The 52385-nt window shown below is 72.4% G+C and carries 47 protein-coding genes and 2 tRNA genes; 21 read left to right on the plus strand and 28 right to left on the minus strand.

Translation table 11 applies throughout. The features are described from left to right. From VIG76_RS02400 to VIG76_RS02410, 3 genes are all read right to left on the minus strand, one after another. The coding region (locus tag VIG76_RS02400; protein WP_331950665.1) for a thioredoxin domain-containing protein at window positions 1–1394 on the minus strand (1394 nt) is incomplete at its 3' end. Window positions 1395–1413: 19 nt separating this feature from the next. Continuing rightward, on the minus strand, window positions 1414–1587 hold the full coding sequence (locus VIG76_RS02405) for a hypothetical protein (protein WP_331950667.1): 174 nt from the start codon (window positions 1585–1587) through the stop codon (window positions 1414–1416). A 79-nt stretch (window positions 1588–1666) separates the two neighbouring features. After that, a complete protein-coding gene (locus tag VIG76_RS02410) occupies window positions 1667–1945 on the minus strand; it encodes a GlsB/YeaQ/YmgE family stress response membrane protein (RefSeq protein WP_331950669.1) in 279 nt (92 codons plus the stop codon). A gap of 101 nt (window positions 1946–2046) precedes the next feature. Here VIG76_RS02410 and VIG76_RS02415 point away from each other — a divergent pair, with 101 nt between their 5' ends. Then, entirely contained in the window at window positions 2047–4095 is a 2049-nt protein-coding gene (locus VIG76_RS02415; protein WP_331950671.1) for a GMC oxidoreductase, read from the plus strand. 118 nt (window positions 4096–4213) lie between these two features. Next, window positions 4214–8119 carry an ATP-dependent RNA helicase HrpA gene (gene hrpA, locus VIG76_RS02420; RefSeq protein ID WP_331950673.1) on the plus strand — a complete coding sequence of 1302 codons (3906 nt, stop codon included), beginning with the start codon at window positions 4214–4216 and terminating at the stop codon, window positions 8117–8119. Window positions 8120–8169: 50 nt separating this feature from the next. Here the strand turns inward: hrpA and VIG76_RS02425 are convergent, their stop codons facing one another. Further along, on the minus strand, window positions 8170–8532 hold the full coding sequence (locus VIG76_RS02425) for a PRC-barrel domain-containing protein (protein ID WP_331950675.1): 363 nt from the start codon (window positions 8530–8532) through the stop codon (window positions 8170–8172). 212 nt (window positions 8533–8744) lie between these two features. On the opposite strand from VIG76_RS02425, the gene VIG76_RS02430 reads away from it, so the two are divergent. From VIG76_RS02430 to VIG76_RS02440, 3 genes are read left to right on the plus strand one after another with little or no spacing between them, the layout of a single operon-like run. Further along, window positions 8745–9269 carry a PadR family transcriptional regulator gene (locus VIG76_RS02430; RefSeq protein WP_331950677.1) on the plus strand — a complete coding sequence of 175 codons (525 nt, stop codon included), beginning with the start codon at window positions 8745–8747 and terminating at the stop codon, window positions 9267–9269. Continuing rightward, window positions 9266–9943 carry an ABC transporter ATP-binding protein gene (locus VIG76_RS02435; RefSeq protein ID WP_331950680.1) on the plus strand — a complete coding sequence of 226 codons (678 nt, stop codon included), beginning with the start codon at window positions 9266–9268 and terminating at the stop codon, window positions 9941–9943. Before VIG76_RS02430 ends, VIG76_RS02435 begins: the two co-directional genes overlap by 4 nt. Then, window positions 9940–12156 carry an FtsX-like permease family protein gene (locus VIG76_RS02440; protein ID WP_331950682.1) on the plus strand — a complete coding sequence of 739 codons (2217 nt, stop codon included), beginning with the start codon at window positions 9940–9942 and terminating at the stop codon, window positions 12154–12156. Before VIG76_RS02435 ends, VIG76_RS02440 begins: the two co-directional genes overlap by 4 nt. 7 nt (window positions 12157–12163) lie before the next feature. Here VIG76_RS02440 and VIG76_RS02445 read toward each other — a convergent pair whose 3' ends face one another. Next, a complete protein-coding gene (locus VIG76_RS02445) occupies window positions 12164–12988 on the minus strand; it encodes a sulfurtransferase (protein ID WP_331950684.1) in 825 nt (274 codons plus the stop codon). 142 nt (window positions 12989–13130) lie between these two features. Beyond that, entirely contained in the window at window positions 13131–14228 is a 1098-nt protein-coding gene (locus VIG76_RS02450) for a GAF domain-containing protein (protein ID WP_331950686.1), read from the minus strand. Window positions 14229–14336: 108 nt separating this feature from the next. Between VIG76_RS02450 and VIG76_RS02455 the strand changes: the two genes are divergently transcribed. Both VIG76_RS02455 and ddaH read left to right on the plus strand, forming a co-directional pair. Further along, complete coding sequence (locus tag VIG76_RS02455) at window positions 14337–15785, plus strand: lipase maturation factor family protein (protein ID WP_331950688.1); 1449 nt, start codon at window positions 14337–14339, stop codon at window positions 15783–15785. 40 nt (window positions 15786–15825) lie between these two features. After that, on the plus strand, window positions 15826–16587 hold the full coding sequence (gene ddaH / locus VIG76_RS02460) for a dimethylargininase (RefSeq protein ID WP_331950690.1): 762 nt from the start codon (window positions 15826–15828) through the stop codon (window positions 16585–16587). 25 nt (window positions 16588–16612) lie between these two features. Here ddaH and VIG76_RS02465 read toward each other — a convergent pair whose 3' ends face one another. From VIG76_RS02465 to VIG76_RS02500, 8 genes are all read right to left on the minus strand, one after another. Then, on the minus strand, window positions 16613–17290 hold the full coding sequence (locus VIG76_RS02465) for an esterase/lipase family protein (RefSeq protein WP_331950692.1): 678 nt from the start codon (window positions 17288–17290) through the stop codon (window positions 16613–16615). Further along, the gene (locus tag VIG76_RS02470; RefSeq protein WP_331950694.1) at window positions 17287–18036 is read right to left on the minus strand and encodes an alpha/beta fold hydrolase; all 750 of its coding nucleotides are present in this window, start codon (window positions 18034–18036) and stop codon (window positions 17287–17289) included. Before VIG76_RS02470 ends, VIG76_RS02465 begins: the two co-directional genes overlap by 4 nt. Then, entirely contained in the window at window positions 18033–19511 is a 1479-nt protein-coding gene (locus VIG76_RS02475) for a DHA2 family efflux MFS transporter permease subunit (RefSeq protein ID WP_331950696.1), read from the minus strand. The genes VIG76_RS02470 and VIG76_RS02475 overlap by 4 nt, the downstream gene beginning before the upstream one ends. Window positions 19512–19599: 88 nt before the next feature. Continuing rightward, window positions 19600–20319 (minus strand): TMEM175 family protein, encoded by a 720-nt coding sequence (locus VIG76_RS02480; RefSeq protein WP_331950698.1) that lies wholly within the window; start codon window positions 20317–20319, stop codon window positions 19600–19602. A gap of 120 nt (window positions 20320–20439) precedes the next feature. Further along, window positions 20440–20922 (minus strand): YbaK/EbsC family protein, encoded by a 483-nt coding sequence (locus VIG76_RS02485; protein WP_331950700.1) that lies wholly within the window; start codon window positions 20920–20922, stop codon window positions 20440–20442. Then, window positions 20919–21446, minus strand: a complete 528-nt coding sequence (locus VIG76_RS02490) for a DUF1697 domain-containing protein (RefSeq protein ID WP_331950702.1) — start codon at window positions 21444–21446, stop codon at window positions 20919–20921. Before VIG76_RS02490 ends, VIG76_RS02485 begins: the two co-directional genes overlap by 4 nt. Window positions 21447–21561: 115 nt before the next feature. Next, the gene (locus VIG76_RS02495; RefSeq protein ID WP_331950704.1) at window positions 21562–22554 is read right to left on the minus strand and encodes a ribonucleotide-diphosphate reductase subunit beta; all 993 of its coding nucleotides are present in this window, start codon (window positions 22552–22554) and stop codon (window positions 21562–21564) included. Between the two features lie 105 nt (window positions 22555–22659). Beyond that, window positions 22660–25176 (minus strand): ribonucleoside-diphosphate reductase subunit alpha, encoded by a 2517-nt coding sequence (locus tag VIG76_RS02500; protein WP_331950706.1) that lies wholly within the window; start codon window positions 25174–25176, stop codon window positions 22660–22662. 235 nt (window positions 25177–25411) lie between these two features. On the opposite strand from VIG76_RS02500, the gene VIG76_RS02505 reads away from it, so the two are divergent. Beyond that, window positions 25412–26626 (plus strand): MFS transporter, encoded by a 1215-nt coding sequence (locus tag VIG76_RS02505; RefSeq protein ID WP_331950708.1) that lies wholly within the window; start codon window positions 25412–25414, stop codon window positions 26624–26626. Window positions 26627–26631: 5 nt separating this feature from the next. On the opposite strand, the gene VIG76_RS02510 is transcribed toward VIG76_RS02505, so the two are convergent. The 3 genes from VIG76_RS02510 to VIG76_RS02520 form a co-directional block, all read right to left on the minus strand. Further along, window positions 26632–26766, minus strand: a complete 135-nt coding sequence (locus VIG76_RS02510; protein WP_331950710.1) for a hypothetical protein — start codon at window positions 26764–26766, stop codon at window positions 26632–26634. After that, window positions 26766–27182 (minus strand): pilus assembly protein CpaE, encoded by a 417-nt coding sequence (locus VIG76_RS02515; RefSeq protein ID WP_331950712.1) that lies wholly within the window; start codon window positions 27180–27182, stop codon window positions 26766–26768. The genes VIG76_RS02510 and VIG76_RS02515 overlap by 1 nt, the downstream gene beginning before the upstream one ends. A gap of 116 nt (window positions 27183–27298) precedes the next feature. After that, the gene (locus VIG76_RS02520) at window positions 27299–27643 is read right to left on the minus strand and encodes a histone-like nucleoid-structuring protein Lsr2 (protein WP_331950714.1); all 345 of its coding nucleotides are present in this window, start codon (window positions 27641–27643) and stop codon (window positions 27299–27301) included. A gap of 781 nt (window positions 27644–28424) precedes the next feature. Between VIG76_RS02520 and VIG76_RS02525 the strand changes: the two genes are divergently transcribed. Beyond that, window positions 28425–29414: an aldo/keto reductase gene (locus VIG76_RS02525; protein WP_331950716.1), complete on the plus strand. Its 990-nt coding sequence runs from the start codon at window positions 28425–28427 to the stop codon at window positions 29412–29414. Window positions 29415–29525: 111 nt separating this feature from the next. Here the strand turns inward: VIG76_RS02525 and VIG76_RS02530 are convergent, their stop codons facing one another. After that, window positions 29526–30566, minus strand: coding sequence for an NAD-dependent epimerase/dehydratase family protein (locus VIG76_RS02530; protein WP_331950718.1), 1041 nt, complete (start codon window positions 30564–30566; stop codon window positions 29526–29528). A 110-nt stretch (window positions 30567–30676) separates the two neighbouring features. Beyond that, window positions 30677–31609 carry a S1C family serine protease gene (locus VIG76_RS02535; RefSeq protein WP_331950720.1) on the minus strand — a complete coding sequence of 311 codons (933 nt, stop codon included), beginning with the start codon at window positions 31607–31609 and terminating at the stop codon, window positions 30677–30679. A gap of 73 nt (window positions 31610–31682) precedes the next feature. Between VIG76_RS02535 and VIG76_RS02540 the strand changes: the two genes are divergently transcribed. From VIG76_RS02540 to VIG76_RS02555, 4 genes are all read left to right on the plus strand, one after another. Beyond that, window positions 31683–32027 (plus strand): hypothetical protein, encoded by a 345-nt coding sequence (locus tag VIG76_RS02540; RefSeq protein WP_331950722.1) that lies wholly within the window; start codon window positions 31683–31685, stop codon window positions 32025–32027. Between the two features lie 175 nt (window positions 32028–32202). Further along, window positions 32203–32275 (plus strand) — tRNA-Ala (locus VIG76_RS02545). A gap of 205 nt (window positions 32276–32480) precedes the next feature. Next, window positions 32481–34853: a glycoside hydrolase family 31 protein gene (locus tag VIG76_RS02550; RefSeq protein ID WP_331950724.1), complete on the plus strand. Its 2373-nt coding sequence runs from the start codon at window positions 32481–32483 to the stop codon at window positions 34851–34853. Further along, window positions 34850–35797, plus strand: a complete 948-nt coding sequence (locus VIG76_RS02555) for an NAD(P)/FAD-dependent oxidoreductase (RefSeq protein ID WP_331950726.1) — start codon at window positions 34850–34852, stop codon at window positions 35795–35797. The genes VIG76_RS02550 and VIG76_RS02555 overlap by 4 nt, the downstream gene beginning before the upstream one ends. A gap of 364 nt (window positions 35798–36161) precedes the next feature. Here VIG76_RS02555 and VIG76_RS02560 read toward each other — a convergent pair whose 3' ends face one another. The 3 genes from VIG76_RS02560 to galU form a co-directional block, all read right to left on the minus strand. Further along, entirely contained in the window at window positions 36162–37058 is an 897-nt protein-coding gene (locus tag VIG76_RS02560; RefSeq protein ID WP_331950728.1) for a hypothetical protein, read from the minus strand. Between the two features lie 323 nt (window positions 37059–37381). Further along, window positions 37382–38023 carry a GNAT family N-acetyltransferase gene (locus tag VIG76_RS02565; RefSeq protein ID WP_331950730.1) on the minus strand — a complete coding sequence of 214 codons (642 nt, stop codon included), beginning with the start codon at window positions 38021–38023 and terminating at the stop codon, window positions 37382–37384. A gap of 14 nt (window positions 38024–38037) precedes the next feature. Beyond that, window positions 38038–38931: a UTP--glucose-1-phosphate uridylyltransferase GalU gene (galU, locus tag VIG76_RS02570; RefSeq protein WP_331950732.1), complete on the minus strand. Its 894-nt coding sequence runs from the start codon at window positions 38929–38931 to the stop codon at window positions 38038–38040. A gap of 40 nt (window positions 38932–38971) precedes the next feature. On the opposite strand from galU, the gene VIG76_RS02575 reads away from it, so the two are divergent. The 3 genes from VIG76_RS02575 (at window position 38972) to mscL (VIG76_RS02585) (ending at window position 40471) form a co-directional block, all read left to right on the plus strand. Further along, window positions 38972–39583 (plus strand): 5-formyltetrahydrofolate cyclo-ligase, encoded by a 612-nt coding sequence (locus VIG76_RS02575; RefSeq protein WP_331950734.1) that lies wholly within the window; start codon window positions 38972–38974, stop codon window positions 39581–39583. A gap of 5 nt (window positions 39584–39588) precedes the next feature. After that, window positions 39589–39909, plus strand: a complete 321-nt coding sequence (locus VIG76_RS02580) for an FmdB family zinc ribbon protein (RefSeq protein WP_331950736.1) — start codon at window positions 39589–39591, stop codon at window positions 39907–39909. An 88-nt stretch (window positions 39910–39997) separates the two neighbouring features. After that, on the plus strand, window positions 39998–40471 hold the full coding sequence (gene mscL / locus VIG76_RS02585; protein ID WP_331950738.1) for a large conductance mechanosensitive channel protein MscL: 474 nt from the start codon (window positions 39998–40000) through the stop codon (window positions 40469–40471). A gap of 91 nt (window positions 40472–40562) precedes the next feature. On the opposite strand, the gene VIG76_RS02590 is transcribed toward mscL (VIG76_RS02585), so the two are convergent. From VIG76_RS02590 to VIG76_RS02600, 3 genes are all read right to left on the minus strand, one after another. Continuing rightward, window positions 40563–40709, minus strand: coding sequence for a hypothetical protein (locus VIG76_RS02590; RefSeq protein ID WP_331950740.1), 147 nt, complete (start codon window positions 40707–40709; stop codon window positions 40563–40565). A 23-nt stretch (window positions 40710–40732) separates the two neighbouring features. Next, complete coding sequence (locus VIG76_RS02595; RefSeq protein WP_331950742.1) at window positions 40733–44497, minus strand: AAA family ATPase; 3765 nt, start codon at window positions 44495–44497, stop codon at window positions 40733–40735. Between the two features lie 164 nt (window positions 44498–44661). Continuing rightward, window positions 44662–45753 carry a ScyD/ScyE family protein gene (locus VIG76_RS02600; RefSeq protein ID WP_331950744.1) on the minus strand — a complete coding sequence of 364 codons (1092 nt, stop codon included), beginning with the start codon at window positions 45751–45753 and terminating at the stop codon, window positions 44662–44664. 193 nt (window positions 45754–45946) lie between these two features. Here VIG76_RS02600 and VIG76_RS02605 point away from each other — a divergent pair, with 193 nt between their 5' ends. Further along, on the plus strand, window positions 45947–46621 hold the full coding sequence (locus VIG76_RS02605; protein ID WP_331950746.1) for a helix-turn-helix transcriptional regulator: 675 nt from the start codon (window positions 45947–45949) through the stop codon (window positions 46619–46621). 15 nt (window positions 46622–46636) lie between these two features. Here VIG76_RS02605 and VIG76_RS02610 read toward each other — a convergent pair whose 3' ends face one another. Next, a complete protein-coding gene (locus VIG76_RS02610; RefSeq protein WP_331950748.1) occupies window positions 46637–46999 on the minus strand; it encodes a nuclear transport factor 2 family protein in 363 nt (120 codons plus the stop codon). Window positions 47000–47050: 51 nt separating this feature from the next. Between VIG76_RS02610 and VIG76_RS02615 the strand changes: the two genes are divergently transcribed. Further along, window positions 47051–47122: transfer RNA gene (locus tag VIG76_RS02615), tRNA-Arg, on the plus strand. Window positions 47123–47129: 7 nt separating this feature from the next. On the opposite strand, the gene VIG76_RS02620 is transcribed toward VIG76_RS02615, so the two are convergent. Beyond that, entirely contained in the window at window positions 47130–48299 is a 1170-nt protein-coding gene (locus tag VIG76_RS02620; protein ID WP_331950750.1) for a site-specific integrase, read from the minus strand. Window positions 48300–48551: 252 nt separating this feature from the next. Between VIG76_RS02620 and mscL (VIG76_RS02625) the strand changes: the two genes are divergently transcribed. Both mscL (VIG76_RS02625) and VIG76_RS02630 read left to right on the plus strand, forming a co-directional pair. After that, window positions 48552–49019, plus strand: a complete 468-nt coding sequence (gene mscL, locus VIG76_RS02625) for a large conductance mechanosensitive channel protein MscL (protein ID WP_331950752.1) — start codon at window positions 48552–48554, stop codon at window positions 49017–49019. A gap of 343 nt (window positions 49020–49362) precedes the next feature. Further along, window positions 49363–50397 carry a site-specific integrase gene (locus VIG76_RS02630; RefSeq protein ID WP_331950754.1) on the plus strand — a complete coding sequence of 345 codons (1035 nt, stop codon included), beginning with the start codon at window positions 49363–49365 and terminating at the stop codon, window positions 50395–50397. Here VIG76_RS02630 and VIG76_RS02635 read toward each other — a convergent pair. Beyond that, window positions 50381–51319 carry a plastocyanin/azurin family copper-binding protein gene (locus VIG76_RS02635; RefSeq protein WP_331950756.1) on the minus strand — a complete coding sequence of 313 codons (939 nt, stop codon included), beginning with the start codon at window positions 51317–51319 and terminating at the stop codon, window positions 50381–50383. The genes VIG76_RS02630 and VIG76_RS02635 overlap by 17 nt on opposite strands. 597 nt (window positions 51320–51916) lie before the next feature. Between VIG76_RS02635 and VIG76_RS02640 the strand changes: the two genes are divergently transcribed. Continuing rightward, window positions 51917–52363 carry a hypothetical protein gene (locus VIG76_RS02640; RefSeq protein WP_331950758.1) on the plus strand — a complete coding sequence of 149 codons (447 nt, stop codon included), beginning with the start codon at window positions 51917–51919 and terminating at the stop codon, window positions 52361–52363. Window positions 52364–52385 lie beyond the last annotated feature (22 nt).

A 52385-nucleotide genomic window follows, 5' to 3' on the forward strand; every position in this document is an offset into this window, starting at 1 on the left:
ACGCCCTGGGCGCCGAGCACCGGGTCGCCGCCGCCGGGCAGGACGACGCGGCCGTCGGCGAGGCAGGCGTCGACGAGGTCGCGGCCGACCACCGCGAGGTCCGCGCGGCCGGTCGCGACGGCGAGCGCGAGCAGGCCGTCCGCGAGGCCGCCCCAGTCCTCGAGGGTGGCCACGGCGGCTGACGGGCGGCCGTCGAGCGACGCTCGGAGCAGCCCGTCCGCCGTGCGGTGCAGCGCGAGCACCGCCTCGGCGGCATCGGTCGCGAGCCGTAGCCACTCGGGCTCGCCGAGCAGGGCAGCGGCATCGGCGAGGCCGGCGATCGCGAGGCCGTTCCAGCCGGTCAGCACCTTGCCGTCCACGGCCGGCGCATCGACCAGGGCTCGCGCCGCCGCGTCGAGGCGGTAGTAGCCGCCCTCGTTCCGCTGCCCGTCGAGCACGCTCTCGGAGTCCTGCGCGGAGCCGAACGCGCCGGAGGGCCGCCGCAGCACCGCGCCGAGGTAGTCGACGATGCCGGCCGCCGTCGCCCGATCGCCGATCGCGGCGTAGGCGGGGAGCAGCAGCGCGCTGTCCGTGAGCATCCGCTCGTAGTGCGGCTCGGTCCAGTCGCGGCGGGTGGCGTAGCGGAAGAAGCCGCCCTCGACGGAGTCGCGCAGGCCGCCGTCCCGCATCGCGGCGAGCGCGCGGGACGCGACCCCACCGATCCGCTCGCGCGCATCGGTGTCGAGCAGCGGCGAGCGCCCGAGGGCCAGTGCCGTGTTCAGCACCGGCGCGACGGGGAACTTCGGCGCCCCGCCGAAGCCGCCGAAGGTGCGGTCCTCGTAGCCGGCGAGCTCCGCGGCGACGGCCGTGAAGTCGGCGGCCCCGAGGACACCGCCGCCCTCCGCCGACGTGGCGGCCGCCTCGGCGAGCGCCTCCGCGAGGCCGGCGGCGGAACGCTCCACCTCGTCGCGCCGCGTCGTCCAGGCGTCCAGCACCGCCGCGAGCACCTGCCGGAACGACGGGTTCCCGGCGACGGGCGTCGGCGGCGAGTAGGTGCCGGCGTGGAAGACGCGGCCGGACGGCGTCGCGAAGGCGTTCAGCGGCCAGCCGAGGTTCGGCGTGAAGGCGCCGGCCGCGGCGAGGTAGGCCGCGTCGACCTCGGGATGCTCCTCGCGGTCGACCTTGATCGCCACGAAGTGCTCGTTGAGGATCGCGGCGAGCGCCGGGTCCGAGAACGACTCGCGGGCCATGACGTGGCACCAGTGGCAGGTGGCGTAGCCGATCGACACGAGCACCGGCACGTCGCGTCGTGCGGCCGCCTCGAACGCCTCGGCGCCCCACGGGTACCAGTCGACGGGGTTGTCCGCGTGGCTGCGCAGGTAGGGGCTGACGGCGTCGGCGAGACGGTTGGGCACGGCAGCACCGTACGGCGGGTCAGTCGCGAGGCCCGGCGCCGCCCGCGGATCCCGCGTCCACGTCGTCCACGTTCGTCGTGAGCTCGGGCCCCTCGTTGTCGCTGAGGTCGACGACCTCGCCGTCGATGCTGAACTGGGTGTTGAGGCCGGCCAGGGGGCCGCGGTCGTCGGATCCGGATCGCTCGTCGCTCATGGTGCTCCCTCTCGAGATGGGACTCCTTGCTACCCGGGCGAGGTGGACGCGGGCCGGACGCGCGGTGTGCGACCGGTGGTCAGGGCCGGGCGCGGCGCCGGCGTCCGCCGGTGACGATGCCCCAGACGATCAGCACGATGAGCGCCCCACCGATCGCGAAGAGCCAGGTGCGGAGCTCGAAGAACGTGCCGAGCCCCCGGCCGCCGAACAGCAGGCCGCCGAGCCAGCCGCCGAGCAGCGCACCGACGACGCCGACGATCAGGGTGCCGATCCAGCCGCCGCCTTGACGGCCGGGGAGGATCAGCTTGGCGATCGCGCCGGCGATCAGCCCGAGCAGGAGGAACGCGAGGAAGCCCACGGGAGCCCTTTCGACGGGAGGCTCCCAGCGTCGCGGTCGGCCGTCGGGGAGCGCCGACGGCACGCCGGTACCGTGGCGGCATCTGAGGCGAGGAGGCACGGATGACGGACGAGGTCCCCTGCACGGCGGCGCTCGCGCGGCTCGTCGATGCGATCGTGCCGGCGGATGCGACGCCCTCGGCATCCGCGACGGGCGTGCTCGAGCACCTGCAGTCGGTGCTCGCCGCCGAGCGGCCGGACTGGCGGGAACGCCTCGATGCGGTCCTCGCGCTCGTCGCGGACGACGACCCCGTGGCCGCGCTCGCGGCGCACGCCGAGGACGCGGACGTGCAGTGGCTCACCGGCCTGGTCGTCGACGGGTACTGGGCGAACCCGGAGGACCGCGGTGGCGCCGGAACCGCCGCCTGGGACGATCTCGGCTTCCGCCGCTGGCCCGACGGCGACCGCCCGCGCACACCGCCGATCCCGGAGCACCGCGAGGCGCGCATCCGACCGGGCGACCTCTCGGAGCGGTACGACGCGATCGTCATCGGCTCGGGCGCCGGCGGCGGAGTGGCCGCGGAAGCCCTCGCCGCATCCGGCCGCCGGGTGCTCGTCGTGGAGGCCGGCGACTGGCCCGACCTCGCCGACGTGACGATCGACCACCTCCGCAACCCGCGGCAGGTGCGCGGGCTGCAGCTGTTCTCGGGGCCGCCGCTCGGGACCACGCGGATCGCCGCCGACGGCACCCCGATCGGCGATCCGAGCGACGGCCGATGGAGCAACAACGCGATGTCGGTCGGCGGCGGCACCCGCTACTACGGCGCCCAGGCGTGGCGGCTGACGCCCGAGGACTTCCGGATGCGCTCGGTCTACGGCCGTCCGGAGGGCAGCGACCTGCCCGACTGGCCCTTCGGCTACGACGTCCTCGAGCCGTACTACACGCGCGCCGAGGTCGAGATGGGGGTGAGCGGATCCGCCGCCGGCGATACGAGCGGCGGCCCGCGCTCACGCGACTACCCGATGCCGCCGCTGCGCCCCGGCCGCGCCGCCGAGGTGCTGCGGGGCGGCGCTGGGCGGCTCGGCTGGAGCACGACGACCGTGCCGCTGCTGATCAACTCGGCCGAGTACGCCGGCCGGCCGGCTTGCGTGCAGTGCGCCCAGTGCATCGGGTTCGACTGCCCGGTGCAGGCGAAGGCGGGCAGCCACAACACGACGCTGGCGCGGGCCTTCGCGACGGGCCGCTGCCGCATCCTGCCGTCGGCGACCGTCGTGCGCCTGCTGACGGATGCCGCCGGCCGGGTGACCGGGGCGCGGCTCGCGGGCGAGACCGACGGGGCGGTGTGGCGGCAGGACGTCGCGGCGGAGCAGGTGGTGCTCGCCGGCGGCGCGGTGGAGACGGCGCGGCTGCTGCTGAACAGCGCGACCGAGGCGGAGCCCACGGGGATCGGCAACCTGACCGACCAGGTCGGCCGCCACCTCCAGGGGCACCTCTACGGCGGCGCGATCGGGCTCTTCGACGACCTCGTGCAGGACCTGCTCGGGCCGGGCCCCTCGATCGCCACGACCGACTTCCGGCACGGCAACGCCGGCCTGGTCGGCGGAGGAATGCTCGCGAACGAGTTCGTGCCGACGCCTGTGAGCGCCTACCACTACCTCCGCGCGGCCGACCTCGCGCCGGCTTGGGGTACCGGGATGAAGGACGCGCTCCGGCACGCCTATCCGCGGATGCTCCGGGTCGTCGGGCCGATCCAGGAGGTCACGAGCGCGGAGTCGCGGGTGCGGGTCGATCCCGCGGTGCGCGACCGGTTCGGGGCGCCGGTGGCCCGGCTGTCCGGCTCGTCGCATCCGGAGGACCTGCGGTCGCGCGCCTTCCTCACCGCGCGAGCGACGGAGTGGCTGACCGCGAGCGGCGCCACGACGGTGCGCGACGACGCGGTGAACGGCGGCGGGCGTCCGCCGTCCGGCCCGAGCGGCGGCCAGCACCAGGCGGGCACCTGCCGGATGGGCGACGACCCGGCCACGAGCGTCGTCGACCCCGACGGCCGCGTGTGGGGGCACCCCGGGCTCGCGATCGCCGACGGCTCGCTGCATCCGACGAACGGCGGCGTGAACCCGGTGCTCACGATCCTGGCGAACGCCTACCGCGTGATGGACCACCTCCTCGCCTGACCCGCGTCTGCTGTCCGCACGGACAACTGTCGGCGATATAGCCGCAGCAGTTGTCCGTGCGGACAGCACACGGGGATCGGCGGATGCGGATGCCGGGCGGTGGGAGACTGGAGGGCTGATGTCCATCGCCCCGCCCGTCGTCCGGTACCCGCCGGAGCTGCCCGTCAGCCGCATGCGCGACGAGATCGCGGCGGCGATCGCGGCGAACCCGGTCGTCGTGGTCGCCGGCGAGACCGGCTCCGGCAAGACGACCCAGCTGCCGAAGATCTGCCTCGAGCTCGGGCGCCGCACCATCGCGCACACGCAGCCGCGCCGGATCGCCGCGCGCACGATCGCGGAGCGCATCGCGGAGGAGCTCGACACCCCGCTCGGAGGCCTCGTCGGCTACTCGGTGCGCTTCACGGACCGCTCCGGCCCGGACACCCGCATCCGCCTGATGACCGACGGCGTGCTGCTCGCCGAGATCCGCCGCGACCGCGACCTCTCCCGCTACGACACGATCATCCTCGACGAGGCCCACGAGCGGACCCTCAACATCGACTTCCTGATCGGCTACCTGAAGCAGCTGCTCGGCCGCCGCAGCGACCTCAAGGTGATCATCACGTCCGCCACCATCGAGGTCGAGCGGTTCGCCGAGCACTTCGCGGATGCGGACGGCCGCCCCGCTCCGATCGTCGAGGTCTCCGGCCGCACGTATCCCGTGGAGGTGCGTTACCGGCCGCTGGTCGCCGAAGACGGCACGGAGGACGACGACGTGGACGGCGACGGCCACGCCTCCGAGGACCGCGACCTCGCGGGGGGCGTGAGCGACGCCCTCGACGAGCTGGAGCGCGACATGTCCGGCGACGTGCTCGTGTTCCTCTCGGGCGAGAGCGAGATCCGCGACGTCGCGGACGCGCTGCGCGGGAAGTACGCCGGCCGCGCGCGCCCGGTCGAGATCCTGCCGCTCTACGGCCGCCTCTCCGCCGCCGAGCAGCACCGCGTCTTCGAGCCGTCCGCCACCGCGGGAGTGGCCCGGCGCATCGTGCTCGCCACGAACGTCGCCGAGACCAGCCTCACGGTGCCCGGCATCCGCGCCGTCATCGACGGCGGCACCGCCCGCATCTCCCGCTACAGCGTGCGGGCGAAGGTGCAGCGGCTGCCGATCGAGGCGATCTCGCAGGCCTCCGCGAACCAGCGATCCGGTCGCGCCGGCCGCACGAGCGACGGCATCGCAGTGCGCCTCTACTCCGAGGAGGACTTCCAGCGGCGACCCGAGTACACGGATCCGGAGATCCTGCGGACGAACCTCGCCGCGGTGATCCTGCAGATGATCTCGCTCGGGCTCGGCGACATCGCCGCGTTCCCGTTCCTCACGCCGCCGGATCCGCGCGGCATCAAGGCCGGCCTCGAGCTGCTCACCGAGCTCGGCGCCGTGCGCGGGGAGCGGGGCGCGCAGGCGAGCCTCACCCGGATCGGCAACGACCTCGCCCGGCTGTCCGTCGACCCGCGGTTCGGGCGGATGCTGCTCGAGGCCCGCCGGCACGACGTGGTGCGCGAGGTGACGGTGATCGTGGCCGGCCTCACGATCCAGGACCCGCGCGAGCGGCCCGTCGAGCGGCGCGAGCAGGCGGATGCGTCACACGCCCGCTTCACGGATCCGACGAGCGACCTCATCGGCCTGCTGAACCTCTGGAACCACCTCGAGAGGGCTCAGGCGGAGTCGTCGTCGAGCGCCTTCCGGCGCCGCTGCAAGGCGGAGTTCCTGAACTTCGTGCGCATCCGCGAGTGGCAGGACCTCGTCCGCCAGCTGTCGGGGCAGCTCGACGACCTCGGCGGGCGCGGCCGCGACCCCCGCAAGGAGCGCCCGCGGCGGCAGGTGCCCCGCGAGGGCGACGCCGTGAACGCGGACCTCGTGCACAAGTCGGTGCTCGCCGGGCTCCTCTCGCAGATCGGGGTGCGGGACGACCGCACGGCCGCGCCCGCCCGCGGCGGCAGGCCGACGCCACGGCGCGGCGCCGTCGAGTTCATCGGCGCCCGCCAGCTGCGCTTCTCGGTGTTCCCGGGATCGGCGCTGGCGAAGAAGCCGCCGGCGGCGCTCATGTCCGCCGAGCTCGTGGAGACCTCCCGGCTGTTCGCGCGGATGAACGCGGCCATCGACCCCGCCTGGGCGGAGGCGATCGCGGGCGACCTCGTGAAGCGCACCGTCGGTGATCCGCGCTGGGAGCAGCGGCAGGGCGCCGCCGTGGCCGACGAGCGGGTCACGCTGTTCGGCGTACCCATCGTGGAGAAGCGGCGGATCCAGTACGCCCGGGTGGATCCGGTGCATGCGCGCGACCTGCTGCTCGAGCACGCCTTCCTCGAGGGCGAGTGGCCCGGAGAGACGGCTCGCGACCGGGCCTACGACTTCGATCGAGCGAACCGCCGCCTCCGCCGCGAGGTGGACGAGGAGGCCGAGCGCACGCGCCGGCCACCGATCGACGAGCAGCGGATCGTCGAGTTCTACGACGCGCGCATCCCGGCCGAGGTGCGCTCGGTACGCGAGTTCGAGGCCTGGTGGCGCGACGCGAAGCAGCAGACGCCCGACCTGCTCGACATGGTGCGGGGCGACCTCGTCGAGGAGGATGACGCACCGGATGTCGATCCGCGCGAGTTCCCGCCGTTCTGGCGGCAGGGCGAGCAGCGACTGAAGCTCCGCTACCGCTTCGCGCCCGGCGCCGCGGACGACGGCGTGACCGTGCAGGTGCCGCTGCCCCTGCTCGCCGCCCTCTCCCCCGCCGGATTCGACTGGCAGGTGCCGGGCTTCCGCCAGGACCTCGTCGCCGCGCTGCTGAAGACGCTGCCGAAGCCGCAGCGCCGATTCGTCGTGCCCACCGGCGACTGGGCGCGCCGGCTGCTGCCCGGGCTGCCCGCGGGCCCCGAGTCCGGCGGCGTGCCCGGCCCGCTCGCGGATGCGCTCGCGCTCGTCGTGCGCCGCGTCGCGGGCGCCAACCCGGCGCCTGCCGACTTCGAGGCCGAACGGCTGCCGCCCCACCTGCGGATGGCGTTCGAGGTGCTCGACGCCCGCGGCCACCCGATGGCGCGCGACGTCGACCTGCTCGCGCTCCAGCGCCGCTTCGCCGAGCAGGCACGCGCCTCCGTCGCGAAAGCCGTGGCCGCACCCACCCCGGCGCGGCAGGCGATCGAGCGGTCGGGCCTGACGACGTTCGACCTCGACGAGCTGCCGAGGGTGCTCGACACCCGGCAGTCCGGCGGCATCGTGCGCGCATACCCGGCCCTCGTCGACACCGGCTCCGCGGTCGACGTGCGGCTGCACGCGACGAAGGAGGAGCAGGCGGCGACGATGCGGCTCGGCATCCGGCGCCTGCTGCTGCTCGCGACGCCGTCGCCCGCGCACTACGTGCGGGAGCACCTGTCGGGCGCGGAGAAGCTCGCGCTCGGCGCGAGCCCCTACCGCTCCACCGACGCGCTGTTCGAGGACTGCCTGCTCGCCGTCGTGGACGCCGTGCAGGCGGCCGGGACCGAGGGCGGCGCGGTGTGGAGCCGCGCGGACTTCGAGCGGCTGCGCACCGTGCTGGCCGGGCGGGTGCTCGACGACCTGTTCGCAATCGTCGGCGCCGCCGCCGCCGCGCTCGCCGGCGCCCGGGAGGCGGATGCGGCCATCCGGCGCGCGACCAGCCTGTCCCTGCTCCCGGCGCTGTCGGATGTGCGCGGCCAGCTCGATGCGCTCATCCATCCCGGCTTCGTCTCGCTCGACGGCGCCGCCCGCCTGCCGCGGCTCGCCGTCTACACCGCCGGCGTCGTGCGCCGCGTCGAGCGGCTGCCCGACCAGGCGAACCGGGATCGCGTGTGGATGACCGAGGTCGCCACCGCGACGGACCTCTACCGAAGCGCGGGCGGCGCACTACCACTGACGGCCGCCATGCCCCCACGCCTCGTGCACGTGCGATGGCTGCTCGAGGAGCTGCGCCTCAGCCTGTTCGCCCAGGGGCTGCCGACGTCGGAGCCCGTCTCGCTCCAGCGCATCCGCAAGGCGCTCGCGTAGCAGCGACCGGGCGAGGGCGCTGCCGGCCGCCGACCGCCGGCGCGCCCGGTTCACCCATCCGAACCGATCGGTCCGAGCTCGTCCGACGGCACGGCGGTACCGCTCGGCATCCCGTAGTAGGCGTAGAGGTCCCCCTGCGCCTCGCTGGAGATCTCGGCCTCGGGATCGACGCGCGGCGCGTCCTTCACCCGTGACCGGTCCACCTCGATGTGGACGTCCTTGTGGTCCCAGCTGGCGTTCGTGAGCGGGACGAGGGTCTCGATGACGCCGAAGAGCCCGGTCCGCACGCTGGCCCAGGCGGGCTGCTCCGTGTCCGAGTCGACGTAGACATGGGTGACCTTGCCGACCTTGTGGTGGTCGGGGTCCACGACCTCAGCACCGATCATCTGCTCGATATCCGCGGTGGTGATCATGTGTTCCTCCCCGGCGGCGCCCTGCCGCCTGGAGGGGACTGTGCTCCTGTCGGGGTGAGGTGGCAATCGCCCGATTCGCGCGATCTACCCCCATCCGACTGTTGCCACTTTCTGCGACCTTGCGGCGCTCAAGGTCGCAGAAAGTGGCAACAGCGGGGAGGCGGCGGGGTGTGTTCTCACCTGTGAATACACACGTGTGTATAGTCGCGACCATGTCACTCCCCCGCACCCTGCTCGGGCTGCTCGACCCGCAGCCCGCGCACGGCTACGACCTCAAGCGGTCGTACGACCAGCACTTCGGCGGCGACAAGCCGCTCGCCTACGGGCAGGTCTACGCCGCCCTCGCGCGGATGCTGCAGAACGGCCTCATCGAGGTCGCCGGCGTCGAGCCGGGCGACGGCCCCGACCGCAAGCGCTACGCGATCACCGACGCCGGCGTCACCGAGCTGCACGGCTGGCTGGCGACCCCCGAGCCGCCCGCCGCGTACCTGCAGAGCACCCTCTACACGAAGGTCGTGCTCGCGGTGCTCACGGGCAGCGACCCGCAGGACCTGCTCGACACGCAGCGGGCCGCCCACCTGAACGAGATGCGGGTGCTCACCCGGCGCAAGCAGGGGGGCGACCTCGCCACGCAGCTGATCTGCGACCACGCGCTGCTGCACCTCGAGGCGGACCTGCGCTGGCTCGAGCTGACCGCCGCCCGGATCGAGGACCTCGCGAAGGCGGTCGCCCGATGACCGCGCTGCTCGAGGCCGACGGCCTCGCCAAGGCCTTCGGCCCGACGCCCGCGCTCGCCGGCGCCTCGATCGAGGTGCAGGCCGGCGAGGTCGTCGCCATCGTCGGCGCCTCCGGATCCGGCAAGTCGACGCTGCTGCACTGCCTCGCCGGCATCGTGCGGCCCCACGCCGGCCGGGTCCTGTACCGCGGCGCGGACCTCACCCGGATGTCGGACGTCGAGCGCAGCCGCCTGCGCCGCAGCGAGTTCGGCTTCGTCTTCCAGTTCGGCCACCTCGTCCCCGAGCTCACGTGCCTCGAGAACGTCGCCCTGCCGCTGCGGCTCGCAGGCGTGCGGCGGCGGGATGCGGACGACCGGGCGCGCGAGTGGCTGGAGCGCGTGCAGGTCGAGCAGGTCGCCGGCTCCCTGCCCGGCGAGGTCTCCGGCGGGCAGGCGCAACGCGTCGCGGTCGCGCGCGCCCTCATCGGCGGCCCATCGGTGGTCTTCGCCGACGAGCCGACCGGCGCCCTCGACTCGCTGAACGGCGAGCGGGTGATGCAGCTGCTCACGGCCGCCGCTCGGGAGTCGGGCGCGGCGGTGCTGCTGGTCACCCACGAGGCCCGCGTGGCCGCGTACTCGGACCGCGAGGTCACGGTGCGCGACGGCGTCACGCGCGACCTCAGGGTGCTCGCGTGAACGGCACACTGCTCGCCCTCGCCGCCGGGGCCGCGTTGAAGGGCAGGGACGCCCGCATCCGCACCGCGCTCGTCGCCGTGGCGGCCGGCTTCGCGGTGGCGCTCCTGCTGCTCGCCGTCAGCGTGCCGGGCGCCCTCGCGGCACGACAGGCAAGGGCGGATGCGCGGAGCTTCGCGGTCGCGGGCGACGCGCAGGCGGGCCGGCTCGTCGCGGCCCAGGTCGGCGTGGATCTCGGCGCCGACGGCGTCGAGGGCGTGGTGCTCGCGCCGCCCACCGGTACGGCGCCGCTGCCGCCCGGGGTCGCTGCGCTGCCACCGGCGGGAGCGATGCTCGTGTCCCCGGCGCTGCGCGGCCTGCTGGACGGGCCCGACGGCCCGCTGCTCAGGGCGCGCCTGCCGTACCGGGACGCGGGCACGATCGGGCAGGCGGGCCTGCTCGGGCCCTCCGAAGCGGTCTTCCTGGCCGTGGACCCCCACCTCGTGCCGGGCGGCTCCGCGGTCCCCGTGCAGGGCTTCGGCGTGGTCTCGCACCCCGCGCCGCTCGATCCGATCCTCACGCTGCTCCTCGTGGTCGGCGTGCTGCTCCTGCTCGTGCCGATCGGGATCGTCGTGGCCGTCGCGGGGCGCTTCGGCGCGGAGCGGCGCGACCGGCGACTCGCCGCGTTCCGGCTGCTCGGCCTCTCCTCCCGGGAGGTGCTCGTGGTCGCCCTCGTCGAGGCCGGGATCGCGGCCGTCGCCGGCGACCTCGGGGGGCTCGCGGTGTTCGCACTCGCGCGTCAGGGCATCGGCGGCATCACGATCGCCTCCCTCAGCCTGTTCCCCGCGGATGTCGTCCCGCCGGTGCCCGGGCTGGTGCTGGTGCTCCTCGTGGTGCCGCTCCTGCTCGGCGCCGCCTCGCTCGCCGGACTCGCCGCGCTGCGCGTCGAACCCCTCGGCGTCGCCCGCAGGGCGGGCCGCCGCCGGCGCCTCCGCTGGCGGCTCGTCCCGCCCATCTTGGCCGTCGCGCTCCTCGCGCTCGGGGTGACCAACCTCGGCGGCAGCGCCGGGATCGGGCTCTGGCTCGTCGGGGCGGGGATCGCCCTGCTGCTCGCCGGCGCGGTCGCCGTGCTGCCGTGGCTCACGGAGCGGATCGCCGGTGCCGTCGCACCGGGGCCGCTCGCGTGGCAGGTCGCCATGCGCCGCATCCGGCACGACGGCACCACGACCGGTCGGGTCGTCGGCGCCATCACCGCCGTCGTGGCGGGCGCGATCGCCCTGCAGCTGCTCTTCGCCGGTCTCGCCGGCACGTACACGACGCAGACCGGCGTGCGGGCCTCCGGCACGGAGCTCACCGCCGTGCGGCTCCTGCCCGGATCCGCCGCGCGGATGCTCGCGCTGTTCGGCGGTTCGGCTGGCGGTCCCGCCCTTGCGGAGACCGACCTGCCGGCCGTGGGCGACCCCGCGCGGCTCATCCCCGTGCTGACCGGCGACTGCCGTGCGCTCGCTCGGATCGCCGCCGTGCCGGGATGCCATGACGGGAGCGTGTACCTGAGCCCGGGTGGGGACGCGCAGCGCGGCCTCGTCCTCGACGCCGGCGGCGCCTGGCGCCTGCCCTCGGATGCGGCGCGCACCGCGGTGTCCGTGCTCCCGGACGGCGACTCCTACGAGGGGGTCGTGCTCGTCACCCCCCGCGCGCTCCCGCTCGCACGCCAGGGCGCGGTGACGGTGAAGACCATCGTGCCGTCGGACTCGGCCGTCCTGCGCTCCACCGTCCGGGCGGCAGCAGAGGTCGATCCGGCCCTCGGCCTGCGGCCGCTCGCAACGACCACCCTGTCGCACCGGTTCGACGCCGTGCGCCGCGGGCTCACCGTCGGTCTCGTGCTCGTGCTGCTGCTCATCGGCCTGGTGCTGCTCGTGTCGGTGGGCGAGCAGCTGCGTGAGCGGCGGCGCGCCCTCGCCGTGCTCGCGGTGCTCGGGCTGCCCCGCGCGGTGCTGGCCCGCTCCGTTCTGGCCGAGAGCGCGCTCCCGGTGGTGCTCGGCACCGTGGTGGCGGCGGTGACGGGCGCCGCGCTCGGCAGCGCGCTGCTCGCGATCGTCGGCAGGCCGGCCTTCCCCGACCCGGGCGTGGTGCTCGCCACCGCCGCCGTGGCCCTGCTGGTGCCGCTGCTCGTGACGGCGGCGAGCCTGCCGGCGGCCCTGCGGCTGCTCCGCCCGGAGCACCTCCGCACGGAGTGATGCCGGGTCAGGGGTTCGGGCCGGTCGCGACGGGGGCGCCGTCGCGGTTCGACCACTGGCTCCACGAGCCCGGGTAGATCGCGGGGCGGAAGCCGGCGAGCAGGAGCGCGACGGCCTGGTGCGCCGCGGTGACGCCGGAGCCGCAGTAGGTGGCGACCGGGACGCCGTCGCGCACGCCGAGGCCCTCGAAGCGGCGCCGGAGCACCTCCGATTGCAGGAAGCGCCCGTCGGGCCCGAGGTTCTCCGCGGTGGGCGCGCTGACGGCGCCCGGGATGTGCCCGGCCTTCGGGTCGACCGGCTCGACCTCGCCGCGGTAGCGCTCCCTCGCCCGCGCATCGAGCAGCGTCCCCTCGAATCCGGCGGCGCCGTCGAGGTCGAGCACCGGCATCCGTCCACGGCCGAGCACGACGTCCCCGCCTTCCGGCCGCGTCTCGCCCTCCTCGAGCGGCAGGCCGGCGTCTCGCCACGCGCCGAGCCCGCCGTCGAGCAGCCGGACGTCGACACCCGCGTCGGCGAGCAGCCACCATGCCCGCGCGGCCGACATCCCGCCGAGGTCGTCGTAGACGACGACGGCGCTGTCGCCGCGGATACCCCAGCGCCGCGCCGCGGCCTCCAGCGCCCCGGGCCCGGGGAGCGGATGCCGCCCCTCGGCGGGCGACGCCGGGCCCGCCAGCTCCGTGTTCAGGTCGACGAACACCGCGCCCGGCACATGCCCCGCGCGGTATGCGGGGCGTCCGTCGGGTTCGTCGAGCCGCCACCGGACGTCGAGCACCACCAGCCGGGGGTCGTCGAGGCGGGCGGCGAGGTCGGCGACGGAGATCAGCGGCTGCACGGTCCCATCGTGCCCGCTCCGTCCGTGCGCATCCGGCATGTGCGCATCCCGCCCGCGCGTTCTGCAGGCCGCCGAGCAGGGTTCAGGACGACCAGCGCGGATCCGTCCTGCGGATCGTCCCGGATCCTGCGGATCGCGCGGGTCAGGACGCCCGGCCGACGGCTGCCGCGCCGACCGGCGGCGCGTCCACGCCGGTGATCTGGGCCTGCGCGAGCAGCGCGAGGTCGCGCAGCACCTCGAGGTTGACCTCGTCGGGCTCCCGCGGCTCCGAGTCGTAGATGCAGAACGATCCGATCCGGTAGCCGTCCTCCGACTCGATCGGATGCGCGGCGTAGAACCGGATCGCGTCCGGGCCCTGCGCCAGCGGGCTGTCCCGCACCCGCGGATCGGTCGCGGCGTCGGCGATCACCGTCGGCTCCGCCCGCTCGATCGTGTGGGTGCAGAAGGAGTGCGCCCGGGGGTTCGGGCGTCGCTCCGAGCCCGCGACCGCCATCTTCCACTGCTGGTCGCGGTCGATGAAGTTGATCTCCGCGCTCTCGGTGCCGAACGCGGTGCGCGCCAGCTCGACGAGGTCGTCCAGTCGCGGATCCGGCGCGGCGCCCACGATGCCGAGCTCGTCGAGCGCCCGCTGGCGTTCGGCCTCGTCATCCGGCTGCGCACGCCGGCGGGCGGCCGGGTCGGGCCCCGCGGCGTGCAGGGTCGCGCGGATCTCGTCGGTGACGGCCTCGGCGAGCGGATGCGCCGGCCCCTCGTCGCCGCAGAACGTCACCCGGGGCACGTCGAGGGTGCGCACCGCGCGCTCGACGCGGCTCGGCACCGGCCCCGCGTGCCGCCCGCCGTCACGGTGGGGCGTCGCGATCTCGGCGACGATGACGCGGCTGTCCCCCGCCGTGTCGGCGAGCACCTGCCGCAGCACCTCCTTCAGGCGGTGCACCGTGCGCACGCGCAGCGGCGACTCGAGCCGGTCGTCGACCACGAGCACCACCGCCTCGTAGCGGCCGAGGCGCCACTGCTCGAAGGCACGGTCGACGGCGTGCAGCGCCGGCTTCAGGTCGCCGAGCACGTCGATGTCCACGCCGCGACGGGTGGAGAGCCAGACCCGGTCGAGCACGCGGTCGGCAAGCCCCTGCATCGCCGACTGGTCGCCGACGACGAGCACGCGGAAGGGCGCCGGCCCGCTGTGATGCAGCCGGCGCACATGCAGCCGGCTCCGCTGGGCCTCGGATGCGCTGGGTGCCACGCCGTCCCTCCCCGTCGTCGAGCCTTCATGATTCCGCTACCGACGCATCCCGCAGGCGGATCAAGGGGGTTCCCCAGCCAAGCCGGAGGTGCCTACGGTGCCCTTTCGATGGATGCCATGGACCTGCTGACGGCGCCCGACGCGGAGCTCGCGCGGCTCGTGCTGCAGCGCGGCACGGCGCTCGTCTACCTGCTCGCGTTCGTCTCGACGCTCCGGCAGTTCCCGGCGCTGCTCGGCGAGCACGGCCTGCTCCCGGTGCCCGCGTTCCTCCGCGTCGCGAGGCCGGGCCCGACGCTCTTCCGATGGCGGTACTCCGACCGCCTGCTCCGGACCGTCTGCGTGGCCGGCGTCGGCGTGGCGGCCCTGCTCGTGCTCGGCCTCCCCCAACGCGGGCCGGACTGGCTGCCCATGGTCGCCTTCCTCGCCCTGTACGTCCTCTACCTCTCGATCGTGCACGTCGGGCAGACGTTCTACGGCTTCGGCTGGGAGATGCTGCTCTGCGAGGCGGGCTTCACCGTCGCCTTCCTCGGCAGCGACGCCTCCCCGCCGCCGCGTCTTGTCCTGATCGCGACCCTCTGGCTCGTCTTCCGCCTCGAGTTCGGCGCCGGCCTGATCAAGCTGCGCGGCGACCGCGCCTGGCGGGACCTGACCGCGCTCTACTACCACCACGAGACGCAGCCGATGCCGAACCCGCTGAGCCGCACCGCGCACCTCGCGCCGGCCTGGTGGCACCGCCTCGAGGTCATCGGCAACCACATCGCACAGCTGGTCGCCCCGATCCTGCTGTTCTTCTCCCAGCCGGTCGCGTCGATCGCCGGGGTCGTGATGATCCTCACCCAGGGCTGGCTGATCGTCACCGGCAACTTCGCGTGGCTGAACCTGCTCACGATCGTGCTCGGCTGCGCCGCCCTCGGCGACCAGGCGGTGCACGCCGTGCTGCCGTTCGTCCCGGTGGACCTGCACCGCTCGGCCGGGCTCCCCCTGTACTGGCTCGTGCTCACCACGATCGTGGCGGCCGGGCTCCTGGTGCTGGCCTACCGACCGGCCCGCAACCTGATGTCGCCGAACCAGCTGATGAACGCCGGCTTCAACCGCTGGTACCTCGGCAACGCCTACGGCGCGTTCGGCAGCGTCACCCGCCAGCGGGACGAGGTCGTCATCGAGGGCACGACGGAGCCGATCCCGGATGAGGCCGACTGGCGGGAGTACCAGTTCTACGGCAAGCCCGGCGAGGTCGACCGGCGGCCGCCGCAGGTCGCGCCGTACCACCTGCGCCTCGACTGGCTGCTCTGGTTCGTGCCGCTCGGGGCGGCGCGGGCGCCGTGGTTCGCGGCGCTGCTGCTCCACCTGCTCGAGGCGGATCCGCGGATCCTGAAGTTCGTCCGCGTCGATCCGTTCGGCGGGGAGCGGCCGACGCTCATCCGGGTGCGGATGTTCCGGTACCGGTTCGCGACGCGGGCCGAGCACCGGGCGGACGGCGCGGTCTGGGTGCGGCGCCCCCTCTACACGCTCGTGCCGCCGACCCGGGCGGAGCAGCTGCGCCGGGCGCTGCGCTGAACCCGGCGACCCACCGGCACCGGATGGCACGATGGCGGCCATGCCCACCGTGCTCGTCCGCCGCCCGTCGCCCCGGATCGCCGACGGCGAGCTCACCCACCTCGACCGCTCGCCGGTCGACGCCGATCTCGCCCTCGCCCAGTGGCAGGGCTATGTGCAGGCCTGGCGGGATCTCGGCTGGGACGTGCTGGAGATCGACGCCGCCGACGAGCAGCCCGACGGCGTCTTCGTCGAGGATCCGCTGCTCGTCTTCGGCTCGATCGCCGTGCTCGCCTCCCCCGGCGCCGACTCGCGACGCGGCGAGCTCGCGACGGTCGCCGCCGCCGTGCGGGACACCGGCCTGGACGTGCGCCGGCTCGAGTCGCCGGCGACGCTCGACGGCGGTGACGTGCTCGTCACCGGCACGACGGTCTACGTCGGCCGTTCGAGCCGGACGAACGAGCACGGCATCACGCAGCTGGCCGCGATCCTGCAGCCGGAGGGCTTCCACGTCGTGCCCGTACCGGTGACCCGGGTGCTGCACCTGAAGTCCGCCGTGACCGCGCTGCCCGACGGGACCGTCGCCGGCTTCCCCGACGACGTCGACGACCCCCACGTCTTCGAGCGCTTCCTCGCCCTGCCGGAGCGCGGCGCCGCGATGGTGCCGGTCGACGACGGGCGCGTGCTGATGGCCGACTCGGTGCCCGCCTCCATCGCGCTGCTGCAGGAGCGCGGGCTCGAGGTCGTGGCGGTACCGATCGGCGAGTTCGAGAAGCTCGAGGGCTGCGTCACCTGCCTCTCGGTGCGCATCCCGGCGCTGTAGCTCCCGGGCCGCATCCGCCGGCCGGTCAGGCTGCGCGGGCGAGGGCCTCGTCGAGCGCTTCGAGGGTGCGCGGGTCGGCGAGCACCCGGAAGTGGCCGCCGAGCGGCACGCGCACGTTCACGGCGCCCGGCAGCTCGGAGCCGCCCGGGATGTGCGGGTCGAACGCGCCGTAGATCGAGGTGATGCGCGCGTTCACCTCCTCGTTCGCCGCGAGGCGCAGGGTGGTGGGGTCGCGCGGCGAGAACGCGCGGATGGTCCGGATCGGCGCGAAGCGCGCGTAGCTCGACCCGGAGAACGGCGCGGAGATCGCCGCCATGGCCCGGATCCGCTGACCGTCCATGGCGTCGAGCATCGCCGCCTTGCCGATCAGGCCGCCCTTGCTGTGCGCCACGATCACGACGTCGGCGAGGTCGTGATCCCGCAGGTGCTGAATCGTCAGCGTCGCCGCCGCATCGACCGTGCCGCCGTTCCAGCCGAGGTTCGCGAGCACGTGCACCGGATGCCCCGCATCGTGCAGGTGCTCGACGAGCGGCTTCAGGAAGTGCCAGGTCTCCCAGACGCCGGGCAGCAGCACGATCGGCCGCCGTGTGCCCTGCTCGCGGTACTGCGCGGGATCCGTGCGGTCGAGCACCGCCGCGACCTGGTGCACGACCGCGTAGCGGTAGTCGAGCACCCAGGACCACGCGCGCTGCGCCGGCGTCACCGCACGCCCTCCGAGAGCGCCGCGGCGACCGCCGCCGCATGGGTGAACTGCACGACGTGGTGGGCGCCCGGCACCTCGACGAACCGGGAGCGCGGGAGGTGCGCCGCGACCTCGGCCGTCCAGTCGTGCGGCGCGATCGGGTCGCGGGCGCCTCGGAGCACGAGCGCCGGCACCGGGATGCGCGGGAGCACGCCGAGCAGGTCGTAGCCGAGCATGAACGGCAGCGTCCGCAGGTACCACAGCGGACCGGTGCGGAGGTAGTCGGTGAACACGGCGGCGTTCGCGCCGGCCGACTCCCCCAGGGTGTCGAGGGCGAGGCGCAGCCCCTGCCGCACCGCGTCGGGTGCGGCCGGGTCCGTCACCGGGCCGAGCAGGGCGAGGTCCGCGACGAGCTGGGGATCCCGGGCCGCGAGGTCCGCGACGATCTGCGTGCCCATCGAGTGGCCGACGAGCCGGTACGGGCCGCCCCCGGCGTCCCGGAGCAGCGCGGCGAGCAGCCGGGCGAGCTCCTCGATGGACGGCGGGCTGTGGTGCCGCTGCTTGGGCGCGCGGCCGAAGCCCGGCAGCTCGACGACGATGACCCGGCCCGATGCGGCGAGCAGGTGCGCGAGCGGCTCGAAGTAGAGCCGGGCGACCCCGATGCCGTGCACGAGCACGACCGGGGCCGCCGGACCGGAGCCGCGCTCGTGGACGAGCGCGACCCGGCCGTCGAACCGGAAGGCGCGGGTGGCGGCGGGCGGCCTCACGCGTGTGCGGGGATCGCCCGCGGCTCGGCGGCCTCGTCGCGGGTGATGAACACCGACAGCACGATGAGCGCGAGGAACACTCCCGCGGCCACGAGGAACGCGACGCGCACGCCTCCGGCAGCGGCGACCGCGGTGCTCGCACCGGCGGCCTGGCCTGCGGCGGTCTGCACCGCGAGGAGCGTCACGACGAGGGCGGTGCCTGCCGCACCACCGACCTGCTGCACCGTCGCGAAGATCGCGGATCCGTACGACGTGTACCGCTCGGGCACGGCCGAGAGGCCGGCCGTGAACAGCGGCGTGAGCACGCCGGCGAGGCCGACGCTGAGCAGCATGTGGGCGCCGAGCACGAACCAGAGCGGCGTCGCCTCGGTGACCGTGCCGAGCAGCACGAGCGCGAGCGTGCCGATCAGCGAGCTCGGGATGAGGAGCGCGCGCGGGCCGTGCAGGTCGTAGAGGCGGCCGACGACCGGTCCGAGGACGCCCATGAGCACGCCACCGGGCAGCACGAGAAGCCCGGTGACGAGCGGCGTGACGCCGAGCACGTTCTGCAGGTAGATCGGCAGCAGGATGGCGCTGCCGAGCAGGGCGAGGAACGCGAACGCGCCCGCGATCACGGAGAAGGTGAAGACCCGTGACTTGAACGGCCGCAGATCGAGCAGGGCGCGGTCGGTGCGCTGCAGCACGAGCTGCCGAAGCAGGAACAGGGTGAGCGTGACCGCGCCGACCCCGACCGGCACCCAGATCATCGCCGGGGAGGCGGCGCCGCTCGCGACCTCGCCCACGGCGTTCAGCCCGTAGACGAGCCCGCCGAAGCCGAGCGCGGCGAGCGGGATCGAGATGAGGTCGATCCGCACCTTGCGGGTCTCCCCCACGTTGGTCATGAGCCAGCCGCCGAGCGCCATCGCGGCGAGCGCGATGGGCAGCACGAGCCAGAAGATCCAGCGCCAGTCGAGCACGCTGAGGATGAGGCCCGAGATCGTCGGGCCGAGCGCGGGGGCGACGGAGATGACGACGGAGATGTTGCCCATCATGCGGCCGCGGCTCGACTCGGGCACGAGGGTGATGACGGTCGTCATGAGCAGCGGGATCATCACCGCGGTGCCGCAGCCCTGGATGATGCGGGCGAGCAGCAGCATCGGGTAGCCGACCGACAGCCCGGCGGTGAGGGTGCCGGCGCTGAAGAGGCCCATCGAGAGCAGGAACAGCTGCCGGGTCGTCATCCGCTGGATGAGGAACCCGGTGACCGGGATCACGACCGCGAGGGTGAGTGCGAAGGCCGTCGACAGCCACTGGCCGGTGCTCGCGTCGATCGAGAGGTCCTTCATCAGGACCGGGATCGCGACGGTCATGATCGTCTCGTTCAGGATGACGACGAACGCGGCGACGAGCAGCACCGTGATGACGGTGCGGTCGCGGGCGGACAGCTTCCCGGCGACGGGCGGGGCGACGGAGGGCGGTGGGGCGGTCCGGGTCATGGGCGTCTCCTGGAACGGTTCGACGGCGGGAGGCGACCGCGTCGGCGGCCGGGAGGAGGACCCAGGTGGAGCCTCCGGGCGGCGGGGGTTATTCCCCCGCTGGCTGCTCTGCCGGAGTCCGCGACGGGAGCTCCGGTGAGGGGGCCATCCTCGCATCGGGGTCCGACAGCCGCGCGAGTGCCGGCTCACGGCGGCGGTACGCACGACGCACGAGGAACTCGAAGGGGCCGGTGAGGGCGACGAGCCAGAGGGCCCAGTAGTTGATCACCGGGAACGTCGTCCCGATCACGAGGGCGAGCGCGAACGCGACGGACGCGGCGGCACCGCCGATGATCCGGTTCCGGCTCGCGGCGTTCCCAGCGTCCGGCGCGACCGCGCGGTCACGGTGCACGATCACGGACAGGGCGGTCAGCAGCAGGCTGCTCACGAGCATCGTGGCGATGTACAGGCCGACCGAGAGCGGGTTCTCCCTGGGGTCGTACTCGAAGGAGATCGCGGTGACCGCCGGGAGCAGCACGACGGTGAAGAGCCACAGGACGTTCAGCTGCACGAGGGGCCACGACCAGCGGCGCACCGTCGCGAAGGTCTGATGGTGCGCCCACCAGAAGCGGGCGATGACGAAGAAGCTGACGACGAAGCCGATCAGCGGCGAGATGTCGAGGGAGAGCTGGGTCCCGAAGGAGTGCAGCGTGCTGCCGTCGTCGTGCCGTGGCACCTCCGCGAGCGGCAGCACGAGCAGGGTGATGGCGATCGCGACGACCGCATCGACGAACACGATCAGGCGCTCGGCGCTGCGCTCCTCGGTCACGACTCCAGCATGGCGGAGCACGCCGCCGCCGAGGCGGAGTGCACGTCGCATCCCGGGCGACTTCCGTCACTCCGGGCGTGTAAAGACGCCCGGAATGACGGGACGCGCCCGGATTCCGAGTCAGCCGACCTCGGTCGGGCGGCCGTTCGTGATGCGCACGAGCTCGTCGAACGTCGTCGGGAAGACGGAGTTGGCGCTGCCGGCGGCCGCCCAGATCCGCTCGTGCTGCGCGAGCGCCGTGTCGACCACCGTCGGCAGCGGCGACGGATGCCCGACGGGCGCGATACCGCCGATCGCCTGCCCAGTGGCGGCGCGCACGGCGTCCGGATCCGCCCGGCGGATGCGCCCCACGCCGATCCGTTCCGCGAGCGCGGCCGTGTCGACGCGGTGCGCGCCGCTCGTCATCACGAGCAACGGCGCGTCGTCGGCGAGGAAGACGAGGCTGTTCGCGATCGCGCCCACCTCGCAGCCGAGCGCCGCGGCGGCGTCGACCGCCGTCCGGGTGGAGGCGGGCAGCACCTGGGGCTGCCCGTTCGCTCCGGCCGCCTCCAGGGCCGCCGCCACCCGCGCGACCGACGCCGGGACGTCGGACTGCTCGCTCATGCCGCCGCCAGGATCTTCTCGAGGGTGTTCAGGTTGCGGGTGGTGACGGCGCCGGAGCGCTGGCGCGCACCGAAGCGCTTGCCGAACGCGGTCGTGAGCGTCTCGCCCTTCGGTGCGTCCCAGTAGAGGACGCCCTCCCCCGGCTGCACGCGCTCGACCGCCGGATCGAGGGGGCCGGCCGACTCGAGCAGCTCCGCGAGCGCCTCGGTCCGCTCCGCGAACACGACGTAGGCGTGGCGGTCGGACGCCCGCGGGAACGGGTACTCCTCGACCGCCGTGCGGACGGAGGGAATCGGGACGGGCAGCACCGCGATGTCGAAGCCGAACCGCTCGAGGATCGCCCCGTGCACGTCAGCGGCGACCTGCGCCGCATCCGCCTGCTCGGTCGTGAGCAGGACGTTGCCGCTCGCGAGCACCGTCCGCACGCCGGCGAAGCCCTGCTCGGCGAGCGCTGCGGCCAGCTCCTTCATCGCGATCCGCACGTTCCCGATGTTCACGCCACGCAGCAGCACCACCCATCGCACGCACTCCATGCTGCCGGTTCCCAGTCGTCGTGCATGCCGCATCGGTGGAGACGCGATCGCGCCCCTCGCCGCGGGGTGGCGAGGGGCGCGATCGTGGTGCGCGCGTCGGGCGCGGTCAGCTCGAGGTGACCGCCGCCTTCGCGTTCGACTCGTACGAGGTGTTCGTCGACTCGAAGAAGTTGACCAGCTGGAGGGTGTCGTTCGCCGTCGCCATCCACTTCGCCGGGTTCGACACCTTGTAGGCCGGCTCGAAGCCGAGCTCCTCGAGGCGCCGGTCGGCGAGGTACTTGACGTACTGGTTGATGTAGTTCGCGTTGAGGCCGAGGATGCCGTTCGGGAGCAGGTCCCGGTTGTACTGCTCCTCCATCTCGACGGCGTCGAGGATCATCTGGCGGATCTCGTCGGCGAACTCCGGCGTCTGCAGGTCGGGGTTCTCGTCGAGCACCGTGAGGATGAGGTTGATCCCGAACTTCAGGTGCAGCGACTCGTCGCGGACGATCCAGTCGACCAGCGAACCGAAGTTGCGCAGCAGGTTCCGCTGCCGGAACGACAGCGCGACCATGAAGCCCGAGTAGAACCAGATGCCCTCGAGGATCACGTTGTAGGCCACGAGGTTGCGGACGAAGTCGCGCTTGCCCTCGGTCGTCGTGATGTCGAGCGTCTGCTCGCTCATCCGACGGATGAACTCGACCTCGAACTGCTCCTTGGCCGCCATCGACGGGATGTCGACGTGGGAGTTGTAGGCCTCGTCGCGGTCGATCGGGAACGTCTCGAGGACGTACTCGAACGACATGCAGTGGTTCGCCTCCTCCCACATCTGCTTCGCGAGGTACAGGTGCGCCTCGGGAGCGTTGACGTAGGGGTAGACGCCGAACGCGAGCGCCTTGTTCACGAGCAGCTCGCTCGGGTTGAAGTAGCTCATCAGGAACGTCACCGCGTGACGCTCCTCGTCGGTCATCCGCTTGAAGTCGGCGATGTCCTCACCGAGCTGGATCTCGTTCGGGAACCACGTGTTCGCGACGGCCTGCTCGTACAGGTCCATCGCCCACTGGTAGCGGACCGGCTTCAGCAGCAGGCCCTCCTGGATCCCGGTGCCCAGGATGCTCATCTCGTCCCTCTTCCCTCGGTGCTTTGCAGTACAACAGCCGGCGTCGCCGCCGTATTCGTGCCGGGCAGGGGCCGTCCGGATGCGGACGGCCCCCACCTCATGGCCTCACTCGCTCTTCGCGACTCCCCCACTGCGCTCATTGGGATTCGTCGCCAAGGCGCCGAATCCACCGAAGCCCCGTCGTGCGGGCGCCGGTGCGGGCGCGGCACCGGCGGTCGCCGGCTGCGGGGCCGCCCCGCCGAACCCGCGGCGCTGCGTGGCGCCGGTGTCGATCGTCTCCGCCTTGTTCACCCGCACGGTGGACTGCTCCGCGGTGTGGCGCGGCTTCATGTGCAGGTAGTAGGTCGTCTTCACGCCCCGCTCCCACGCGGCCGAGTAGATCGACATCATGTCGCCGAGGTCGCGGGTCTCGAGGTACATGTTGCGGCTGATGGCCTGGTCGATCCACTTCTGGGCCCGCGCGGCGACCTCGAGGAACGCGAACGGCGAGAGCTGGAAGCTCGTGCGGTACGTGGCCTTGATGTCGTCGGGGATCGCGTCGATGCTCTGGATGTCGCCCTGGCTGCGGAGGATCTGCTCGCGCACCCGCTCCCAGAGGCCGGCCTCCTGCAGTGTGCCGACGAGGTTGCGGTTCACCTCGAGGAACTTGCCGCTCGAGGTCGACCGGCTGAAGATCTGCGAGAACTGCGGGTCGAGGCCGGGCGTCGTGCCGGCGACGAGGCCGATCGACGCGGTCGGCGCGATCGCCATGAGCGTGGCGTTGCGCATGCCGCCCTTGACCCGCTCGCGGAGCGCGTCCCAGTCGAGCCGCGTGGTGCGGTTCACCTGGATCGGCACGCCGCGGTCGGCCTCGGTGATCGCGATGGTGTCGAACGGCACGAGCCCCTTCGACCAGCCGGAGCCGTCGAAGTTCGGGTAGGCGCCGCGGGTCCTCGCGAGCTCGACCGACTCCTCGATCGCCGCGTAGGAGACGTGCTCCATGATCTCGTCGATCAGGTCGTAGGACTGCTCGCTCTCGTACGAGTAGCCGAGCCGCTCGACGACGTCGGTGAAGCCCATCACGCCGAGGCCGATGGCGCGGTTCAGCTCGTTGGAGTTGTCGGCCTCGTCGACGCTCGAGAGCGTGATGTCGATGAGGTTGTCGAGCTGCCGCACGGCGAGCTTCGCGCTCTCGGCGATCCGGCCCCAGTCCATGCCGAGGGTGCCGTCCTCGCGCAGCACGAGGTGCCGCGAGAGGTTGATCGACGCGAGGTTGCAGACCGAGACGTTGTCGCGGTCCTGCGGCAGCGTGATCTCGGTGCAGAGGTTCGACGAGTGGATCGTGCCGGTGTTGTTGTTCAGGGCACGGTTGTTGATCGTGTCCTTCCACGTCAGCCACGGGTGGCTCGTGGTCTGCAGGGCCATGAGGATCGACTTGAACTGCTCGCGGGCGCCGATGCGCTTGTGGGCGCGCATCCGGCCGGCGTCGGCCTCGCGGATGTAGTGCTCGTAGCGCTCCGAGAACGCGCTGCCGGTGAGCTCGTTGAGGTCGGGGACCTCCAGCGGGTCGAACAGGTACCAGTCCTGGTCGTGCTGCACGCGCTTCATGAACTCGTCCGAGATCCACACGGCCGTGTTCGCCGTGCGGGTGCGGCGGTACGGGTCGCCGGAGTTCTGCCGCAGGTCGAGGAACTCGGGGAAGTCGAGGTGCCAGTTCTCCATGTAGAAGCAGAGCGCGCCGAACTTCTTGCCGCCGCGCGAGACCGCCCGCAGCACCGAGTCGATCGTGTGCATGAACGGGATCGGGCCTGTCGAGGTGGTGTTGTTCGAGCGGATGGGCGAGCCCTGCGCGCGGAGCTTCGTGACCGAGAGGCCGATGCCGCCGGTGCCCTTCGTGAGCCACATGACGTCGCGCGTGGTCTTCGCGATGTGCTCGATGTCGTCCTGCATCTCGAGGACGAAGCAGTTGGAGAGCTGCGGGAACTTCGTGCCCGCGTTCACGAGCGTGGAGCCGGCCGCCAGGTAGTCGAGGCCGGACATCTTGCGGTAGAAGGACAGCGCCGCCCCCGTGGCGTCCTCCTCGTTCAGGGACAGGCCCATCGCGATCCGCATGAAGAAGTACTGCGGCACCTCGAGGGGCTCGCCGTTGCGCGCCTTGATGCCGTAGCGGTTGTTCAGGGTGACGACGCCGATGTACTTCAGCAGCTCGTCGTTCGCGGGCTCGAGGGCCGCGGCGAGCGCGTCGAGGTCGAACCGCTCGCCGAGTCGCGGGTCGAGCAGCTCCTCCGCGACGCCGCGCTCGACGTAGGCACGGAAGTGCTGGGTGTGCAGGGCACGCACGTCCTCGTCGGAGGAGTAGTCGCCGAGCACGCGCTTGTAGATGGTCTTCAGCAGCAGCCGGGCCGCGACGGTGTCGAACGCCGGGTCGTCCTTGACGTTCTGGAGCGCGACCTGGATGACCGCCTCGTCGAGCTGCTGGGTGGTGATGCCGTCGAAGAGCGTGAGCTCGAGCTCGGACGCGATCTGCGTGACCCACGTGATGTTCGGGTCGAGGCCCGCGCTCGCGTGCTCGATCGCGAGGTTGATCTTGTTCGCGTCGTACGGCTCCCGCTCGCCGTTGCGCTTGACCACCGTGATACCCATGCCGTCTCCTCCTCGTGGCGCTCGGCCCGCCGTCCCCCGATGGCGATCGACCGATCCGCGCTGAACCGGTGATCACTATATACAGGGGTCCGGACGCCGCAACGGCCCCATATGTTGTGGAAACTCCGGGCGTGTCCTCCACATGACCGTGGACAACCTGTGGACAACCGACCTCGGGTGGTGGAGAGCCTGCACCCGGCGTGCGACAGTGCCGCGCCCCTACGATGGATGCCCTGTGAGCGGTGGATTCGGCGACCTGTTGAGAACCCGCGGCGTGGCGCGGATCATCGCCGCGCAGCTCGTCGCCCGGTTCCCCAGCGGCATGCTCTCGCTCGGGCTCCTCTTCCACGTCCAGCGCCGCACCGGCTCCTACACCGCCGCCGGGGTGGTGCTCGCGGCGCTCAGCATCGGGCAGGCGATCTCCGGTCCCGCCACCGGGCGCCTGATGGGCCGGCTCGGCATCCGCCCGGTCGTGCTCGGCACCGCGACCCTGTGCGCGACCGCCGTCGCCGCGATCGCGCTCGGCGACATCCCGTTGCCGGCGATCGTGGCTCTCGCGTTCGCGGCCGGGATCACGTTCCCGCCGATCACCGCGGCCGTGCGCACGATCTACCCGAAGCTCGTGAACTCGCGGATGCTCGGCTCCCTGTTCTCGCTCGACGCGTCCCTGCAGGAGCTGATCTGGATCGGCGGCCCCGTCGCGGTCACGTTCGTGGCGACCACCGTGAGCACCGAGGTCGCACTGCTGCTGTCCGTCGTCCTGCTGATCGGCGGCGGGATCTGGTTCGCGGCGTCACCCGAAGTCGGCCGGGTGCGCATCCCGCGCAGCAAGCGGCGCTTCGGCGCCGTGCTCCTGCGGCCGCAGGTGCTGCTCGTCACCGGCGTCGGCTTCCTCGTGATCGCGTCCTGCGCGGACATCGAGGCGAGCGTGGCCGGCGCGTTCGGCACCGGCGCTCCGACGAGCGGCGTCGTGCTGGCGATCTGGTCGCTCGCCTCCCTGGTCGGCGGGTTCGCGCTCGCGCGCCTGCCGATGCGCTCCTGGTCCCTGACGCTCCGGCTGCTCATCGTCGCCGTCGGCGCGGCGCTCACGCCGTTCGCCCCGGGGTTCTGGGGGCTGTCCGCGGCCCTGGTGGTGGCGGGCTTCGGCCTCGCGCCCGCCCTCGGGGTCATGTCGGCGATCGTGTCGTCGTCCGTCCGGTTCAGCGACACCGCCGAGGCCTACGGCTGGACGAACACGGGTCAGCTCGTCGGGGTGGCGGTCGGGGCCGCACTCGCGGGCGCGTTCCTCGACTCCTCGGGGGCACCTGCCGCGTTCGCCTGCGGTGCCGCACTGGCGATGGCGGGCCTGCTCGTGGCGGCCCTGGCGCACGGGGTGACGCCGGATCTCCGCGGCAGGGATGCGGGACCGGTGCCCGACACGGCGCCCGTCCCGGTGCAGCCGGCGTCCTGACGCGCTCAACCCTGCTTCGGGGCCTCCGTCCCGCGCTCGGCGGCGGCCGGCTCGCCCGCATCCGCACCGGGCGCGAGCAGGAAGGCCGCGATGCCGGCCAGGGCGGCGAGCCCCGCGGCGATGGCGGCGGCGAGCGGCATCAGCGGGTGGCGTCCACCTCGGCGAGCACGGCGAAGCCGTAGGCGTCCTCCGCGGTATCCGCGACGTGCTCGCGGCGCTCGCCGAGGAAGACGGTCGTCACGCGCCACGTGCCGTCGTCGGTGCGGTCCAGCCCCACGAACGTGCCGCGGAGCGCCTCGCGCAGCTGGTCCTCGCGCGGGAACCAGAGGGCGTCCTCGAGCGCGACGGAGTCGAGGGCCCACTCGGTGGTGCCGTTGAAGCCGAGCACCGTGCCGGTCGGGTACTGATGCGCCTCGATCGTCATGTCGCTGACGGTGAAGAGCTCCGTGCCGGTGGACTCCATGTCCTGCTGCAGCAGCTGGAAGCGGTCGCCGGCGGCAGGCCGCCAGACGAGTCCGGCCTCCCGGAGCCGGACGGCGAGTTCGCGGGAGATCATCGCGCCAGGATACGAAGCACGTCCCGAGAGCGCGCAGGGGCCGTGCAGACGAGACGACCGCGCGCGAGCCGTCAGGGGCCCGCGCGCGGTCGGCGGTGAAGCAGGATGCGGTTCGGTCAGTGCGCGGCGTTGTACGCGGACTGCACGTCGGAGGGGATGCGGCCACGGCTCGAGACCGTGAAGCCGTTCTGGTTCGCCCACTCGCGGATCGCCTTCAGGTCGCCCTTCGGGGCACGCGATGCGGACGAGCCGGATGCCTTGGCCTTGACCGCGACATCGGCCTTGCGCGCGGCATTGACATAGGGCGTGAGCGCGCCGCGGAATTCCGAGGCGTGGTCGCTCGTGAGGTCGATGGTGTAGCTCACGCCGTCGAGCGCGAAACGGACGCTTTCGCCCTCGCCGTCCTCGATCGGCTGCTGCGTGAGGTCGTCGACGAGCTGGACGATGTACTTCTGTGCCATGAGGTGCTGTTCTCCTGGAGTTCGAGCGCAGGATCCACGATCGGATCCGCTGACAGCGGAAGTGTAGCGCCGAACACAAGCCGAATTGAGCCCGAAATGGCCACTCTCGTTCATTTCGGGTGGGTTTTTCTTGAATCGGCACGGGGACCCCTTAGCCCGGCGACCGGGGAATCGCCCCCGAGAAGCGATGGGGAATGCACCGATTCACTTGTCCCGGGCTAAGCATTTGATCTTCAGCGCCGCAAATGCGGGAGAATCCGGCCGAGGACGCCGCATCGACGACGATGGGCACCGCGAATCTCGGTGCCCGAGGGCTCGGGTCGCATTCTCGCGGCGGCCGGCTCGCACCGATGGCGCAGGACCTCCTGCGGCGCGCGTCCGCGTGCCGGCATCGGCGTGTCCCGTCGCCCCCGGTTCCCCGGGCCTGCCGCGAGGCTCTCTCCGATCACCGCCTTATCACGACCGATCCGCGGGAATGCCTGGAACAGCGCTCCGCTGCGCCCAGGGCGGCGCCCGTCGTTCCCGGGGATCGGCACCGGCAATGCGCCGTCTCCCCCACTCCGCGACATGGCGTGCTTCCCATGGCAAAGGCGGCGAGAAGCGTCTCCGGCGCCCCGGTCGGGGTCGCCCGTTCTCCGCCGATGCCGTCGCCGACTCCGCGTCCTGCTGCTTCTGCGCGGAATCCGCGGACTCGAATAGCCCTCCGGGCCGCGGCGCACGGCCCTCATCCGCCGTCCAGACGCTCGCGAGTAGACCTGGCGACGAACAGAAGGAGCGGCATATGGAACAGCGCACACTCGGTCAGGGGCTCGCGGTCTCCGCGGAGGGGCTCGGCTGCATGGGCATGAGCGCCTTCTACGGCGCGCACGACGACGAGGAGTCGACGGCGACGATCCGCCGGGCGCTCGAGCTCGGCATCACGTTCTTCGACACCGCGGACGTCTACGGGCCGTGGACGAACGAGCGGCTCGTCGGGAAGGCGCTCGCGGACCGCCGCGACGACGTCGTTCTCGCGACGAAGTTCGGCAACGAGCTCGACGAGCAGGGCAAGCGCACCGGGAAGGTGAACGGCTCACCCGACTACCTGCGCCGGGCGGTCGACCAGTCCCTGTCGCGGCTCGGGATCGAGGCCATCGACCTCTACTACCAGCACCGCGTCGACCCGGACGTGCCCGTCGAGGACACCTTCGGCGCGCTCGGCGAGCTCGTGCAGGCCGGCAAGGTGCGGCACCTCGGCATCAGCGAGGCCTCCGCCGCGAGCATCAGGAAGGCGCACGCGACGGCGCCGCTGACGGCGGTGCAGAGCGAGTACTCCCTGTTCACCCGTGACGTGGAGGACAACGGCGTGCTCGAGACGGTGCGGGAGCTCGGCATCGGCTTCGTGCCCTACTCGCCGCTCGGGCGCGGCTTCCTCTCCGGCAAGATCCGGTCGGTCGACGACTTCGCCGAGGACGACTTCCGCCGCACCAGCCCGCGCTTCCAGGGCGAGAACTTCGAGAAGAACCTCGAGCTGCTCGACGCGGTCGTCGCCATCGCGGACGAGAAGGGCGTGACGCCGTCCCAGCTGGCGCTCGCGTGGGTGCTCGCGCAGGGCGACGACGTGGTGCCGATCCCCGGCACCCGCCGCATCCCGAACCTCGAGGAGAACGTCTCGGCCGTCGACGTGACGCTGACGGCGGACGACTTCGCGCGGATCGACGAGGTCGCCCCGTCCGGCTCGGTCGCGGGCGACCGCTACTCCGCGCAGGGCATGGCGAGCCTCGGCCACTGAAGCGCTACCGGCCTGCTGGGCCCACGTCGGCCGGTACCGACGCGCGGCGAAGCCGTGTGGCGGCCGAGCCGATGGGGAGCGTGCCCACGGGCACAGCAGGGGTGGCGTGCGCTACTGCGCCATGGGCGGCGACGGGCGGCGGCCGAGGTGCGGCGATCCCGGCTCGATCTCGTGGTCGGCGACGCCGCGGATGGCCTCCCGGAGTGCGTCGATGGCGCCCACCGTCGGCGTCCAGCCGAGCTCGGTGCGGGCGCGCTCGGTCGACATGATTGGGACGGATGTGGCGATGTCGAGCCAGCCGGGATCCACGCGGACGAGGTGCAGCTGCCACGCGAGCAAGATCGCGCCGCGCACCGGCGCGATCCGCACCGGCACCCACCTGGCACCGAGCGCCTCGGCCACCTCGTCGGGCCCGACCACCGGTTCGGCCGCCACGTTGAAGGCGCCGCCGGCCCGTCGCTCGGCCGCCCGCCAGAACGCGTCGCCGAGGTCGTCGACGTGCACGACCTGCGACACGGCCCGCTTCGGCATCGGCAGCACGGGCAGCGGCACCCGGGTGAGCCACCGCACGGGCACGAACGGCCCGACGAACAGCCGGATGAGGTCGGCACCCGCGCGAGGGTTCATCACGAGCCCCGGCCGCATCCGCGTGAGCACGACGTCGGGCTGCTCCCGCTCGAAGGCGTCCATCATCCGTTCGATCGCGGCCTTGTGGCGGCCGTAGTGCGAGCTGGCGATGGAGCCGGTCGGCCAGGACTCGTCGACCCGGCGGCGCTTCGGCCCCTGGCTGTAGGCGCCGACCGAGGAGGCGACGAGCACGTGCGGCACTCCCGCGGCCACGACCGCCTGGAGCACGTGCCGCAGGCCACCGATGTTCGTGGCGGCGAGCACGCGCTCGTGGTGGTTCGGCTGCAGCAGCCAGGCGAGGCTGATCACGGCGTCCGCGCCGGCGAACGCGAGCGTCAGGTCGCGCACGGCGCGCGGTTCCGCGATGTCGATCGCGTGCCACGAGACGCCGGCGTACGGCGGCGGCGCGTCCGGCGCCGGCACCCGCCGGGCGACGCCGACGATCTCCACCTCCGGCTCGCGCTGCAGGCGCCGCAGCACCCCCGTCCCGACGTTCCCGGTCGCTCCGACCACGACGATGCGCATGCGGCTCCCCTCCACAGCCGTTCACGCTACGAAGCCGTCACCCGGCAGCGGGGCGCCAGGACGGCTTTCCCACCGGATGCACGGGCGCACCCGAGAGGGCCGGGGCAGCGTCAGCCGCGATCCGCGTCCTGCAGCTCGCGCGGCTCGACGATCACGTCCACCAGCGCGCCGTTGCGCCAGACGGTCATCTCGACCGGCACCCCGATGGCGTGCTCCACCATCAGGGCCTGCACCTCGGTCACCGTCAGCACGGGGCGCCCGGCGAGCGCCACCACCACGTCGCCGCGGCGGAGCCCCGCCTGCGCGGCCGGGCTCCCGGCGATCACCTGCGCCACCTGGAGGCCGGTCGGCGATCCGATCCGGGCGGCGATCGCCGGGGCGAGGCGGATGCGCGCCCCGGCGATCCCGAGCCACGCCCGCCGGACCCGCCCGTCGGCGAGCAACCCGCCGATGATCTCCCGCGTCGTCGCGTTGATCGGCACCGCGAGCCCGAGGCCGACGCCGGCGACCGCGGTGTTCACGCCGATCATCCGCGCGGATCCGTCCGCGAGCGCGCCGCCGCTGTTGCCGGGGTTCAGGGCGGCGTCCGTCTGGATGACCTCGTCGACCACGCGGCCGCTCGTCGTGGGCAGCGACCGGCCGAGGGCGGAGACGATGCCGGCGGTGACGCTGCCGGCGAGCCCGAGCGGGTTGCCCATCGCGACGACGAGCTGCCCGACCTTGAGCAGCGCCGCGTCGCCGAGCTCCACGGGAGGCGGCACGGGGCCGCGGGCGCGCAGCACCGCCAGGTCCGAGAGCGCGTCGCGGCCCACCACGTCGACCACGGTCTCCGTGCCGTCGGGGAAGACCGCCTCGGCGCTCGTCGCGCCGGCCACGACGTGCGCGCTGGTGAGCAGCACCCCGTCCGGGCCGATGACGGTGGCGCTGCCCGCGCCACCACCCCTGGACGTGCGGACGGCGATGCTGGCGACGCTCGGCAGCACCGTCGCGGCCACGGCGACCACGGTGCGCGAGTAGGCGTCGAGGGCTGATGCGTCACTCATGGGCAGCAGCATCCGCCCGCCCGCGCCCCCGTCGGTCCCGGTTCGCTGCCGGCGGACCTGGGATGCTCGCCGGATGGACCTCGCCCGCAAGCTGCAGCTCGCTCCCGGCCGGCTGGTCGCCGTGCTCGGGGCGCCCGCCGACGTCGACCTCGGCGACCTGCCCGTCGATCCGTCCGGCACCGCGGTGCTGGCCTTCGTGCGGATGCAGGCCGACCTCGAGGGCGCGGACGCATCCGTCGCGATCGCCGCCGCCCGCGGCGACCGCCTCGCCTGGCTCGCCTACCCGAAGGGCGGCGCGCTCGGCACCGACCTGAACCGCGACCGGCTCGCCGCGGCGCTCACCGCGCTCGGCGCCCGGCCTGTGCGGCAGGTGGCGATCGACGACACGTGGTCGGCGCTGCGCTTCCGCCCCGCGTGACCGCGCCCCTTGACCGCGCCCCGGCGCCGTCCCGCGGCCGTGTCCCGGGTGCATGCGCTCGGACCGGATGCGGCCCCTGACATCGGGTTCCCGATGCGCCCGGCACATCGGCATGCGCGCGGCACGCCCCTCGCGGAGCGCGCCTTCGCCGGATGCTAACCTTGACGGCGCACCGGGGCCCTTGGCGCAGTTGGTAGCGCGTCTCGTTCGCAATGAGAAGGTCAGGGGTTCGAATCCCCTAGGGTCCACAGCACGACGGGAGGCCGTCCCGGAAGGGGCGGCCTTCCGTCGTCTCCGCGCGCCCACCCATGACTGCTGTCCGCACAGACAACAGCTCGTGTTTCAGCGGCAGCAGTTGTCCGCACGGACAACAGAGGGGCGTCGGCGCGCGGCGGCGGCACACCGTTCAGCTCACGCAGCAGCGCCGCATCCGGGCCGCCCTAGGGTGACGCCATGGACGCCCGCTTCCGCATGCCCGTCTCCCCCGTCGCGCATCCCGAGGCCGTCGTGCAGGGCGACCGCTGGCGCTTCTCCGTGCTGACGGACGGGCTCGTGCGCATCGAGTGGGCGCCCGACGGCGTCTTCGAGGACCGGGCCTCGACCTTCGCGCTGCACCGCGACCTGCCGGTGCCGCGCTTCGAGGTGGTGGAGAGCGACGCGGTCGTCGAGATCCTCACGGAGCGGCTGCACCTCACCTACGACCGTGGCCCGTTCACGCCCGCCGGCCTCACCGTGCAGGCCCGGGGCGCCCTCACCTCGTGGCACAGCCTCTGGCGCTACGGCGATACCGCCCACGACCTCGGCGGCACGGCCCGCACGCTCGACATGGCCGACGGCCGCATCCCCCTCGAGCCCGGCGTCATCGCCCGCGGCGGCGTCACCGCCCTCGACGACTCGACGTCGTTCCTCTTCACCGACGACGGCTGGGTCGCGCCTCGCCCGACCGGCCACCTCGACTTCTACGTCTTCGCCTACGGCCACGACTACGCGGCCGCCCTCCGCGCCTTCTACGACCTCTCCGGCCCCCAGCCGGTGCTTCCGCGCTGGACGCTCGGCAACTGGTGGAGCCGCTACCACCGCTACTCCGCCGACGAGTACCGCGAGCTGCTCGACCGGTTCGAGCGGGAGCGGATCCGCTTCAGCGTCGCGGTGCTCGACATGGACTGGCACCGCGTCGAGTCGGTGCCGCCCGAGTTCGGCAGCGGATGGACCGGCTACAGCTGGGAGCGCGAGCTCTTCCCCGACCCCGCGGGCTTCCTCACCGAGCTGCACGACCGCGGCCTGCGGGTCACGCTGAACGTGCATCCGGCGGACGGCGTGCGCGCCTTCGAGGACGCCTACGCCGACATGGCGCGCGCGCTCGGCCGCGACCCGGAGCGGGGGCTGCCGATCGCGTTCGACATCACCGACCCGGCGTTCCTCGAGGCCTACTTCGACGTGCTGCACCACCGCCTCGAGGACGAGGGCGTCGACTTCTGGTGGATCGACTGGCAGCAGGGCCCGCACTCCCGCATCCCGGGCATCGACCCGCTCTGGATGCTGAACCACCACCACTTCCTCGACTCCGGACGCGGCGACCGCCGGCCGCTCACGTTCTCCCGGTACGCGGGCCCCGGCAGCCACCGCTACCCGGTCGGGTTCTCCGGCGACACCCTGATCAGCTGGGCGTCGCTCGACTTCCAGCCCGAGTTCACCGCGACCGCGTCGAACATCGGCTACGGCTGGTGGAGCCACGACATCGGCGGCCACCTCTGGGGCGTCCGCGACGACGAGCTCACCGCGCGCTGGGTGCAGCTCGGGGTCTGGTCCCCGATCCTGCGGCTGCACTCCTCGAACAACCCCTTCCTCGCGAAGGAGCCGTGGATGTTCCCGGAGGAGACCCGGTCCGCGATCGACGGGGCGCTCCGCTTCCGGGTGCGGCTCGTCCCGTACCTGCACTCGATGAACCACGTCGCCGCGACGCAGGGCGTCCCACTCGTGCGGCCGATGTATCACCTCGCGCCGGATGAGCCGGCCGCGTACGAGGTGCCGAACGAGTTCGCGTTCGGCAGCGAGCTCGTGGTCGCCCCGATCACGACGCCGCGCGACCCGGTGACGCTGCTCGGCTCGGCGACCGCCTGGCTGCCGCCCGGTCCCTGGACCGACATCCACACCGGCGTCGTGATCGAAGGCGGCCGCATCGTGCGGCTGCACCGGGACGGCGCATCCGTCCCCGCGCTGCTGAAGGCCGGCGGCATCCTGCCGCTCGCCGCGGAGCACGAGACGGATGCGACCCGCAACCCGCAGCACCTGGAGGTGCTCGTCGCGCCCGGCGCCGACGGCGCCTTCGTGCTGATCGAGGACGACGACACCGGGACGACGCCGGAGACCATCCCGACCGTGCGTTCGGCGCTGATCTGGGACCAGGCGAGCGGCTCCCTCACCATCGAAGCGGCGGACGGGCCCGCCGGCATCGTGCCGGAGACCCGCACCTGGACCGTCGCGCTGCTCGGCTTCTCGGACGCCATGTCGGTGACCGTCGACGGGCGGGCGACCCCGGCGACCGCGTCTCGGGGCCGCGTGTCCCTCACGGTGACGGCCGACACGAACGCCGCCGTCGTCGTCAGGTTCGCTGCCGACCCGCGTCCGGTCACGGCGGACGTGCCGGGACGGCTCTTCGCGCTGCTGAACGCCGCCCAGCATCCCTACGAGGCGAAGGCCGCCATCTGGCGCACGATCGGCGCCGACCGCAGCGCCGCCGACCGCCTCGCCGAGCTCCATGCGATGGACGTGCCGCGCCCGCTGCTCGAGGCCATCACCGAGCTGCTCACGGCGGTGACGGCATGAGCGTCGTCGTCGTGGGTGCCGGCATGAGCGGCATCGCCTGCGCCCGCCGGCTCACCGATGCCGGCGTCGCCGTGCGCGTCGTGGATCGAGGCCGCCGGGTCGGCGGCCGGATGGCGGCGCGGACGTTGCGAGATATGCCCGACGGACCGCATCCGGTCGACCTCGGTGCCCCCTACTGCACCGTGTCGGACGACGGGTTCCGCGCCGTCGTCGACGCCTGGCTCGCTGCCGGCGTGGCGCGGGAGTGGACGGACACCTTCCGCACCGCCGGTCCTGACGGCCTCGGCGAGGCGAAGCCGGGGCCGGTGCGGTTCGCCGGCACGGGCGGGATGCGCGGGCTGGTCGAGCACCTCGCCGCCGGCATCGACGTGACGGACCGGGAGGCCGTCGACGCGGACGGCTTCGAGCGCCTCGCCGCCGAGGCGGATGCGGTCGTGCTCGCGATTCCGGGTCCGCAGGCCGCGCGGCTGCTGACCGCGCGCCCCGCGCTCGCGCGGATCGCGGATCAGCGCTTCCAGCCGGCCATCGCGGTGATGGCTCGGTTCGAGCGCCGCACGTGGCCGGAGTTCGACGCCGCCTTCGTGGCGGACCTGCCCATCCGCTGGCTCGCCGACGACGGCCGCAGCCGAGGCGACGGCGCGCCCGTGCTCGTGGCGCACACGACGAGCGACTTCGCCGCATCGCGGCTCGACGACGCCGCATCCGCCATCCGGGCCGCCGTCGACGCGATGCGCGGCGTCCTGGAATCCGTCGAGGAACCGGTGGAGACCTTCGCGCAGCGCTGGACGTTCGCGCAGCCCGCCGAGCCGCGCGACGGGACCTTCCACCTGAGCGACGACGGGATCGGGCTCTGCGGCGACGGCTGGTCGACGAAGAGCCGCGTGGAGGCCGCCTGGCGCTCCGGAACCGACCTCGCGGACGCCCTGATCGCGCGCCTGACCTGACCTGACCTGGCGCCCGGACCGCCCGCCAGGGCGCGCGCCAGCGGGCGGGTTCGGGCGTTCCGGGCGACATCGGGCGTTCCGGGCCGCCGATGACATCCAGACGCGCCCGAAGTGGCCCTTCCGCCGATGCGCCGGGCGGTTTCCGCCCAACCGCGCGGGCACACGCGCCCGTATCGGCCGAACTCGCCCGCGCCCGACCTTGGGGCGGCCGGCTCTGACGCTCGGGCGTCGGCGGAACACGCCCCGTCCCGGCCATAGGCCATCGTCCCCGGCGTAGGCCGACACGCCGGATCCGGCCCTCCGCGCGGCACCGACCCCTACGCCCGGAACAGCGGATGGGGCGCACGTGCGCGCCGCCGCGGGCTCAGCCTGCGCGGCGGCGGCGCAGCACGGCGTCGAGGTCGGTGAGCACCGGCCCGCTCTCCGCGACGATGCCCATGGCGGCGAGCGCCGCCTGGGATCCGCGGGGCTGCAAGGTCGCGACCTCGGCCGCGGCGGCCCGCAGCGCCTCGTCCGACCGGGAAGCGGCCGCGTCGAGAGAGGTGGCGACCGCGACGGCGTCGTGGGGGTCGCCCACGGCCTCGTCCTTGTCGAGGTACAGCGGCCTGGGCAGCGGCACCGGGGTCCAGGTCGGCCGCGCCTGCTCGGTGCGCTGCCAGTCCGTGAAGCTGCGGGGCGCCTCGGGCACGACCACGGCATGGTCGACGGCGTCGACGGCGCGGTGCGCGGCCGCCACGGTCGCCGCACGCTGCAGCAGCGCGAGGGAGGCGAAGACGCCGATCGCGCCGCCGGCGAGCGGCAGCCATCCGCCCGTCTGCAGGGCCTGCATCACGCCGTACGCCACGAGCGCGAGGGAGAGCACGAGGATGTTGGCGGCCAGCACGCGGGACCGGCGCAGGCGCTGTGCGGCGAGCGCGGAGACGGCCTGCGCCCGTTGGCGGGGCTCGCGTGGCTGCCGGCTGCGCCGGGCGAGGGAGCGCTCCGCCGCGTTCTCGCGGGGACGGGCGACGCTCTCCGCCTGCCGGGCGGCGTCGCGGAGCGCGCGGTGCTGCTCCGCGATGCTGCGCGCGGACACCTCCGCCCGCACCTCGTCCGGCACCTCGGCGGTCTCGGCGAGGATCCGCAGCGTCTGCTGCAGCCGCACCGCCGTCCGCTCCGTGGTCAGGTACTGGCGGCGACGCATCCATGTGGGCGCCAGATAGAGCAGCCAGAGCACCGCCGCGAAGGCGATGATCACCCCGCCACCGAATCCACCCGCCATAGCACGAACGGTAGGTGGCGGCCGGGTTCCGATGTGGGAGCGCATCGTGGCGTGTCGCGCCCGGCGACACACCGGTGCGGGCTTCCCCCAGTCCGGGTGCCCGCACCGCCCGCGGCCGGGCACCACGGCGGATGCGGCGCGCGCCTCCGCTTCAGGACGCCGGCGGCCGTCTCGCGTCGCGACTCATGCCGCTGCTCCGCCGCGGATGCAGCAGCAATCGCGACGCGAACGCCGTGCAGAACGGCTCGCACGCTTCGTGTCGCGATTCATGCCGCTGTCCCTCGCCCGAAGCAGCAGGAATCGCGACGCGAACGACTCGCGATTCAGGGGAACGGCGTGCGCGCCAGCTCCTGGTCGGCCTCGGGCACGCTCGCCGCTTCCGGTGGCACGGCGCCCTCCCGCCAGCGCCGCAGCACCCCGCCCGGCACCTCCTCGGCGACGAGCGCGAAGCAGTAGTGGTCCCGCCAGTCGCCGTTGATGTGGATGTAGCGCCGCTTCAGGCCCTCGTAGCGGAAGCCGAGCTTCTGCACGACCCGCAGCGACTTCGCGTTCTCCGGCCGGATGCAGATCTCCATCCGGTGCAGGCCGAGGGACTGGAAGCAGTGGTCGGTGGCCAGTGCCACGGCGATCGGGGTGGCGTTGCGGCCGGCGAAGCGCTCCGCGATCCAGTACCCGATCGTCGCGGACGACAGCGAGCCGTAGGAGATCGACGTCACGTTCAGCTGCCCGGCGAGCTCGCCGTCCACCTCGATGACGAACGGCAGCCCCTGCCCGTTGCGCGCGTTCTGCTGCAGGGCGCGGATGCTGCCCCGCGTGTCGAACCCGATCGAGCCGCGCGGGCTCGTCGCCTCCCACTCCCGCATCCACGCACGTCCCTCGACGAGCTCGCGCTCGACGGCGCGCGCATCGCGCAGCCGGATGGGACGGATGCCGACGGATCCGCTCGTCAGCGTGGGGATCGGCATCGGTTCGGTCGCGCTCAGTCCAGACCGGCGGCGAACTGCTTCAGCCACGGCCGCAGCTCGGGGCCGAGGTCCTCGCGTTCGGTCGCGAGCTGCAGGATCGCCTTGATGTAGTCGATCTTGTCACCGGTGTCGTAGCGCCGACCGCGGAACACGACGCCGTAGACGCCGCCGGTCCACTCCGGCGCGTGCGCCATCTTCTCCAGCGCATCCGTGAGCTGGATCTCGCCGCCCTTGCCGGGACCGGTGTGCTCGAGCACGTCGAACACCTCGGGGCGCAGCACGTAGCGACCGATGATCGCGAGGTTCGAGGGCGCGTTCTCCTTCGAGGGCTTCTCGACGAGGCCGGTGATGCGCACGACGTCGTCCTCGTCGGTCGCCTCCACCGCTGCGGCGCCGTAGAGGTGGATCTGCTCCGGGTCGACCTCGAGCAGCGCCACCACGGAGGCGCGGCGCGCCTGCTGCACCTGGATCATCCGTGGCAGCAGCGGGTCGCGCTCGTCGATGAGGTCGTCGCCGAGCAGCACCGCGAACGGCTCGTGTCCGACGTGCATGCGGGCCTGGAGCACCGCGTGGCCCAGCCCGTGCGGGTCGCCCTGCCGGAAGTAGTGGATGTCGGCGATGTTCGTCGACTCGTGCACGCGCTGCAGCTTCGCGTGGTCGCCCTTGCGCTCGAGCGTCGCCTCGAGCTCGTAGACCCGGTCGAAGTGGTTCTCGAGCGCGTACTTGTTGCGGCCGGTGACCATGAGCACGTCGTGCAGGCCCGCGGCGACGGCTTCCTCGACCACGTACTGGATCGCCGGCTTGTCGACGACCGGCAGCATCTCCTTCGGCATCGCCTTCGTCGCAGGAAGGAATCGGGTGCCGAGTCCAGCGGCCGGGATGACCGCCTTCGTGATCGCATACGCCATGGCGCCAAGGGTATCGGAGCGGACTTTCTAGAATTCGGGGATGGGAGCCGATCCGACCCACCAGAAGAGGGCCTTGCGCGCCGAGCTGCGGGAGCGTCGACGGACCCGAACCGCCTCGGAACGCCAGCGCGCGACGGACGGATTCACGCAGCGGCTCGCGGAGCTGACCGAGCGGGTCGGCGCGAAGTCCGTCTCCTGCTACCTGTCCGCCGCGGACGAGCCGAACACCAGGCCGTACGTCAACTGGGCGAAGGAGCACGGCGTGCGCGTGCTGTTCCCGATCAGCCGGGAGGACGGCCTGCTCGACTGGACGACCGCGACGCCCGGCGAGGAGGAGTACATCGGCCTCTTCGGCATGCCGGAGCCGGTCGGCGAGGCGCTCGGCCCGATCGCGATCAACGACGTGGACCTCATCATCGTGCCGGCCGCGGCGGTGGACGCATCCGGGATGCGACTCGGCTGGGGGCGCGGGTACTACGACAAGACGCTCGGCTCGATGGAGCGGTGCCCGCCGGTCTACGGGGTAGTCTTCGACTCCGAATTCGTGGACGAGGTGCCCAGAGAGCGTCATGACCAGGCGCTCGACGGTGTGATCACCCCCACGAGGACCGTGGAGTTCTCCACGCGATCGGCCCGCCGACGGAGGATCTGACCTTCATGCCCACCTATGCCTACAAGTGCCGCGACTGCGGGACGCCCCTCGAGGTGCACCAGGAGTTCAGCGACGCAGCCCTGACCGTCTGCCCCGCCTGCGGCGGACTGCTGCGGAAGCAGTACGGGTCCATCGGGGTGACGTTCAACGGCTCGGGCTTCTACCGCACCGACTCGCGCAGCAGCGAGACGAAGCCGGCCGCCGCGAAGAGCGAGTCGGGCTCCTCCGACTCGAGCTCGTCCGCGCCGGCGAAGACCGACGGCGGCTCGAAGCCCGCTTCGGACGCCAAGCCCGCGGCGAAGCCCGCCCCCGCGACCGCGTCCTGATCGAGCGGATCCGGTCGAGACCGGATCGCAACCGACGGCGGGGCCGATCGGGAAGCGCTGCGTCCGACCGCTCTGCTACACAGTGGGCGTGAAGGGTTTCCGCGAGTTCGTCCTCCGAGGCAACGTCGTCGATCTCGCCGTCGCCGTGGTGATCGGTGCAGCGTTCACGGCGATCGTGACGTCGATCGTGGTGAACGTGATCAACCCGCTGATCGCCTCGTTCTTCAACGCCAGCAGCCTGAGCACGGCCCTCGTCGTGCATCTCCCCTGGTCTCCCGCGAAGGCGCAGGGCCTCATGTTCGGGGCGGTCCTCGGCGCGATCATCAACTTCCTGATCGTCGCCGCGGTGGTCTACTTCGCGTTCGTGCTGCCGCTCAACTGGGCGATGAAGCGCGCGTTCGCCCGCAAGCAGGCCGAGGAGACCGCGACGCCGGCCGACACTCCCCCGACCGAGACCGAGCTGCTCATCCAGATCCGCGACCTGCTCGCCGGCGCCCCGAGCCCGGAGGGTGACCACACCCTCCCGCCGGGCCGCGGATCCCACCGCGCCCCGGCCGAGTAGGCCGCACCCGTCTGCTGTCCGCTCGGACAACTGCTGCCGCCGAAACGCGAACAGTTGTCCGTGCGGACAGCAGACGTGTGGTGGGCACTCGTCAGCCCCAGTGCGGCGGCTTGTCGGCCTTCAGGCGGTCGTCGTTGGCGTCCGAGCCGTCGCCCCACGCGCGCGGTTCGTCCTCGCCGGCGAGCGGCGTCTCGCCCGCCGGCGTCGGATCGGATCCGGGCGCAGGCTCCGTGCGCACCCTGCGGTGCCGCCGGCGTCCGGTCAGGTCCGCACCTCGACGACCGGGATCGTGTTCGTCAGCGGCGACGGCTCGCGCGCACCGAGGGCGATGGCGATGCGCTGCGCGACCGCATCCGGGTCGGAGAACAGGTCGAAGCTGTGCACCCGGAGGTAGTGCCACCCGAGGCGCTTCAGCATCTCCGGCCGCAGGCGCAGGCTCTGCCGCAGCGACGAGGTGCCGATCGTCGAGTCCGTCTCCACCGTCATGGCGCGCGCCCCGTAGGAGGCGACGAGCGGCAGCTTGCCGTGGTAGCCGAGCGACACCTTCATGCCGTGGGCGCGGAGGCGCCGGCCGAGGTCCACCAGCATCGCGTCGCGGTCGTCGTCGAGCGGATCCTCGGCGACGCGCGCCTCGGCGTCGGAGAGCAGCCGCTGCAGCGCGGCGACGCCGCGGGGCATCCGCTCGGCCTCGAGGTCCTCAGGGCGGAAGCAGGAGATGATCGCGAGCGAGCGCCGGGCCCGCGTGACGGCCGCCGCGAGCAGCCGGTCGCCGCCGGGCTTCGCGAGCGGACCGAGCGTCGACAGGGTGCGCCCGTGCGGCGTGCGGCCGTAGCCGATGCTGAAGATCACGCGGTCGCGGCTGTGCCCGACGGCCTCGGCGAGCGTGACGACCATGAACGGCTCGGCCTGGTCCCGCAGGAAGAAGTCGGTGAGGTCGCCGCGGCGCACGAGGGCCTTCATGACGGCCTGCTGCACCCGGATGGCGTGCTTCGCGCTGCCGGAGATGACCATGAGGGACTCGCGGGGCCGGTTCGTCGCGTGGTCGAGCACGCGCTCGACGACCCGCTGCACCTCGGGCTCGACAGCCTCCACGGTGCCGGTCTCCGCATCCGGGAGCCCGTGGCCGTTGTCGACGTAGTCGAGGGCGAGGCTGCCGTGACCGAGGAACGTGCCGGCCCACGGCACGCTCTCGATCCGCCCCTCGTAGAAGCGGCGGTTCACCAGCTCGGCGAGGTCCTCGCCGCCGGCCCGGTAGCTCGTGGTGAGCTCGAGCGACGGCACGAGGTCCGCGATCCGGGCGAAGACCGAGTCGGCGTGCCGCTCGTCGAGGCGGCGCTGCGTCTCGGGCGGGTTCTCGGTCTCCCGGATGGCGATGTCGAAGGGCATCGGCGTCTGCGTGACGGGGTCGCCGAACGCGACGACCTGCTTCGCGCGGCGCACCGCACCGAGGCCCTCGGCGAAGCTCAGCGCGCCGGCGTCGACGATGAAGACGGCGTCGAACTGCATCCCGTCGCCGAGCTCGTGCACCTCGTAGGGCGAGGCGAGCCAGACGGGCGCGAGCAGCTTCAGCAGGTGCGGGGCCTCGCGGTTCAGGACCACGGGGTCGTCGCACTTGGCCTGCAGCAGCTGCTTCAGCGCCTCCGCCTCGCCACCCCAGTCGGTGACGCCGAGGCGCCAGGCGTCGGCGAGCTGCCAGGCGAGCCGCTTCGCGTTCGACTTCTGGTGCGCCTCGTCGACGAGGCGGAAGTCCTGCTCGAGCCGGTCGAGCACGGAGGTGTTCGCGCCGAGGAGCGCGGGGTCCTCGGCGAGCAGCCGCTCGAGCACGCTCTTCCACCAGGCCAGCTCGAGCTCGACGCCCACGTCCTCGGGCGCGACGTGCCGCCCGGCGAGGTCCTCGAGCAGCGGCGCGAGGTCCTGGTCGCGCAGCCGCGCCATGATCGCGGTGCGGTCCTGCAGGTTGTGCAGCACCTCGGAGTCGGCGGCGAGCGCCTTCAGGCGGTCGGGCAGCAGCTCGACCTGCTCCTGCAGCAGGCTGTCGGGCGTGTTCCAGAGCCCGAGCGGCTCGTCGAGCGCGGTGAGGTCGCCCGCGGCGCGCTGGTACTCGGTCCAGAGGTCCGTGATGCCCGCCGGCACGTCGGGCGTGACGCCGCTCGTGACGAAGCGCTGGTAGAGCACCCGCTGCTGCTGGATGCGGGTCAGCCACTCGTGCAGGTCGGCCACGTGCACGCCGGGCCGCACGTACTCCTTCGCGAGCTTCTTCAGCCGCCGCCGGTTCACGCTCGACATCTCGCGGGCGTCGCGGCGCGGGCCGGTGGCGACGATCAGCTCGCCGAGCGAGCGGTCGAAGACCGCGGGCTGGAACTTGTCCAGCGTCTCGCGGATGTCGAGCAGCAGGCGCAGGTAGATGCCGAGTTCGGCGAGCGTCGCGAAGGGACGCAGTCGCGTGCTCGCGATGACGTCGCCGGCACGCTCGAGCAGCCGCGGCACGTCGGTCGCGGCGAGGCGCTTCGCGAGCACGTGCGCGTGCTCGGCGGCCTCGGCGCTGGTGAAGCTCGCGCCGTACCAGGGCGAGTCGCCGGGCCCGTACCGGAACTCGCCGAGCGCCGCGGCCCGCTGCAGCGTCGACTGCACCTGGGCGCGGTCCATCGCGAGCGCCTCCATGGCGCGGGTGGAGAGGCGAGCGGTGGTGGCGGGCGGATTCGGCAGCAGCGCCAGCCGGGACAGCTCGCCGAGCGCGTCGAGGACGCTCACCCGCAGATGCGGGTCGCGGCGGGAGAGCGCCGAACGGTAGTCGAGCAGCACGGAGCGCAGGCGCACGAGGGCGTCGTCGACCTCGCCGGTCTCGGGCGGTGCGGCCTTCTCGTTGCGGGTGATCGAGTGGATGAGGTCGCGGCGGATGCTGCGCGGCGACACCGCGATGCCGCCGAGTCCCGCATCCGCGAGCCGGCCGGCGACGGCCCGCAGCGTGGCGTGCCGCGGGCTGACCACGAGGACCCGCTTGTGCTGGGCGACGAGCGCGCCGAGCGCGTTCACGATGGTCTGGGTCGCGCCGGTGCCGGGAAGCGTGTGGACGGCGAGGGTGTCGCCGGCCGCGATCTGGGCGACGACCTGCTCCTGCTCGGGGTCGGCGTCGAGCACCGCGAGGTCGCCGGCGGGCGGCCGTTCGTCCTGGCGGACCAGCTCGATCCGCTCTGCCGCCTGCGCGAGGCGGGCGGCGGCCGTCGGGTTGCCCGCGACGGCGTCGATCACCGGGTGCTGCATGTCGCGGGCATCCGCGAGCAGCGTGGGGCCGACCTCCGCGAACGACGAGATGAGCAGCCGCGGCTGCACGCTGAACCGCTGCAGGTGCGCGGTCAGCTCGCGCAGCCGGTCGATCACCGGCTGCGGCTTGAAGGCGCCCGCCTGCAGCGCGAGTGCGACGAACGCCTGCGGGTCGAGCCGGATGCCGTACTGCTCGTCCATGGCCCGCACGAGCCCGGGGTTCAGCTGCAGCGCGCCCTTCAGCCGCAGCTCGAAGTCGCGGCCGTAGCGGCGCATCGCGAGCGGCCGCAGCAGCACGGGCCCGCGGAAGTCCTGCTTCTCGAAGCGCCACTCGGCGAGCCCGATCGCGAGGTGCATCGCGTCGATCCCCCGCGTCGCGGCGAGCTCGACGGCCTTGGCGGTGAGCGTCGAGGCCGCGGTGCTCGCGACCTTGAAGGCGATGTCGTCGCGGATGAGGTTCGACAGGAGCGTCGTCTTGCCGGTGATGAACTGCGCGAGCCCGGACGGATGCGTGGTCGACAGCTCGATGCGGGTGCGGACCGAGTCCTCGAAGTGCAGCAGCGGGGTCGGACCGCCGACGACGCCGAGCTCGTCGCGCCACCGCTCCCACGAGGGGGCGGCGATGTTCACGGGCACGAAGTGGTGGTCACCGACCGTGACGGCGTGCGGGCCGGTCACCTGCGAGGTCGGCGACGTCTGAGGGATCCGCAGCACTTCCGTGTCTGCGGTCCCCTCCTCGGTCTCCCCGTTCTCGGCACGCCACACACGGCCACTGTAGGCATGGGGCGTCCCTCGTTCGGGTGACGCGCCGTGCGTGGGCCAGAGGCTCGCCGGATGCGCGGCGTGGCGGATGCACGCGCGCGGCGCGGGCCGGGAGACTGACGCGCTTCCCGACCCGCGCCGCGCGGGTTCGATTCGATCGGCCGGACTCAGCCGAAGCGGACGATCGTGCCGGCTCCGCTCCCCGTCAGGACGGCGGGCGCCGTCGACGCGTAGAGATGACCGTTCGCCCATTCGACGCCCACGACACCGAACAGCGGTGCGAAGGGCTTCGGTCCTCCGTTGCGGACGATGGAGATCTGCCCGGCACCGAGCTCGGCGACGTAGATGCAGCCGCTCGGGCTGATCGCGAGGTTCGTCGCCGCGTTGAAGCCCGTGGCGATGCGGTGTGTCCAGCCCCAGCCGACCTGGTAGACGCTGCTCCTCGCACCGAGGGCGGGCACACCCTCAGGGCCGCCGGCGAGCGTGGTGACGTACAGCTTCCCGTGCGGGCCGACCTCGACGTCCGTCGGCACCGGCTCGAATCGGTAGGTGATGCCGGCGCAGTCGGGAACCTGCAGGGCGGTGGCGATCGCCGTCGTGATCTTCAGCGGCTGCACCGGCAGCACGGCGATCACGGAGACGTGGCCCCAGGGGTCGACCTTGAGGATGTCGTTCCCGCCGGCATCCGCGACCGCCCACGAGCCGTGGCCGAGCGAGGCGACGGCGTAGGGGTGGGAGTCGTACTGACCCTTGTAGGAGATCGGCACCTGGCCGGCGTTCAGCTCTGCGGTGCACTGCTTGCTCAGTGCGTCCGCGTCCAGCACGCCGTAGTGGTTCCGCTTGTCAGGGTTGTACTTCCTTTCGAATGCCGACAGCGACACGACCTTCTTGTGCCCGTCGTGCAGGATCGTCAGGCGGGTGTCCGAGTGGTCCCCGGTCGAGGTCGTGTACGCGATCGAGCCGTCCGCGACCGCGACGCCGGCGAGGTCGCCGCTGATCTGGGGGTTCGGATTCGTCGCGGGGCCGTACGCGATCGCCTTCGCGCGGCCGACCTTGAACAGCGCGGACTGCGCGCTGTCCGCGACGAAGATCGAATGACCCGCGACAGCGAACTGCAACGGGCCGACGTACGCGTCGGAGATCACATGGACGGGTGGGGTGCCGGCGTTGGCGGGGATCGCCCCGAGGCCGGTGATCGTCGCGATCCCCACACCCACCGCAGCGGCGGCGGCGAGGGATCGCCTTGAGAAGAGGGACATCAGCTTCCTTGCCTGTGCTGGGCGCGCCCGGGTGGCACCGCCCCGTGGCTCCACGCTCGCGCTCCGGGGTGCGACGGGCTATACCGGAAAACACGCACATCCCCCTGGAAATCGGGGATCCGCACAGGTATCGGCGGGAGTAGCGTCCGGAACCGTGCGGTGCCGCCCCAGGGGCCGTGCTGGAGGTCGCGACATGCCGACGATCGCCGAACGGACGGACGCCCGTACCGACGCCCCACCGCTCGACCCCGACGACCTGTGGGGCGTGCTCGCCGCGGTGCTCGCACTGCACAGCGCCGCGGACCCGCGGGCGTTCCCCGATGTGGTCGCCACGACCTGCGAGCGACTGCTGCCCGCGGACCACGTCGACCTGCACGACCTCAGGGCGGCGTGGGCCGACCGCTCAGCGCATGATGGCGAGTCTCCTGAGGCGGCCGCGTCGAGTGGCGCGGCGGTGCTGCCGGTGCGGGTTTCGCCGGACGGCCACCGGGTGGCACTGACGGCGTCCGCGAGCCGGCGGTCGTTCTGGATCGTCCTCGAGCGCTACGCGGATCCGTTCGATCGGCGGGACCGCTGCGTGGCCGAGTCGCTGCAGGCCCATCTCGGGCCGGCCTTCGATCACGCCCGGCTCCGCGCGGGCGAGTGGCAGGTGGCGGAGGCGATCCGGTCGCTCACCGTCCGGGAGCAGGAGGTGCTGGCGCTCGTCGCGGACGGTCGCACCAACCGCGACATCGGGCTGGCCCTGTTCATCGAGCCGCGCACCGTCGAGAAGCACGTCGAGCACATCCGCACGAAGCTCGGTGCCCGCAGCCGCACCGAAGCGGCGGCCAAGTGGGCGCGCGGCGTCGGGGTGCCGTCCGGGATCTGACCGCGCCGAGCCGCCTCAGACCGGCGTGCCCTGGTGGAAGCGCAGCCGCCAGCCGTCGTCGCCGCGCACCCACAGCGAGCTGCGGTTGGCCGCGAGCGGCTCCCCGTCGGCGTGGACGACGCGGCTGACGTAGGTGACGAGCGCGACGCCGGGCGCCGGCTCGCGCACGGTGAACCCGGGCAACGGCAGCTCAGCCCCGAACGGCGCCGCCTCCGCGGCGAGGGTCGCCGCAAGGTCGTAGACGCGGCCGGAGCGCCCGAACTCGAGGAAGTCCGGATGGAGCACCCGTCGCATCCAGCGCTCGTCGAACCGCGTCTCGGGCCGCCACAGCCCCTCCTCGAGCTCGCGCAGCTGTGCCTCGGTGTCGCCGTCGATCATCCGGGTCTCCTTCCGCTCCCCCGCCTACACTGGCGGACGTCCGCGTGCCACGCCTCTGTAGCTCAACGGAAGAGCAGTTCCGTCCTAAGGAAACGGTTGGGGGTTCGAGTCCCTCCAGGGGCACGCCGTTCTAGAGCTCGAAAAGCCCGGAATCATGCGGATCTGCCCCGTCCGGGAGCTCCTCCTCCGGCGGTTCTGACAACAAATTGACAACATCTGAGGCGCGCTTCGCCTGATCGAGGGCAGCCGCAACCGCGTCGAGGTCGTCATCGAAGAGGTCGGCGTAGGTGTCGAGCGTCATGGCGGCGGAGGCGTGTCCGAGCATCCGTTGGACCGCCTTCACGTTCGCGCCGGCGGATATTGCGAGGCTCGCGGCCGTGTGCCGGAGGTCGTGGATCGCGAGGTTCGAGGGGATCGTGGGGTCCGCTCGCCGTGCTCGCGTCCGAGCTCCGGCGAACCAGCCGTCCCCGTGGGTCGGCGTGGGAAGGAAGGCGCCGCCCGTTCCAAACACCAAGGCCTCGGTCGGTCGGCCTCCGCACAGCCGTCGCATGTCGTCGACAAGGAAAGCTGGGATGGGCACGCTTCTGGACACGTGCCCCTTCGGCGTTCCCGCCACAATCCGTCCGGCGACGTTTACGGCGTTGGCGGAGACGAGGAGCCTGCGCCGGTCCAGGTCGACCGCACCGACACGAAGTGCGACGGCCTCGCCCCAGCGAAGCCCGGTGTAAGCCAGTAGGAGAACGAGCGTCCCGTGCCCGCGTGCTTCGCGTGCAAGCAGACGCACCTGGCGGTGGCTCAGGTAGTGGCGTGGTTTCGACTGCTTGCGGGGCAGGTGGACGCCTCGCACCGGGTTGCTCTCGAGCCGTCGGTCCTTGACTGCACGGTCGACGACTCCAGCAAGAACTCCGTACGCCCGTAAGACCACCGTGGCGCTCTTCCGGCTGGATAGTTCTGCCACCCAATCCTGGACCTCGCTGTGTCGGATCTCCCCCACAGCGCGGCGGCCCCACACGGGCTCGACGTGCACGCGCCAAGCGACCTCCAGGACGTGCCGCGACGAGGGTTTCAGGTGCGTCTGGGACGCGAGCCATTCGCGTCCTAGGGTACCGACCGCCACTTTCGCCGACCCGGCGTCGATCCACTGCCCACTCGCTATCCGGACCTCGGTCGATGCGAGGAACAACTGGGCTTCACGCTTCGTCGCGAAGCCCCGCTTCGTCGTCTGCGACCTGTCTGGCTTGCGGTAGACGACGAAGTAGCGCTTCCCACCTGCCGTCGAGTACGGGTAGATCGATCCCATGCGACGTCGCCCTCTCTGCAGCAGGCACGCCCGGCGCAGGCGTCGGCCCGGTCAACTCCAGGATCGCGCAGGGCTCTGACGCCGCCCAGGTCCCCACGTCCCCGGCGTGGGTCAGGCCGAACCACGCCCTACCCGGGGTGTAGGTCAAGGGCTACTGTCAGCCCAGATACAGATGTCCCGGCACGGGACTACCAACAGTGGCAAGCCGCAAACGCACGGGCAGCGCCGTTCGTCAGCACAGACTCGGCTCGGTTGCCAACCGCACAGTTGAAAGAAGGGTCGGACGTCGTGAGTGGGTTCAAGAAGTTTCTGTTGCGCGGCAACCTCGTCGACCTCGCGGTCGCGTTCGTCATCGGCGCTGCGTTCGCCGCGCTGGTGACCGGGCTCGTCAAGGACCTGATCACGCCACTCATCGCCGCGATCGGGGGGAAGTCCAACTTCGCGGCGCTGAGCTTCACGATCAATCACTCGAAGTTCCTCTACGGCGACTTCCTGAACCTGCTGATCTCGTTCCTGATCGTGTCGGCAGTGGTCTACTTCCTCATCGTCGTGCCATTCAGCAGGCTGCTCGAGCGGTTCAAGCCGACCCCCGATCAGCCGGCGCCCGTTCAAGACTGCCCGCACTGCCTCTCGTCCATTCCCCAGGCGGCGACGGTGTGCGCATTTTGCACAAGGGACGTCGGCGCGCCTCGCGCCGCAGGGGCGGTCGTTCCCAACTGACGCCATGGTGACCACACGGCCGACCGAGATGCCGACCGAGAGATCAGCACCCCTGTCGCTCCTCGCCTCCCGCGCTTCCGATCCGATCTGGGCCGCATCGAACACGAGTTTCGGCCTTACCACCGAACGGCCCTTTCAACGCTCCAAGGTTCTGACTACGGATTAGAAGAATCGGCGTTTCGCGACGGCGGCGAATCGGCGAATCGGCGGAACTAAGGGGGAAGTGCCGGGTCAGGGGCCGAATTGCCCTCGTCGTCGGCGTCACAGCGCACCACAGGGCGCCGCGCGTATGTGTGCACCAATGTGTGCACCGGCGGCCTGTGGAGGCAGTTAGTGTGCGGCCGTGCCGAAGCGACGGGACCACGGGCAGGGCGCCCTGTACGAGCTGAAAGGCCGCGGCCTGTGGCGAGGCGTGCTCGACGACGGGTTCACCTCGGACGGGCGACGGCGTCAGCGGTACGTGCACGCGAAGAGCCGCGAGGAGTGCATCCGAAAACTGCGCCAGCTCATGCAGGAGATCGCCACCGGCGGCGCCCTGGATCATCACACCCGCGTCACGGACCTCGCCGACCGGTGGCTGCAGGACGCGGCAGGCAGGTTGAAGCCGAAGACCCTGCAGGCACACCGGTCGAACGTGACCACCAACGTGGTGCCCGTGCTCGGCAAGACCGTCGTCTCGGATCTTCGCCCCTCGCATGTCCGGCGGCTGCACGTCGAGGTCTTCTCCCGCGGCGTCGGGCCGGCCACGGTCGCCGCGGCCCACCGAACGCTGTCGGCGATGCTCAGCTACGCGATCGATGAGGGCCTCATCGTCCGCAACGTCGCCGAGTCGGTCGACATCCCCCGGCAGGCGCCGAGCGAACGCGATTCCCTCACCCGCACTGAGGCTCAAGCCCTACTCGCGCTGGGCGAACCGCGATGGAGCCTCGCGCTGCTGTCCGGTGCCCGGGACGGTGAGATCCGCGCCCTCCGATGCAGTGACGTGGACCTCGAGGCCGGGCGGCTCACCATCTCCTGGACCATGGCAGAAGCCGGCTACAAGCACGGCTGCCGCGGCACCTGCGCGAAGGGCCGCCGCATCGCAGACTGCGCGAACCGCGCCATCGATGTCGCGGCGTCGCTGCAAACCGAACCTCTCGAGGGTCGGTGGGTGCTGGTGCGACCGAAGGCCTACAAGCCGCGAGTCGTGCCGCTCACCCCGGAGACCATCGCGGCCCTACGAGACCTCATCAACCACGATCGAGGCCTCTGCTCGGTCTGCTCGAGGTTCACGCTGGGCCGGGCGCCCGCGGACCGGATGTCTCCATCCGGCCCGCGGGCGCCCGGTCAACGACGAACGAGGCGTCGTCGTGGAGGCCAGTTCAGTCGTCGACGATGACGTTCCCGACCATGCCCATGTAGTCGTGCAGGGCGCAGATGTACGAGAACGTGCCTTCCTTGGTGAACGTGACGGTGAAACTCGCTCCTGGTTCCATCAGCCCGGAGTTGAGCTGTCCGCCAGCGAAGTGGGTCGGGTCACCGAGCGGCACGAACGCGTTGCTCGGCTCCGTCCCGAAGGTGACGGTGTGCGGTGCACCCATACCCGGATTGGTGAAGGTGACCGTCTGACCGACGTGCACACGGATCGTCTGGTGGACGAAGCGCATGACCATCGCCACGCCGTCGTCGTTACCGGCGAGCACCAGATGTCTCGTCGCCATCTGCGCGGTCTCGTGCCACAGGTGGTAGCCGTCCCGGAGGATCGCCCGAGCCTGGTGGGCGCTGTACCGGTCGTACTGTGCCTGCGTGTACGGGTAGGAGGTGCCCTCGTGCCGCACGTGCACGACACCCTTCATCATGGCTCCGTGGACGAGGCACCAGTAGACGTAGTTGCCCGGCTTCGGGAAGCGAAGGCTGTATTCGTCGGTGGCCGGGAACCCGGAGTTGGACACGTTCGTCATGACGCCGGAGTTGTAGTACGACTTCCCGTCGTACCAGCTGCCACCCACCTTCAGCAGCTCGATCGGGTTGCTGGGGTTGAACGGCTCGAAGGACGCTAGCTTCTGTCCCCGTGCTAGGAACGTGACTGTGTGGACCTCCGCGGAGTTCGCGTCCCACCGCACGGTGTCCCCCGCGTTGACGTAGATGTTCTCCGGCAGGAACGCCATGCCCTGGATGGCCTGGTCGTGGGACTCGTTGCCGACCTGGACGGTCCAGGTGCGGTGCGATTCGTGGTGAGCGCCGGCGCTCCATGAGGCCGCGGCGCCGGTGAGCGCGAGCGGCAGGAACAGGGCGGCGAGGAAGGCGATCAGGATCCGCAATGGGCGCGGCCTGCTTCTTGGGTGAGACGTCATCATCTCTACCTTTCGGCTTGGGGTAAAGCGATTCTGGGCCCGGGTTGCTCCCGGGGTGGGCAGGCCTACGGAACGGCCGATGGGACAAGCACAAAGGCGGCGCGGCGGCCGGCTCAGGCAGCGCGTAGCGCGGCTGAATCGACTGCGGAACAGCAGCGAATTCGGGGAACCCCGGAGAAAGTGGTTTCGACTTGTCAGAGACGCTGTGGCCCGTTCGGGCCGCCGCGCCGAGACTCTTCGCTCATTCGGACCCTTACCATCGACGATCGACGATCCGTCATGATGCGGACTGGGACAGTCGAAGGTGGCCGGGAGCGTTCATGGGGCCGGTCGTCAGGGAGATGCCCGCTCGTCGGCGGATCGTCTTCACCATGGCCCTGCCCAGCGGCGCCTGTCAAGATGCGGTGCCGACCCGATGAATGCAGAACCGGCTCATCCGCCAGCGACTGCAGCGGAACTCCGCCCGGCCGCCATCATCATCTGCCTCAGACGGGACTGCTGATCTCGTGGACCCTTCACTCCTGACACTTCACGCGAGCAAGGGAGGGGAGGAGTATGCCCGGCATGATCGCCGTCCTGCGACAGGTGCCCTCGTTCATGTTCAGGCCGCGGCGTCAACCGCAACGGTGGCTATTGGCGGTGCTGGCCGTGGTTGCCGGTCTCGCGCATGTTCCACTGATCCCACCGCATCTGAGCGAGGCGCCGTACATGGGGGTGCTGTTCATCCTGCTGACGATCGCGTGCCTCATGCTGGCGGGCGCCGCGACCTTCCGAGATTCAGCAGCGGTCTACAGCACCTCCGCAGCGGTCTGCGGCGTGGCCGTCATTGGATATGTCGCCACTCGACTCGTGCCCTTCCCGATGCTCGCCGACGAAGTCGGCAACTGGCTGGAGCCCCTCGGCCTCCTCGCCGTTCCAGCTGAGACCGCCGTCGTCGTCATCGCCGTGCGGGTCCTCCTCAGAGCGTCCCGCCACTCCTTCCCGGGTGCCGGCCCGTCCAGCACGATCTGACGTCAAACGACTTCAATCACGC

Source organism: Amnibacterium sp. (assembly GCF_036559085.1).
Classification (GTDB): Bacteria; Actinomycetota; Actinomycetes; order Actinomycetales; family Microbacteriaceae; genus Amnibacterium.

Coding starts and splice junctions, on each gene's coding strand:
- VIG76_RS02405 (WP_331950667.1), bottom strand. CDS start 1,587: ATGAGCGACGAGCGATCCGGATCCGACGACCGCGGCCCCCTGGCCGGC.
- VIG76_RS02415 (WP_331950671.1), top strand. CDS start 2,047: ATGACGGACGAGGTCCCCTGCACGGCGGCGCTCGCGCGGCTCGTCGAT.
- hrpA (WP_331950673.1), top strand. CDS start 4,214: ATGTCCATCGCCCCGCCCGTCGTCCGGTACCCGCCGGAGCTGCCCGTC.
- VIG76_RS02425 (WP_331950675.1), bottom strand. CDS start 8,532: ATGATCACCACCGCGGATATCGAGCAGATGATCGGTGCTGAGGTCGTG.
- VIG76_RS02430 (WP_331950677.1), top strand. CDS start 8,745: ATGTCACTCCCCCGCACCCTGCTCGGGCTGCTCGACCCGCAGCCCGCG.
- VIG76_RS02435 (WP_331950680.1), top strand. CDS start 9,266: ATGACCGCGCTGCTCGAGGCCGACGGCCTCGCCAAGGCCTTCGGCCCG.
- VIG76_RS02455 (WP_331950688.1), top strand. CDS start 14,337: ATGGATGCCATGGACCTGCTGACGGCGCCCGACGCGGAGCTCGCGCGG.
- ddaH (WP_331950690.1), top strand. CDS start 15,826: ATGCCCACCGTGCTCGTCCGCCGCCCGTCGCCCCGGATCGCCGACGGC.
- VIG76_RS02475 (WP_331950696.1), bottom strand. CDS start 19,511: ATGACCCGGACCGCCCCACCGCCCTCCGTCGCCCCGCCCGTCGCCGGG.
- VIG76_RS02485 (WP_331950700.1), bottom strand. CDS start 20,922: ATGAGCGAGCAGTCCGACGTCCCGGCGTCGGTCGCGCGGGTGGCGGCG.
- VIG76_RS02495 (WP_331950704.1), bottom strand. CDS start 22,554: ATGAGCATCCTGGGCACCGGGATCCAGGAGGGCCTGCTGCTGAAGCCG.
- VIG76_RS02500 (WP_331950706.1), bottom strand. CDS start 25,176: ATGGGTATCACGGTGGTCAAGCGCAACGGCGAGCGGGAGCCGTACGAC.
- VIG76_RS02510 (WP_331950710.1), bottom strand. CDS start 26,766: ATGCCGCTCGCCGCCGCCATCGCCGCGGGGCTCGCCGCCCTGGCCGGC.
- VIG76_RS02515 (WP_331950712.1), bottom strand. CDS start 27,182: ATGATCTCCCGCGAACTCGCCGTCCGGCTCCGGGAGGCCGGACTCGTC.
- VIG76_RS02520 (WP_331950714.1), bottom strand. CDS start 27,643: ATGGCACAGAAGTACATCGTCCAGCTCGTCGACGACCTCACGCAGCAG.
- VIG76_RS02525 (WP_331950716.1), top strand. CDS start 28,425: ATGGAACAGCGCACACTCGGTCAGGGGCTCGCGGTCTCCGCGGAGGGG.
- VIG76_RS02530 (WP_331950718.1), bottom strand. CDS start 30,566: ATGCGCATCGTCGTGGTCGGAGCGACCGGGAACGTCGGGACGGGGGTG.
- VIG76_RS02535 (WP_331950720.1), bottom strand. CDS start 31,609: ATGAGTGACGCATCAGCCCTCGACGCCTACTCGCGCACCGTGGTCGCC.
- VIG76_RS02540 (WP_331950722.1), top strand. CDS start 31,683: ATGGACCTCGCCCGCAAGCTGCAGCTCGCTCCCGGCCGGCTGGTCGCC.
- VIG76_RS02550 (WP_331950724.1), top strand. CDS start 32,481: ATGGACGCCCGCTTCCGCATGCCCGTCTCCCCCGTCGCGCATCCCGAG.
- VIG76_RS02555 (WP_331950726.1), top strand. CDS start 34,850: ATGAGCGTCGTCGTCGTGGGTGCCGGCATGAGCGGCATCGCCTGCGCC.
- VIG76_RS02560 (WP_331950728.1), bottom strand. CDS start 37,058: ATGGCGGGTGGATTCGGTGGCGGGGTGATCATCGCCTTCGCGGCGGTG.
- VIG76_RS02565 (WP_331950730.1), bottom strand. CDS start 38,023: ATGCCGATCCCCACGCTGACGAGCGGATCCGTCGGCATCCGTCCCATC.
- galU (WP_331950732.1), bottom strand. CDS start 38,931: ATGGCGTATGCGATCACGAAGGCGGTCATCCCGGCCGCTGGACTCGGC.
- VIG76_RS02575 (WP_331950734.1), top strand. CDS start 38,972: ATGGGAGCCGATCCGACCCACCAGAAGAGGGCCTTGCGCGCCGAGCTG.
- VIG76_RS02580 (WP_331950736.1), top strand. CDS start 39,589: ATGCCCACCTATGCCTACAAGTGCCGCGACTGCGGGACGCCCCTCGAG.
- VIG76_RS02600 (WP_331950744.1), bottom strand. CDS start 45,753: ATGTCCCTCTTCTCAAGGCGATCCCTCGCCGCCGCCGCTGCGGTGGGT.
- VIG76_RS02605 (WP_331950746.1), top strand. CDS start 45,947: ATGCCGACGATCGCCGAACGGACGGACGCCCGTACCGACGCCCCACCG.
- VIG76_RS02610 (WP_331950748.1), bottom strand. CDS start 46,999: ATGATCGACGGCGACACCGAGGCACAGCTGCGCGAGCTCGAGGAGGGG.
- VIG76_RS02620 (WP_331950750.1), bottom strand. CDS start 48,299: ATGGGATCGATCTACCCGTACTCGACGGCAGGTGGGAAGCGCTACTTC.
- VIG76_RS02640 (WP_331950758.1), top strand. CDS start 51,917: ATGATCGCCGTCCTGCGACAGGTGCCCTCGTTCATGTTCAGGCCGCGG.